General features: G+C 60.5%; 44 protein-coding genes and 2 pseudogenes (1 of these 46 running past the window's edge). 21 read left to right on the forward strand and 25 right to left on the reverse strand.

Annotated features, from left to right (window positions below):
- Together NYO99_RS11730 and NYO99_RS11735 are read right to left on the reverse strand one after the other, a co-directional pair.
- Positions 1 to 355 (reverse strand): VIT domain-containing protein (locus tag NYO99_RS11730; RefSeq protein ID WP_268167389.1); only part of this gene is annotated, 355 nt, incomplete at its 3' end.
- A 50-nt stretch (positions 356 to 405) separates the two neighbouring features.
- Positions 406 to 801 (reverse strand): MerR family transcriptional regulator, encoded by a 396-nt coding sequence (locus NYO99_RS11735; RefSeq protein ID WP_268167390.1) that lies wholly within the window; start codon positions 799 to 801, stop codon positions 406 to 408.
- Positions 802 to 1,238: 437 nt separating this feature from the next.
- Between NYO99_RS11735 and NYO99_RS11740 the strand changes: the two genes are divergently transcribed.
- The 4 genes from NYO99_RS11740 to NYO99_RS11755 all read left to right on the forward strand — a co-directional run bounded on the left by NYO99_RS11740 (position 1,239) and on the right by NYO99_RS11755 (position 5,680).
- Entirely contained in the window at positions 1,239 to 2,447 is a 1,209-nt protein-coding gene (locus tag NYO99_RS11740) for a hypothetical protein (protein WP_268167391.1), read from the forward strand.
- 650 nt (positions 2,448 to 3,097) lie between these two features.
- The gene (locus NYO99_RS11745; protein WP_268167392.1) at positions 3,098 to 3,679 is read left to right on the forward strand and encodes a hypothetical protein; all 582 of its coding nucleotides are present in this window, start codon (positions 3,098 to 3,100) and stop codon (positions 3,677 to 3,679) included.
- Positions 3,680 to 3,764: 85 nt separating this feature from the next.
- Complete coding sequence (locus NYO99_RS11750; protein ID WP_268167393.1) at positions 3,765 to 5,153, forward strand: DUF2130 domain-containing protein; 1,389 nt, start codon at positions 3,765 to 3,767, stop codon at positions 5,151 to 5,153.
- Between the two features lie 113 nt (positions 5,154 to 5,266).
- Entirely contained in the window at positions 5,267 to 5,680 is a 414-nt protein-coding gene (locus tag NYO99_RS11755; protein WP_268167394.1) for a hypothetical protein, read from the forward strand.
- 371 nt (positions 5,681 to 6,051) lie between these two features.
- Here NYO99_RS11755 and NYO99_RS11760 read toward each other — a convergent pair whose 3' ends face one another.
- The 5 genes from NYO99_RS11760 to NYO99_RS11780 all read right to left on the reverse strand — a co-directional run bounded on the left by NYO99_RS11760 (position 6,052) and on the right by NYO99_RS11780 (position 12,961).
- Positions 6,052 to 7,407, reverse strand: coding sequence for a VWA domain-containing protein (locus NYO99_RS11760; RefSeq protein WP_268167395.1), 1,356 nt, complete (start codon positions 7,405 to 7,407; stop codon positions 6,052 to 6,054).
- Positions 7,408 to 7,544: 137 nt separating this feature from the next.
- On the reverse strand, positions 7,545 to 9,287 hold the full coding sequence (locus tag NYO99_RS11765; RefSeq protein ID WP_268167396.1) for an AAA family ATPase: 1,743 nt from the start codon (positions 9,285 to 9,287) through the stop codon (positions 7,545 to 7,547).
- A gap of 807 nt (positions 9,288 to 10,094) precedes the next feature.
- A complete protein-coding gene (locus NYO99_RS11770; RefSeq protein ID WP_268167397.1) occupies positions 10,095 to 10,715 on the reverse strand; it encodes a hypothetical protein in 621 nt (206 codons plus the stop codon).
- A 368-nt stretch (positions 10,716 to 11,083) separates the two neighbouring features.
- On the reverse strand, positions 11,084 to 11,842 hold the full coding sequence (locus NYO99_RS11775) for an Lcl C-terminal domain-containing protein (protein WP_268167398.1): 759 nt from the start codon (positions 11,840 to 11,842) through the stop codon (positions 11,084 to 11,086).
- 348 nt (positions 11,843 to 12,190) lie between these two features.
- Entirely contained in the window at positions 12,191 to 12,961 is a 771-nt protein-coding gene (locus tag NYO99_RS11780; RefSeq protein WP_268167399.1) for a S1/P1 nuclease, read from the reverse strand.
- 469 nt (positions 12,962 to 13,430) lie between these two features.
- Between NYO99_RS11780 and NYO99_RS11785 the strand changes: the two genes are divergently transcribed.
- The gene (locus NYO99_RS11785) at positions 13,431 to 19,685 is read left to right on the forward strand and encodes a DUF4011 domain-containing protein (protein WP_268167400.1); all 6,255 of its coding nucleotides are present in this window, start codon (positions 13,431 to 13,433) and stop codon (positions 19,683 to 19,685) included.
- 434 nt (positions 19,686 to 20,119) lie between these two features.
- On the opposite strand, the gene NYO99_RS11790 is transcribed toward NYO99_RS11785, so the two are convergent.
- The 6 genes from NYO99_RS11790 to imuA all read right to left on the reverse strand — a co-directional run bounded on the left by NYO99_RS11790 (position 20,120) and on the right by imuA (position 28,510).
- On the reverse strand, positions 20,120 to 20,887 hold the full coding sequence (locus tag NYO99_RS11790; RefSeq protein WP_268167401.1) for an HNH endonuclease: 768 nt from the start codon (positions 20,885 to 20,887) through the stop codon (positions 20,120 to 20,122).
- Positions 20,888 to 21,103: 216 nt separating this feature from the next.
- Complete coding sequence (locus NYO99_RS11795) at positions 21,104 to 21,679, reverse strand: hypothetical protein (RefSeq protein ID WP_268167402.1); 576 nt, start codon at positions 21,677 to 21,679, stop codon at positions 21,104 to 21,106.
- A 714-nt stretch (positions 21,680 to 22,393) separates the two neighbouring features.
- Complete coding sequence (locus NYO99_RS11800; protein WP_268167403.1) at positions 22,394 to 23,164, reverse strand: S1/P1 nuclease; 771 nt, start codon at positions 23,162 to 23,164, stop codon at positions 22,394 to 22,396.
- Between the two features lie 62 nt (positions 23,165 to 23,226).
- Positions 23,227 to 26,337, reverse strand: coding sequence for an error-prone DNA polymerase (locus tag NYO99_RS11805; RefSeq protein ID WP_268167404.1), 3,111 nt, complete (start codon positions 26,335 to 26,337; stop codon positions 23,227 to 23,229).
- Positions 26,338 to 26,352: 15 nt separating this feature from the next.
- Positions 26,353 to 27,690: a Y-family DNA polymerase gene (locus tag NYO99_RS11810; RefSeq protein ID WP_268167405.1), complete on the reverse strand. Its 1,338-nt coding sequence runs from the start codon at positions 27,688 to 27,690 to the stop codon at positions 26,353 to 26,355.
- Positions 27,605 to 28,510: a translesion DNA synthesis-associated protein ImuA gene (gene imuA / locus NYO99_RS11815; protein ID WP_268167406.1), complete on the reverse strand. Its 906-nt coding sequence runs from the start codon at positions 28,508 to 28,510 to the stop codon at positions 27,605 to 27,607. The genes NYO99_RS11810 and imuA overlap by 86 nt, the downstream gene beginning before the upstream one ends.
- A gap of 596 nt (positions 28,511 to 29,106) precedes the next feature.
- Between imuA and NYO99_RS11820 the strand changes: the two genes are divergently transcribed.
- The 6 genes from NYO99_RS11820 to NYO99_RS11845 all read left to right on the forward strand — a co-directional run bounded on the left by NYO99_RS11820 (position 29,107) and on the right by NYO99_RS11845 (position 37,231).
- Complete coding sequence (locus tag NYO99_RS11820; protein WP_268167407.1) at positions 29,107 to 29,529, forward strand: hypothetical protein; 423 nt, start codon at positions 29,107 to 29,109, stop codon at positions 29,527 to 29,529.
- An 81-nt stretch (positions 29,530 to 29,610) separates the two neighbouring features.
- Positions 29,611 to 30,288, forward strand: coding sequence for a hypothetical protein (locus NYO99_RS11825; protein WP_268167408.1), 678 nt, complete (start codon positions 29,611 to 29,613; stop codon positions 30,286 to 30,288).
- An 824-nt stretch (positions 30,289 to 31,112) separates the two neighbouring features.
- Positions 31,113 to 34,205, forward strand: a complete 3,093-nt coding sequence (locus NYO99_RS11830) for a tetratricopeptide repeat protein (RefSeq protein ID WP_268167409.1) — start codon at positions 31,113 to 31,115, stop codon at positions 34,203 to 34,205.
- 41 nt (positions 34,206 to 34,246) lie between these two features.
- Positions 34,247 to 35,776, forward strand: a complete 1,530-nt coding sequence (locus tag NYO99_RS11835; RefSeq protein ID WP_268167410.1) for a hypothetical protein — start codon at positions 34,247 to 34,249, stop codon at positions 35,774 to 35,776.
- 108 nt (positions 35,777 to 35,884) lie between these two features.
- Complete coding sequence (locus tag NYO99_RS11840) at positions 35,885 to 36,562, forward strand: HD domain-containing protein (RefSeq protein ID WP_268167411.1); 678 nt, start codon at positions 35,885 to 35,887, stop codon at positions 36,560 to 36,562.
- Positions 36,563 to 37,039: 477 nt separating this feature from the next.
- Positions 37,040 to 37,231, forward strand: coding sequence for a hypothetical protein (locus NYO99_RS11845; RefSeq protein WP_268167412.1), 192 nt, complete (start codon positions 37,040 to 37,042; stop codon positions 37,229 to 37,231).
- Positions 37,232 to 37,501: 270 nt separating this feature from the next.
- Here the strand turns inward: NYO99_RS11845 and NYO99_RS11850 are convergent, their stop codons facing one another.
- The 3 genes from NYO99_RS11850 to NYO99_RS11860 all read right to left on the reverse strand — a co-directional run bounded on the left by NYO99_RS11850 (position 37,502) and on the right by NYO99_RS11860 (position 38,763).
- The gene (locus tag NYO99_RS11850) at positions 37,502 to 37,726 is read right to left on the reverse strand and encodes a hypothetical protein (protein ID WP_268167413.1); all 225 of its coding nucleotides are present in this window, start codon (positions 37,724 to 37,726) and stop codon (positions 37,502 to 37,504) included.
- Positions 37,719 to 37,928 carry a hypothetical protein gene (locus NYO99_RS11855; protein ID WP_268167414.1) on the reverse strand — a complete coding sequence of 70 codons (210 nt, stop codon included), beginning with the start codon at positions 37,926 to 37,928 and terminating at the stop codon, positions 37,719 to 37,721. Before NYO99_RS11855 ends, NYO99_RS11850 begins: the two co-directional genes overlap by 8 nt.
- A gap of 124 nt (positions 37,929 to 38,052) precedes the next feature.
- Positions 38,053 to 38,763: an SOS response-associated peptidase gene (locus NYO99_RS11860; RefSeq protein ID WP_268167415.1), complete on the reverse strand. Its 711-nt coding sequence runs from the start codon at positions 38,761 to 38,763 to the stop codon at positions 38,053 to 38,055.
- Between the two features lie 162 nt (positions 38,764 to 38,925).
- Between NYO99_RS11860 and NYO99_RS11865 the strand changes: the two genes are divergently transcribed.
- A complete protein-coding gene (locus NYO99_RS11865; RefSeq protein WP_268167416.1) occupies positions 38,926 to 39,357 on the forward strand; it encodes a BLUF domain-containing protein in 432 nt (143 codons plus the stop codon).
- Between the two features lie 116 nt (positions 39,358 to 39,473).
- Here NYO99_RS11865 and NYO99_RS11870 read toward each other — a convergent pair whose 3' ends face one another.
- Positions 39,474 to 39,830 carry an H-NS histone family protein gene (locus tag NYO99_RS11870; protein WP_268167417.1) on the reverse strand — a complete coding sequence of 119 codons (357 nt, stop codon included), beginning with the start codon at positions 39,828 to 39,830 and terminating at the stop codon, positions 39,474 to 39,476.
- A gap of 362 nt (positions 39,831 to 40,192) precedes the next feature.
- Positions 40,193 to 40,798, reverse strand: a complete 606-nt coding sequence (locus NYO99_RS11875; protein ID WP_268167418.1) for a DMP19 family protein — start codon at positions 40,796 to 40,798, stop codon at positions 40,193 to 40,195.
- 966 nt (positions 40,799 to 41,764) lie between these two features.
- Here NYO99_RS11875 and NYO99_RS11880 point away from each other — a divergent pair.
- From NYO99_RS11880 to NYO99_RS11910, 7 genes and pseudogenes are all read left to right on the forward strand, one after another.
- Positions 41,765 to 41,944: pseudogene (locus tag NYO99_RS11880) on the forward strand (transposase); the annotation flags it as partial.
- Between the two features lie 377 nt (positions 41,945 to 42,321).
- Positions 42,322 to 42,972, forward strand: coding sequence for a hypothetical protein (locus tag NYO99_RS11885; RefSeq protein WP_268167419.1), 651 nt, complete (start codon positions 42,322 to 42,324; stop codon positions 42,970 to 42,972).
- 406 nt (positions 42,973 to 43,378) lie between these two features.
- A complete protein-coding gene (locus tag NYO99_RS11890; RefSeq protein WP_268167420.1) occupies positions 43,379 to 43,771 on the forward strand; it encodes a hypothetical protein in 393 nt (130 codons plus the stop codon).
- A gap of 20 nt (positions 43,772 to 43,791) precedes the next feature.
- Positions 43,792 to 44,157, forward strand: coding sequence for an H-NS histone family protein (locus tag NYO99_RS11895; RefSeq protein WP_268167421.1), 366 nt, complete (start codon positions 43,792 to 43,794; stop codon positions 44,155 to 44,157).
- A 141-nt stretch (positions 44,158 to 44,298) separates the two neighbouring features.
- Positions 44,299 to 46,026, forward strand: coding sequence for a methyltransferase domain-containing protein (locus tag NYO99_RS11900; protein ID WP_268167422.1), 1,728 nt, complete (start codon positions 44,299 to 44,301; stop codon positions 46,024 to 46,026).
- Positions 46,027 to 46,092: 66 nt separating this feature from the next.
- Complete coding sequence (locus NYO99_RS11905; RefSeq protein ID WP_268167423.1) at positions 46,093 to 46,884, forward strand: endonuclease; 792 nt, start codon at positions 46,093 to 46,095, stop codon at positions 46,882 to 46,884.
- Between the two features lie 417 nt (positions 46,885 to 47,301).
- Positions 47,302 to 49,122 (forward strand): DEAD/DEAH box helicase, encoded by a 1,821-nt coding sequence (locus NYO99_RS11910; protein ID WP_268167424.1) that lies wholly within the window; start codon positions 47,302 to 47,304, stop codon positions 49,120 to 49,122.
- A gap of 175 nt (positions 49,123 to 49,297) precedes the next feature.
- Here the strand turns inward: NYO99_RS11910 and NYO99_RS21380 are convergent, their stop codons facing one another.
- The 4 genes and pseudogenes from NYO99_RS21380 to NYO99_RS11925 form a co-directional block, all read right to left on the reverse strand.
- Entirely contained in the window at positions 49,298 to 49,564 is a 267-nt protein-coding gene (locus tag NYO99_RS21380) for an H-NS family nucleoid-associated regulatory protein (protein WP_422395496.1), read from the reverse strand.
- A gap of 35 nt (positions 49,565 to 49,599) precedes the next feature.
- Complete coding sequence (locus NYO99_RS11915) at positions 49,600 to 50,154, reverse strand: H-NS histone family protein (protein ID WP_268167425.1); 555 nt, start codon at positions 50,152 to 50,154, stop codon at positions 49,600 to 49,602.
- Positions 50,155 to 50,681: 527 nt separating this feature from the next.
- Positions 50,682 to 50,855: pseudogene (locus tag NYO99_RS11920) on the reverse strand (tyrosine-type recombinase/integrase); the annotation flags it as partial.
- 96 nt (positions 50,856 to 50,951) lie between these two features.
- The gene (locus tag NYO99_RS11925) at positions 50,952 to 51,260 is read right to left on the reverse strand and encodes a tyrosine-type recombinase/integrase (protein WP_268167426.1); all 309 of its coding nucleotides are present in this window, start codon (positions 51,258 to 51,260) and stop codon (positions 50,952 to 50,954) included.
- Positions 51,261 to 51,702: 442 nt separating this feature from the next.
- On the opposite strand from NYO99_RS11925, the gene NYO99_RS11930 reads away from it, so the two are divergent.
- The gene (locus tag NYO99_RS11930) at positions 51,703 to 55,596 is read left to right on the forward strand and encodes an RHS repeat-associated core domain-containing protein (protein WP_268167427.1); all 3,894 of its coding nucleotides are present in this window, start codon (positions 51,703 to 51,705) and stop codon (positions 55,594 to 55,596) included.
- Between the two features lie 705 nt (positions 55,597 to 56,301).
- Here NYO99_RS11930 and NYO99_RS11935 read toward each other — a convergent pair.
- The 3 genes from NYO99_RS11935 to NYO99_RS11945 all read right to left on the reverse strand — a co-directional run bounded on the left by NYO99_RS11935 (position 56,302) and on the right by NYO99_RS11945 (position 57,473).
- Positions 56,302 to 56,571 carry a hypothetical protein gene (locus NYO99_RS11935; RefSeq protein WP_268167428.1) on the reverse strand — a complete coding sequence of 90 codons (270 nt, stop codon included), beginning with the start codon at positions 56,569 to 56,571 and terminating at the stop codon, positions 56,302 to 56,304.
- A 102-nt stretch (positions 56,572 to 56,673) separates the two neighbouring features.
- Positions 56,674 to 57,078: a hypothetical protein gene (locus tag NYO99_RS11940; RefSeq protein WP_268167429.1), complete on the reverse strand. Its 405-nt coding sequence runs from the start codon at positions 57,076 to 57,078 to the stop codon at positions 56,674 to 56,676.
- Positions 57,075 to 57,473 carry a hypothetical protein gene (locus NYO99_RS11945; protein WP_268167430.1) on the reverse strand — a complete coding sequence of 133 codons (399 nt, stop codon included), beginning with the start codon at positions 57,471 to 57,473 and terminating at the stop codon, positions 57,075 to 57,077. Before NYO99_RS11945 ends, NYO99_RS11940 begins: the two co-directional genes overlap by 4 nt.
- A gap of 15 nt (positions 57,474 to 57,488) precedes the next feature.
- On the opposite strand from NYO99_RS11945, the gene NYO99_RS11950 reads away from it, so the two are divergent.
- On the forward strand, positions 57,489 to 57,671 hold the 5' portion of the coding sequence (locus NYO99_RS11950; RefSeq protein ID WP_268167431.1) for a hypothetical protein. It continues 6 nt past the right edge of the window; only the first 183 of its 189 coding nucleotides appear in the window; it begins with the start codon at positions 57,489 to 57,491; the stop codon falls past the right edge of the window.

Consider the following 57,671-nt stretch of genomic DNA (forward strand, 5'->3'; position numbering starts at 1 on the left):
TGCCGATGTTGGCGGTGTGGAGCCCATCTCCAAGCGCTTCCAGCATCACAGGTGCGTCGCCATCGCTGAGGGCCTGTTCATATTGCTGCTCGGCCTGGTGCTTGCGGACAACCTGGCCTTGCAAACGGCTGCCGTTCAGTTCGGAAGCAAACCCCAGCAAGACGGCTTGACTTGGCAGCGGGAAGGTGTAGACGACCTCCAGGTTGCTGTCTGACGTGTTGCGGTAGGTCTGGCGAACTGTCATCTCAAACAGCACGCCATCCAACATGCCCTGGGCTTGAACGCCGCAAAGAACTGGCACAGGCGCGTTGTTGTCGATGCTGCTCAGAAGGAATGCTGAGTGTTCTGTGTTCATGTTTTTCTCCCTGTTGATTGATCGAAGGGCATCGCCCCGGGCAGGCGTGATCAGCGGTCGCGAACCTGGTGATACAGCTTGCCCACGCCCTGAAGGAGCGCACGGAGTTGCTCTGGCGAGAGTCCCGCACGCCCTGGTTCAACATGCAGCTCAAGCCCATCGACGAGCGTCATGCGGCTCCAGACTTCGACAGTGCCTGGCTCGGTGGATCGGCGAGGCGGATCTTCTGGGGCACCTTGGGCAAGCGCGCGGATGCGGTCAAGGCTGTACCCCGCTTCACTCCAGCGTCGGATCTGCAGCAACTGGTCGAGATGGCGTTGCACGTAGTGCGCGCCCCGCTTCTCACCAACGGGTCGATCCAGCAGGCCTTGGGCGATATAGAAGCGGATCGTGCGCGGGCTGACGCCCGCCAGGCTGGCCAGAGCGTCAATGGACAAGCGCTCCAAGGCGCCGTCTGTGGGGGGCTGATGCATGATCGAACTATGCAGCAGTTATTTGCGCCACGCAACTGTCTTAAATGGCGGCCTCAACGCTCACGCGAAGGCAATCAACGGAATCGGTTGGCGCGTAAGCCATCGCTCTCAGACTACCGAGCCCCTGGCTCATGGAATGAGCTACGTCGAACGAACAGAGCGGCATTGCTGCTACACAGCCGCCCTCGCGGAACTCGGCGGCCAGAGCAACCAACTCAAGGCACTAGCAGTGGCTCACCTTTTGAGCTACTCCGCGCGTACGCTGCCTTCAGATCGATGGCACATCACAACCTAGATTCCGTTGTGTAGCCCGATGCACAACAAGACGCGACTGCTGGGCTGGTTGGCCCTCCAAAGAGAAGTGCGCTTTCAAGATGAGCCGTAGACCAGGCGGACACAAGCTTGGAGGAATGCAGCTTGTTCGCATCGCACATACAACGCTTGCAACACATCTGATCGGCTGTTATATTGCTCATATGAATGCAAAGACAGACCTTCAAGAGAGCACTGAGGCGCACGCAGCCGAGTCCGCCCTCCAACCGGCCGATCGGAACCAACTCCGCTCGGACATCGTTACCGTCCTGTGGGCTCAGGCTCACATCCTTGACCGCATCGTTGGCAGAGATCACCGCCAGTACTCGCTTCGCGAGGGTCTAAGGACCACCCTCTTCGACGCCGTGGCAGGTCGACCGCTTGGAACGTCAGCGGCTTCGAATCCGCAGAAGTCAGCGAGCGACGCTGGCGTCGAGTGGTCGGATGTTGCACACACGCACGTCGCGCAGACCTTGGAAGCGCTTTACGAGTTTGCGTACCACGGGACGTTCGATCCGTGCCTGTATCCCCATGAACTGGGTGATGAGAGCCATGCATGGTGGCTCGGGATGTACCTCAGGGATCTCGCATCGTCGAGTTCATTGCTGTGGCAAGCGGAGTACAGCGGCCTGTCCGAGGTCCAAGCCGCGCGGCGTTTGCTTCAGACAGTCGAGATCGCGAACGCGCGGCACCTGCTGGAAGGTGCGACGGAAACGTTCCTAGAAGAGTCCGACCCCGGCTTCCTGACCATTCGAGAGTTGGCGCTGGTGTCAGGGTTCAAGGAAGAAAGCCTGCGTGCCTTGGCCAATCCCAAGCGAAAAAACCCGCTCCCTACACAAAGCGTCAAGGGAACAACAGTGGTCGCTGTTGAAGATGCTCGTACCTGGCTGAAGGCAAAGGGGCGCTACCAGCCCATCAAAGCCAAGTGCAACGCTAACGGCATCCTCAACCTCGCTGCAGCCAAGTTCGACACCATTGAGGAACTCTGTTTTGCGCTGTCTGAGCATGTAAGGGCCCTGGGCACTCATGAGCCGGAAGCTCAAGCGACGCTGCAGGCATTGAAGACTAGATTCCCCAAGGCACTCTGGCTGGTAGAGGGCCCCAATGCCTCGATGGCAAGGACTGGTCTGGACCTCACCGCAGCCGACCTGGAGGACGAGTCCCGGATACGCGACCTTGCCACCATCCTCAACTTCAACCCCAACCTGTTGATGCTGAAGGCGGATGAGGCGCGGCTGCGCGGGCAACTGTCAGCCGTGGAGTCGCAGATCAAGTCGACAGCAGCGCTAGAACGTACACGCGATTAAGCCGAGTCATAGCCAATTTCAAGCAGGGGCATGCAGTTGCCCATCTGGATAGCAAATAGGCCACGAACCGATCCACCAGTACCTGGGAGGCAACGATGCCCAAACTTAAAGTTCTTCAACTTGCAGGTTCGCAATATGAGTTCGACGTTGAGGACCATGCGCAGCAAACCCATTCGAACCACCGCGAGCGCGTGCGCCGCCTCCCGGCCGGAAGGTCAAAGGCGACTGCCTCGAGCACACCGAATCCCACGCGGCAGAACTCATCACCAGCAAGCCAAGTACTGAGTGCGGCACTCACCACTCCTGACTTGAGTTGTCACGCAAGGACCCGTCTTCAACAGCGTGGCATCACGATCGAGCAAGTGGTCACTGTGATGGACCTCGGCCGCGAACAACACTCGTACGGCGCAACTCGATTTTTCCTTGATCGCAAATCCAGAGATCGACTGGCAGTCGAGATGCCTCACGCGCTCCGAAACCTGTCGAGCCTCAACATCCTCGTTGTGTTGGGGAACAACGGACATCTCATCACTGCAGCCCACCGGACCAGACGAACTCGAAATCACTGAGCAGGCCTGCATGGACGCCAGCAGCCAGGCCCACCCTCTTCATGCCGATCAAACGTCCAGCCAACGAGCTACACCTATCTGATGCACCTCCCCAGCCTCATTCCCGCCGCTGCGTCCGTCGCCGAGCGCTACATCACCTTGAAGCGAGCGCAGCCCTCCCGAACCTATGACTACGCGAAGCGCGGCATGTTCGGCTTGCCGGTCTTTGAGACTGAACTGCACGCGCCCAAGTGCAAGAGTGGCGAATCCTGGATCTACTTCGCGGTTGCCGAAGGGGCAAATCCCATGGCACTACAAGCACGCGAGCGCCTGTACGTGGGAGCCCAGACCCAGGATCGCATGTTCCGAGGCGATGGCATGCGCGGCGAGAACTTTCACCACGCACAAATGCGTGCTGGCAATGGAAGTGACACGCCGCACGCCTTCCTGCTCAGCGGCAAGTCGATCGTGATCTACCGATCGGCTTCACAGCGACTGGCCTCAGCAGTCAACGCAGATCCAGCGCTTGCCCGCCTGCGGACGCTCACTGAACAGCCACGAACCGCTAGACAGCACCTGGGCTGGTGGTACGAGCAGTACGTACTGCTGTCAGAACCAGGCCAATGGCGTTGGAACACGGCCCCTGCTGACTCTACCTTGGCTAGCCTGCTTGGCCGCCAATAGCCAGGTCAAGCTGCGCCGCCTGAGCCGACTGCCGACAAGAACAGTCCGCCCATCCGCCTCAACCAACCAAAGGGAGTCAATCAAGATGAACGAGATCATTTGCCCGCACTGCAGTAAAGCCTTCAAAGTTGATGAGGCGGGTTACGCCAACATCTTGAAGCAGGTCCGCGACAAGGAGTTCGAGGCTCAACTGCACGATCGTTTGGCCCAGGCAGAAGTAGAGAAGAAGTCGACCGTTGCTCTCGCAGAAGCACGACTTCAAGCGCAGTTTCAACAGCAAGTAGCGACCAGGGACGTGGAACTACATGAACTCAAAGCCAAGCTCGATGCCGTTGAACTACAACGCACGCTCGCGATCAGGGAGGCCACCAGTGATCTGGAAAGGCAGCGTGACGCACTGACCGCGGCGCTCACCGAAGAGAAACGTCATGCCGAGACTGCCCTGCAACTGGCTGAGGCAAGGAAACTTCATGAGCTTCAGGCGGCAGCAGCCATCAAGGACGCAGAGATTCAAAGCCTCCGTGCCAAGCTGGACAACGTTGAAGTGACCAAGACGCTCGCACTCTCAGAAGCAGTGGGCACCGTGGAGAAGGAGCGAGAGGCCCTCAAAGCCGAGTTGGCGCGCGCAGCCCTGGAGAAGTCACTCGCCGAGACCTCCCTCAAGGAGAAGTACGAGACACAGATCAAGGAGCGAGACGACGCCATAGAAAGGCTGCGCGACTTGAAGGCAAAGCTGTCGACCAAGATGCTGGGTGAGACCTTGGAGCAGCACTGCGAGACGGAATTCAACCGGCTGCGTGCGACAGCATTTCAGACTGCCTACTTCGAGAAGGACAACGACGCCCGTAGCGGCAGCAAGGGTGACTACATCTTTAGGGAATCCGACGCCTCGGGCACCGAGATCGTGTCGATCATGTTCGAGATGAAGAACGAGGCCGATCGCACCGCGACAAAGGGACGCAACGAGGACTTCCTGAAGGAACTCGACAAAGACCGCACGGAAAAGGGGTGCGAGTACGCGGTTCTGGTGTCACTGCTGGAGCCGGAGAGCGAGCTTTACAACACTGGCATCGTCGACATGTCGCACCGGCACCCCAAGATGTACGTGGTGCGCCCGCAGTTCTTCATTCCCATCATTACGCTGTTACGCAATGCGGCGATGAACTCCTTGAAGTTCAAGACCGAGCTTGCGCTGGTTAAGGCCCAGAACATCGACATCACCAATTTCGAATCCGAGCTGGACGCGTTCAAGACGGCCTTCGCAAAGAACTACGACCTCGCGTCGAGACGCTTTCAGTTGGCTATCGATGAGATCGACAAGTCCATTGATCACCTGCAGAAGACCAAGGAGGCCCTCCTTGGAACGGATCGAAACCTTCGACTTGCAAATGACAAGGCCCAGGACGTGACGATCAAGCGACTGACCAAGGGCAATCCCACCATGGCCGCGAAGTTCGCCGAGGTCAAGAAGTAGTGGGCTTGGAGTTACTACCACGATCAGTTCGGCCAGCATGGAGATCGGTATGGTTGCGTTGAGCGGCAAGACAGAACCAGCGCTGATACACCAGTAACAACTCAAGAGCAGCAATGAAACTCCTCACAGACATCGCCATTGAGCACGTTTACCACGGCAAGGGTGCATCCGCGCCAACTAAGTACGTGATGCACCCCTTCGAGAACTCGACGGGTGATGGCAAGGGCAGGTATGAAGTGATTCGAGACTTGGCGGGTGATGGCAAAGCCAAAAAGCGGTCTGCCCACCTGACCAAAGCGGAGCTATCCGAGTTGTATGCGCGTGGATTGCACGATCAGTTCGGCATTCGCCTACGCCTTCGGCCCGCCGGCCAGGACTATCCCGCTGCGCCACCTGGCAAGCGAGTGTCGAGTCGGCATATCACTCCAGGATCCGACTTCGAAAAACAGGTTCGCATATTCGACACAAAAAGACCCGTTTCCGCTGGCTTACGCGAGCAGTTGTTTCGTCTATCGGTGGGTATTTAGTTCTTCGACACCTGACGCGGTCTAGAGAGACCGCCTCCTGTTGACGCTCGCCGAAAACTGACCCGCAAAACGGGGTCATGCTCGCGCAAAACTAACCCACGCAAACCAACTGACCTGCTCGACGGATGAGCAGGGGAAGCAGGAGTGATCAGTTCTGCACGAGCGCCCCCGGGTCAGTTCGCTGCAAGCCTCAACACGCAGTGCTTACGTGCATGCGCGCCGACCCCGACGCGGCCGCGATTTTGCCGGGGTAAGTGGATGCACGGGCTACTTCTTTGCGGCAGATCATCCGCTGCCATCTTCCTTGTGATGGCTGAGGTGCTTCATTTGTCCCGCCACAAGTCCGAGAGTTTTCGTGATCTGAAGCCGCTTCACTGAATGGAACTTCTCGCCACTCCTTTTTGAAAGCCCACCAACTCTGAAATTTGGTTGCTGTGGGGGTCATAAATCCACTCTTGATCGAACAGCGAGCGCACATCCTGGGCATGGAATCCCCGATTAATTACTAACGAGTGGAATCTGTTTCCATGGAGGCGCTGTGCTTCAATGGCCTCACAGATCTGGGAGGGCAGATGAGCCATGACAAAATCAGAAATCATGAGCAAATCGGCCTTTGCATATTGCTCGCTCTGCATAGTATCTAACGCATGGCCAAGGGCTGGAGCACCATCTGTACCGCCATGGAATGACATCTGCAAAAATCGCATCAATGACTCTATTCCATTTTCAAGACCGAGGTTCAACGTCTCGATGTTGGTCGAAAAATTGATTAGGTAGCAATTCCGCTTCTGTGTCCGTGCTTTGGTTGCCATGTACAGTGCAACCGCTTTGGCTATCGTCTCTGGCATGCCGGACATAGACCCACTGGTGTCCATACAAATCACCAGGGGCCCTAATTTGTCAGTTTCGCTGGTGCGTTGATTTTTCACGCAGTCGTGATGTTCGCCGACCAATTGCAAGCCGCGCGTATCAAAGCACATCAAACGTGACTCTACGTACTTCATGTCAAACAGAACGGAAGTGTCAGAGTCGGCCAGTAGTGCCAGTTCGCTCGGCAAAGCGCGCTCCAGATCCCTACCGAGACGTACCCCAATGATCTCTTCCCGTGAATTCGGATCAGGCCGCCATACCTCATGGATATGAACCGTGTTCACTTGCTCGACCCGCTCCGATAGTTCCATCTGACGGAGTTTCCCCAGCAAATCGCACAAGGCCTTCACGCCGGTGTCGTTGGCAAGGTACTGCGCCCAGCGCTTGAACTGACTAATGTCTTGAGGTGAAAGCTGCCCTTGGGACAGGTCTATCAGGATTCCTGGCTCGAGTCCCATCGCTTCGAGATGTTGCGCCAGTGTGTCTATTAACTTGAGTAGAGTCTCCAATTCATGGCGCAGAGCATCGCGACGCCTAGCAATTTCTTGAATCTCCCACTCACTGATGGCCCTGTCCAGTGTTTCACGCCACTGAATACCAAGCAGTCCGGCCGCGCTTTCTATATGTGGGCGTGTCTTTCCTTTGTGTGTCTTATTGCTTTCTTGCTCTGACGTCTCATCGCTAAACTGTTTGCGCCAAAAGTCTTTATCAAAAGGTTTCCCCCTCGAATGGCACAACTCGCCGAAACATTGGACGGCGTTACGCCATTCGTCTTCTGCAAGTGCCCCATGTTCAACCCTGGCTACAAAGTCTTCCCAGGCTTGCTCATGCGGCCCAAACGGGTTATGCGCGGCCACCTCGATATGTGTACGTTTGGCCCACTCTTCACAGCGGGACCTTACGTGCTCTGCAGCGACCTGGGGCCACAACGGGAACCTGGATCGCAAGTCATTCAATAGGGCAATAGTGGCCGCCTTGGCAGCGCTCTCTGGTATCACTGACACAAGCTCAGAAGCCGATCACAGTCCAGCACTCGAAGATTGAGACGTTCGACTTGCTCCTGCACGCTTCGGTAGGCGACCGCTGTCTTAATTTCAGGAACGAAGTTGGATGCCATCGATAGGCGGTAGGCGTCGACCCGCTCGTAAGCTTGGTTTCGGACCTTTTCCAGCTCATTCTTTAGCTCGATCACTTGTTGGGTCAATGCCTTAACGAGTCGCTTGTTGACTCCTGATCTCTTATCCCCTTTGTGGAATAGAACACTTGGGGTTACTTTGAAAACGCGGCGGCGGCGATTCCAATCTTCAATTGTAATTTCGCACACGCCTTGACTGTCGAATTTACATGAAACTTCTTTCAGGATATTTCCCTGAAGGGTGAGCGCCTTGAAAGCACCCGAAGATTTCAGCTCTTTGGATGGAATTAGAATTGATTTAATCCTACCGTGCTCATAGCTCTCAAAGCCTTCAAACTCAACTTGAAAGTAGTTTTCTCCATCATGCTCAACCGTTTCGTACAGGTCTTCTGAATAATAGAGTTCTTGATGAACTTCCTTGTCGAGGGCATCTTTGGCACGATCAAGCGCTGCGAGGTCGGCTTCGCCTTCGAAACCCGATTGCTGAATGGCCGTGGTTACGATCTCAGCAATAGCCTCCCGATTCTCGTTCGTTGTCCACAGGCAATGCTGCAACAACAATGCATCGCTGTGATTCGTTTCGCTCCGACCATTAAAGAATGCCGCCGCCTTCATCAGCACGGCCGCCCTTTGCCAGCGCCGATCAGACACGTAAACCTTTAGTGTTTCGTGCTGAGCATGTAGGGCGCTACGGATAAGGTGGATGATGGTACGTGTCTCATTGGAAAGTCGTACGGACCCCTGAATATCTCTGCGCCAACAATCCCATTCGGCCGATTTAACAACCAGTTCGGGTGGCACCGCTACGTGGGCTTCAGTCGGCGGACTGTCAAGTAAGTTGTTGAAGTGGTCCGATTGCGTAATCGGTGGCACCATTAATCGGACGATAAAGCGGTCATACAACGCGTCGAGGCCCTGGTTTTCGTCCGGCGTTTCGTTCGACGCAGCGATCAATGCTTTTAGCGGGGCTTCCTCGATCTGATCGCCGTTGCGAAATCGTCGCTCGTTGATGAGCGTGAGCAATGCATTCAGAATCGCTGGACTGGACTTCCAAATTTCATCTAGAAACGCGAACTCGGCCTTGGGCAAGTAGCCCTCGGATTTGCGTACGTACCTATCTTCTTTCAACTCTTTGATCGACACCGGGCCAAACACCTCTTCGGGTGTGCTGAACCGGTTCATCAGGCATTCGAAATAGGAGGGCTTCTCGAAACCGCAGGCAATACGTCTCGAAATTAGACTCTTTGCAGTACCTGGAGGCCCGTAAAGGAAGGTGTTCTGCCCACTCAGCGCCCCCAGAAAGGACACGGCAACAACCTCCTCGCGCTCATGCATCCCTGCAGCCAGGAGGCGAATCAACTCCTGAATTCGTTTTTTTAGTACCATTTTAATTCCCTGAAAATCTCGACCGGCACGCCCTGCCTCTCTTCTAATACAGCATGGATGTTCAATGCCAAAACCTGCAGAATAGAGGGCCAGCGTGACAGACACATCGACTTTACCGCATGTCTCGAAGATCCCATTTTTGGGTTTCTGAGGCTGATATTGACTTTCAGCGATTGGTCGAGCCAATTCATAGCATTTTTTGAATCGTGTCGCCACAAACCAGTCATTTCCCGATGCCCGCAACTGCGCGACAGCCGACTCAGAAAGCTGACCAGACGACCGGTTGAATCCGCCGCTGATTGCAGTAATTCACCGGCGACTGCTTTGCGACTGCCCAGCTGTGGGCCACGAGGCCGACTACATCGACAACGCGCTGGCCAGGACGCCACCGTCTGGCCTGAACCAATTGGCCTTCGCGGAACCCGGGGCGGTTAAAGCTTCCAGGCAGCGGCGCTGCGCGGTTCGAAGCCCGTGCGTTAGAACCGACCTGACGCAAGGGCCACCATTGCGACTGTCGCTGAGACGAAATGTTTTCACGGCGGCTGAGTGTTGGCTGCTGGACTGACGAAATTTTGCCCAGATCACCCTTAGGGCGTCTTCCCCATCCTCGCGGCCCAAGCGGACCAGTTACGGGAAGCGCTGCGGGAAACTTTCTACCCAGAAGCGGGAAACTTGAAAAGAACGACCCTGATCTGCAGCCCGGCAGCAGGAGTGGCCTGCCGGCTCAGCGCTGCACCACTGAACGGTGCTTACAACCGCATCGGAAAAGGGGCGACGCTTGGCTTCCGCCCTGCCTCAATCTCTACGCCTTGTTTGCGGTAGTCGTTAGCAACGCACGCTTAACGAAGCGGCCGTATGGGAGCACCAAGCCAGTCGAAGCTCCCGCCCTGCTTCCCCGGTTCGATGCTTCACCGCGAGTGGCAGCGTTGCGCCCAAACCTGACTCTCAGCAAATGAGCCGCAACCTAAGTTCACGCGAAAGACTGGGTCAAACTGGTAGGCCTTGAAAACAGGTCTAAATTATTCAGGTCGATCGTGCGCGCAACTTGACCGCCCCGATCACACTTAGGCCCATGAACATGAATGCATAGCTCGCCGGCTCTGACACAGGAGAAGCCGCTTCATAGACATATGTCAATACAGTTTCCGAAGAAATTGAATGTGCGCCAGTTTTGGTACCGCTTTCAAAATAGTACCAAGCACCTCCTGTTCCCTTTCCGGAACTCTGTACTCCTGTGTAATACTGGTAGTTCGTGAGTCTCGTTAGAGCTGGTTCGTCTGAATACGTATGCGTGAACGTTTGGGAGAAATCGTTTGAGCCCGGCGCAATTGTGTAGGAGCTATAAAACTGATACCGACTTGGATCCCATCCAGTGAAGAACGCTTCTCGGATATCTAGCGCATCCGCGCTGTTCTCACGCGTGCCTGATATTGTTTCGACTACTGAAATTGAAGTCAACTTTCCAAGCGATGAATCAAACGGGGCGTATCCCAGATAATTCCACCGCAGCGCAGAGACATTTCCATAGTAATCCCATACATTTACAGACCAATTTGACTTAAATGTTTGGGTAATTGTGACTGCGCTTGCGTTGAATGCCAAAAAGAGCGCCGAGATCATTGGCACAACAAGTCGAATATGCATGGATCCTCCCTTTGATTCGATTGCCTTCGCCAAGGCTGATAACCTGCTTTTTAAGTATAGATCGATCGAGAGCGAAGGCGATTTGTTTCTTGGCCACTTCGAATTTCAGCAATGGGCACCTTGCTGACGACGGCCTGCCGATCCGCATCTCGGAGGCAGGTCAGTGCCCAAAGCCGAAATTGACCCGAGATACAGAGCTACCGTGCCTGCCGCTTGCGACAGGCTTGACGGGCTTCGTGATTCACCCCTAGCAGGCTTTCATCGGATCACACTCAATGCCAAAAGCGGTCGCGTGGCATAGCTTGTCGCCGCAGCAGCATCGCACCGCCTGCGCTTTGACACGTTTCGTCGCCGTCATTTCCTACAAATCATTTCAGACGATCGGCACCGGGAATGGTTTGGGCACTACGGAAGAGCACTAGGCAAAGCATGCCTGCAATGAACGATGCCAAAGTTGTGGGCTCTGGGATTGGGGCGACATCACCATTGCGAACTGCAACGGCATGAAGGTCGAGAGACTTCAGGGAATGCCCTTGTTCCCCGTAGGTGTTCCAGAAGCGAAAAGCCCTCGAGGGATCTACAGCGTACAAAGCATCAATCCAGTAGAAGCTACCAGTGGCCATGTTCTCGAACGGACGGTTATCCGAGTTGGATGCGTAGACCTCGGGCGAGAATGCAGCGTGCCCTAAGGTGACGTAGTAAAGATGACCAATCTCGCTTGCATCTCCCCAACCTTGACCTGGGCGTGAGTAGCCAATGTCCGTTGAACCGTCTGTCGAAAAGCGATAGTCGAAGGCAAGACCGTTAACCGGCCTGATGCCGGGTAGCCGCCAGTCCGAGAATCCACCAAAGGTAAGGGATTCCGCCCAATGCTTTGCCTCGATCCAGTCCATCCCGCCATTGGCATTGGCACCGGCGAACTTGCTGGTTTTCGCCAGATTCCAGTCTTTCAGCCATGTGATGTCCAAAACGGTGTCATAGAACGCGTCGGTGATCCCGTCTTGATTCAGGTCCCTGCCTTGCAGCGTTGCTTCCCATGTGCCAGGCGAAGCTATCGCATTCTGACCCAGGCCCCCGATCAGCAAAGCGGCGGCGCCGACGATGCGTGAACCAGCGAGCAGTTTCATTGTTCCTCCCTTTGTTTTATGAAGTCACATGGTAGGGGAGTTAACGTGACGATCGCCTACAGCCCCCAGGGTTCGGGGGGCGCCGCTTGGTTCACCGGGGATGGTGCAATCTGTAACTCGGCCAACTCGCTGCGAGCCCCTCGGCGACATCGGGCAGTGCGCCCCGCCTCGACGGATGGCAGATCCCGCTGCAGTGCCGTCTGCCGATGTCCAACTTAGACTTCGGCTGTGGGCACATTGCGACCAGACGGACGCCGGTCGCGACCGTCAGCATCCGCTGCCATGCTGTCCTTACCACCCATCGCGAAAGGTACCGGCAGGGCAGCAAAGACGTCGCCGCCCGATCTATCAAAGCGTCTTCGTCAGCAACACCGCCAATCGCGCGGCCGCCGCGCTCAGCCGTTCGGCAAGGACGGGCCGCCACCGCTCGAAGTAGCTGTCCGGAACCATCCGTTCCTCGGGATAGAAGTCGGGCGCAGCGGCTACCCGGCAAGCTTCCGACGCCCAATCACTGGGTTTGCCAACCGCCTGAGGCGCTGCAGCGGTCGTCACCGCCGCCCGGAGCTGCTCTTCACCGCCTGGCCAGTTGAGGATGACGCCGCCGTCCCACAAGCTGTGCAGGTTGGTGCCGCGGTTGAAGGCTCGCAGCTGGAACAGGTTGCCGCCCTTGTCGTCGGCAAATCCTGCGTGCAGCGGCTGATGGACATCACCGACGAGGTGCACGACCCACTTCAAGGCCGTCAGCCGTTCCTCAGCCGGCTGGACGCTGGCGAGCACGGCCAGGTTGCGCTCCAGCGCCTCGACGACACATTTGCCCTCAGGGCAGTCCCGCGCCTGCTCGTAGGTGCAGTCACCCCCTCGCGCGAAGTTCACGTAGTGCCATGCCGCCGTGCTGGGCGAACGGGTCTCATCCGCCCATGTCGCGATCGACACCAGCGTCGCCCCCGGCTCCAGCTTCAGGAGTCCCTGCACCTTGGCTCTGGTGGCGGCCGACAGCTTGGCTTCCGCCAGTTCAGCGATCAGGCGATGTCCGTTGGCGCCCCAGGCGTTCGCCTGGTCTGGCAGAGAAACCAGGGCAGCAATCCCGGCAGCCATCAAGACACGGATGGCAGAGTTCATCGACATTTATTCAAGCACTGTTGAGAAGATCCGCTTCGTACGCGATGGCTCCGCAGCGTCATCCGAAGCGATGCGTAGTCGAAGGCCACTTCCTCGCCTTAAGGCGCCTGCGGCAACTCCAGGTATTCCTCATGCACCGGCGCATCCCTGAGCAAGGTCGGCGTGCTCCTGAGGAACTGACGCTGTCCATAGGCGACGCCGCTGTCGGCAAGCATTGAAATTGGTCGGACGCTCTTGCCCAAGGCGTTCGAGGCGGTCCATGTCTGGGGGTGGCAGGCCCCTGAATGGAAGCCGGCGCTGCGACTTAACTAGCAAAGGTCGTCAGTCTCCCGGTCTGACTCGTTTCGGGCTGGATACGTCATAGCAACGCATTGTGTGGAGGCCCTCACCGGACCTTGCTACTCTCGTGCCTCTTGAGGCCGTACTAACAACTCAAAGACACGTCGGCGGACGCTGTGGTGGAGGGAATATGGGCGAGGGTAATCCCTATAAATCAGAAGATGCCAGCAAGCTTGCTGGCGAACTTTTCAACGGCAAGCTTTCGGTAGCCCAGGCGCTGGAGCGGTTGCGCACGAGGCTCCTCGACCTGACTATGCGCAATCGCCTGCTGAACTATCGGCACCCAAAGGCGCTCTCCGTTCAGTTCACAGACGATCCTGACCTCAGCGTTTTGTTTGAGCGGCTGGTGGAGGGCAAGTCAGTCCCGCTGGCTTACGTGCCGGACCCGCCTCACGAGCGGTACGACAACGGCAGGAAGCCTGACGTGCGCGTCTACGCCCGTGAAGTCGGTATCGGCACATCGGTAGACATTGGGCCTTCCGCGGCTAGCACTGCCTACAAGCGCGTTGGCGGACTGCAGGTGCTTCAGTACCCGGTCGAACTGGAAAAGCTCGCTCGCAAGATTTCATCCGAAGCGCGCACGGTCGTCGAAGAGACCGGAACGAACATGCTGTACCTCATGTTCGGCTTCCTCGAGTACTTCGACCGCGAGGACTCGGAGAAGCCGGTTCACGCACCTCTGCTTTCTGTGCCGGTGAACCTCGTCCGAGGCCGTATTGACCCGGAGTCGCGCACCTATCTCTACGAGTTGCAGCACTCGGGTGAAGATGTTGCTGAAAACTTCACCCTTCGCGAGAAGTTCCGCCAGCAGTTTCGTCTCGAGCTGCCGATGCTGGAGGAAGACGACTCACCGGAAACCTACTTCGCGAAGATCACAGCTGCGGTCTCCAAGCGTGCAAAGTGGAGCGTGAAGCGGCGGCTTTCACTGGGGTTCCTGTCCTTCGGCAAGCTCGCTATCTGGGCGGACCTGGATCCGGAGAAGTCAGCAAACCTTCTGGAGAGCGAGCTGCTGCGCAGCATCTTTGAGGGTGCGCGAGCAAGCCCTACCGATGCGTTTCATGCCGAGGATTACGTCATCGATGAGCATCCCGATGGCGAGCTGCCTCTCATCTACGACGCTGATTCATCCCAGCACAGCGCCATCATTGACGTCAAACACGGCAAGAGCCTTGTCATCAACGGCCCACCGGGGACCGGAAAGTCGCAGACCATCACGAACATCATCGCCACCGCTATGGCGGCAGGCAAGAAAGTCCTGTTCGTATCTGAGAAGCTGGCTGCCCTGGAGGTCGTGAAGCAGCGACTTGAAGCGGCTGGGCTGGGGGACTTCTGCCTCGAGCTGCACAGCCACAAGACGCAAAAGAAGCAATTGCTGGAGAGCATCCAGCAGCGGATGACACGTACGTACCGGCATCCAGCTGGGTATGAAAAGAGCCTGGAGGTGCTGCGCGAACGCCGCGGGACGTTGAACAGATACGCACAGTTACTCGGGAGCCGCATCGGGAACAAGCTCGATCTCACGGTTCACGAGCTCTTTTGGGCTGCCGAGCGGCGCAGGCGTGAGCTCGGCTCGGAAGTCGACGGTGTGTCGGGTCTCATCCTGACTCGGGCTGCTTCATGGAGTGCGGAGGTCATCGATAGGCACCGTATGACCCTCCGTGACGCTGCAGTGGCCCTTGGCGAGCTTGGGTGCTTGCCAAAGGACTGCGGTTGGCTTGGGTTCAAGCCGCGTCTGCTGGTCAAGGGCGATGAGCTCGTCATTCTGGAAGCCCTTGAAGAGGCGCTGAAGTTTGCCGGCGCGATGGAGAGGGACTCAGACGAGCTGAAGATAGTCTTCTCGAGCTCGCCCTGGAGCATGAATCAGCTGCGCAATGCGTACGAGCCAGTAAGGGCGCTTGCAGACGTAGCGCGTCCTCGGGAAGGTGAGCTCCTGGAGCGGATGTTCGACGGCGGTCTCGAAAGCTTAATTCGTGCACGCGCTGAGGTGTCCCGCTTAAGCGGTGCGCTGCTCAAGGCCCGAGCATTGGAGAAGACTGCAGACGCAGCTTTGCTGAGGCGTGACTTTGCTGACGCAGACCAGCTCCCGCAAGCGATTTCTGACGCCAATGAGGCATTGAGCTCCGAGGGGGCCAGCCGGGGCCTCAAAGAGCTTTTGGGGCTCTCATCGCAGGTCGCCGAAGCGGTTTGCGCAGCGCAATCGAGCCTCGAAGGGTTTCAAGCCATCGTTCCGAGCAATCCTGAAGTCCTACTTAGCAAGCTTCAGCAGGCCAGGGACACGCCAGCAACTGCGCCTTGGGCGACAGTCCCAGCGAGTGAGCTGGAAGGTCTGGCGGCGCAAGCTGAGGCCGTCGCCCGTGAGACCCAGGCCGGACTGGACCAGGTTCATGGTGTGCTCGGTGAAAGTCGAATCAAGTTCGATGGCCGGGTCGAGGAACTGCAGGCACTTCTGGACGGAAGGGGATTGCCGGAACTGTTGCCCGAGGCCCCCGTTGATGCAGCCACGCTCGATGAACTTCGCCGGCTATCGTCTAGTGGTTGGCAGGACTGGACCGCCGAACAGTTCACCCAGACGGCTCGAGAGATAGGGGAGTTGACGGCAAACGCTGGGGAAGCGTCAGAGGAGCTGAAGGCTTTCTTCTCTCGAATCGGGATTCCGGTCGACCTCACTCGAGCCGGGCTTGAGGCGATCGAGGCGTTACTAACGGTTTCGGTCGAGGCGCCCCAGGAGTTGTTGTCCTTCCGGGGGCCTGGGCTCGAGCGGCCCGACTTTCCTGACTTGGCGATTCGTGCCGAGGAGGCGAACAAGGCCGTGGCTGCCAAGGCATCCAAGGTTGCGGCATCGTTCCACATGGATGCTCTGCCGGACGATGAGGAACTGCAGACCCACCTGCGTGTACTCCGCCGGGGCGATGGCTTCTTCAACTTCATGAAGAAGGACTGGCGCCTGGCTAGGGCGGCCTTCCGAAGCTGCTTCAAGGGGGAGGCCAAGCTCAACGCCTCGGGGATGGCGGCACATTTCGGCTCCGTTCTTGCTTGGCGGACCGCCCAGGAAGAGTTTGTCCATAGTGAGACGTTCCGAAACGCGCTTGGGTCCCTGTTCCTTGGCGTCAAGACTGACTTCAACAAGGTCCGAAGACTGAACGGATGGTTGCGCGCTGGCACGCCAGCGTTGATGGCAACTGACCTTGCCGGCCAGGTGAATCTAAATACCGTGGCTGAAGCGCATCTCTCACTGTTGTCAAGCAACGCCCCGCGGATCCGCGTGTGGCTCTCAAGGCTTCGAGATGTTTCCAAAAGGGCAGCATTGCTGCCCGGAGTCGACCCTGCTTTGGCGCGGGCGCGTCGTATCGAGGATTTGGTCAAGCCGCTGGAGGCGTATGCACGGTCCCTGGGCGCCAGCGCCGAGCTTCTGAAGTCAACCGTGCGCCCCATTGCCTCGGTTGGTCGGGCGATTGAGCTGCTGGAGATCCGTCGTAGGCTCAATGAGCACGAAGGCGTTCTCCGTGCACTCCTGTCTGCCCCTGCTCGCCTGGCGCATGCCGGCGCCGCACTGGGTTTGTCAGGCTCGCCCTTGTCCTATTACGCGGTTGCCGAAGGCGTTCAGCACCTTGCAGGCAAGGCGTCAGTGGCATCCCAACTGGCAGGCTTTCTGAGCGCAGAGGTGGGCCAGAAAGCCAGCGTCACCTCGTCCTTGCGGTTTGTCGAATCGTTCCTGACGGTGGAGCACCTGGCGCGTGCGTTCCTGGCCAGCGATGTGGCTGAATCGATGGGCGCACATGCGTTTTTGGCCCGAAGGCTGGCCCAAGCGCGCTCAGTGGCCGCTGCAGCCCGTCTGCTGGAACCGTACTCAAGACCGTTGATTCCGCTGCGAGCAGTGGTTGAGTCGATGACAGCGTCGATGGAGTCGACAAAGGCGCTTGCCGGCATCACGGCTGACCCAAGCTTCCAGAAGTTCTTTGGTTCCTTTCTAGACGGGCTGAACACCGACGAGGCGGCTTTGGAGGCTTGCATCACCTGGGCCACAGCCGTTGCTGGTGTCGCAGAGAAGCTGCCTGCGGGCGTGGCGAACCGCCTACTCCAGCGAGATGCAGAGGACTTGATGTCAGTTCTGCTCAAGTGCGTGGTGTCAGGGAACGAGTCGTTCGGCCTTTACAAAGCCGCGATGGACGCGTTCGCCGACAAGGGAAACCTGGACTGGAAGGTCTGGGGTGGCGCTCCTTGCCCAACTGACGCGGTGACTAGGTTGAACAAAGCCATTGCTGCAGCGCCTGCGCTAATCCCATGGTCTAAGTTCCACGCAGCAAAAGACGACGCCAGTGGGGCTGGCCTCGCTGAAGTGCTGGCTCGCGCTGAGCAGGGCAGGCTGAACCCCACAGCTTTGGTCCGCGGCTTCGAGTACGTTGTCTACCGGAGCATCGCGCGTGGCATCCTGACTGAGCATAAGGAACTCGCACGCTTCGCCGGGGCCGGCCATGAGCGGCTGAGAGGAGAGTTCGCTTCGCTCGATTTAGAACTCGTCAAGCTGAACGGCGCGATGTACGCGGCCAAGGTGGACAAGGCCAAGAAGGTGGAGCGGGGTGTTGCTGGGGGCAGGGCGGGTGACCTGACGGAGATGGCCCTCCTCACGAAGGAGACAAACAAGCAGAAGCGTCACGTGCCAATCCGCCAGTTGCTGAAGCGTGCGGGAAAGTCCCTGCAGGAGCTCAAGCCGTGTTTCATGATGGGCCCGCTGTCGGTCGCCCAGTACCTGGAGCCCGGCTACCTTAAGTTCGACCTAATCGTGATGGACGAGGCATCGCAGCTAAGGCCGGAGGATGCCCTTGGCGCCATCGCGCGGGGCAGCCAGTTGGTGGTTGTCGGTGACCCCAAGCAGTTGCCGCCAACGAACTTCTTTGACCGGTTGCTGGATGCAGATGACGAAGACCCCGAGGACACACCGTCAGTTGTGGACGGTGTGGAGAGCATCTTGGGCATCTGTGAGCATCTCTACCGCCCGGTGCGCACGTTGAGGTGGCACTACCGCTCGAAGCACGAGTCGCTCATTGCGTTCTCGAACGCGCAGTTCTACGACGGACGCCTGGTCGTGTTCCCGTCGCCCTATCAGCGCAACCGCCGCCTGGGGGTGAACTACCGCTATGTCCAGAACGGCCTGTACCAGGGCCGGCGCAACGTACCTGAGGCTCAGCGAGTAGTTGATGCCGTCGTCGAGCACATGCTCTCGGCGCCCGAGGAATCGCTTGGCGTTGTCACGCTGAACCAGACTCAGCGCGAGTTGATTGAAGACCTGCTCGACCAGAAGTCGCGCGACGTGAAGGGCGTGGCCGAGTACTTGGAGCGGCACGAGAAAGCCGGCTGGAAGTTCTTTGTCAAAAACCTCGAGAACGTCCAAGGCGACGAACGGGACGTCATCTTTGTGTCCTCGACCTTCGGGAAGGCGCCCGGCGCGAAAGAGGTTGCCCAGTACTTCGGCCCCATCAACTTGCCAGATGGCTGGCGCCGCTTAAACGTGCTCTTCACCCGTGCGCGACGTCGCATCGACCTCTTCACTTCGATGCTGCCTTCGGACGTGAGGGTGGATGAGAAGGCAAGCCTTGGTCGGAGGGCTTTCCGTGAGTATCTGGAGTACGCGAAGACCGGACTCTTGCCTGGTCCGAAGCCAACAGAGACGACGCGAGACGCGGACAGTGACTTCGAGCTTGCGGTCGCAGATGCGCTCCGGGGCGCAAACTACGACGTGCAGTTGCAAGTCGGTGTAGCGGGCTACTTCATCGACCTCGGCGTTCGCCACCCGGACCGCAGCGGGGAGTACTTGGCCGGTATCGAGTGCGACGGAGTGATGTACCACTCCAGTTTGTCCGCGAGGGACCGAGACCGGATCCGCCAGGAAATTCTTGAGCTGATGGGGTGGCGTGGCCGGCTCATCCGAGTGTGGTCCACAGACTGGTTCGCCGACCCCGCGGGGCAGTTGGCTCGCTTGCAGGCATTCCTTGAGCAACGCAAGGTTGAGGACCAAGGGCAGCCTCCACCGTTCAATGATGCGGACTTCCTGCCCGAAGTCGAATTGCCTGCGGAAACCGCCGCGACGGAGAACGTAGGTAGCGATCCCTCGGATGAGGGTGGCGAGGTTGTCATCGTTGCGCCGCCCCCGAAGACGCAGATATTCGTCGAGTTGGGAGACCGGGTGACGTACGAGGTTCTTGTCCAGCCTCCAGAGCGTCACACCGTCCAACTCGTCGACAGTGCAAGCAACCTACGGCTTGGTCTCCTCAATGAGGAAACGCCGTTGGCCCGCGCTCTGCTTGGATTGGCTGAGGGCGAGCAGGCGACGCTAAAGATCGCCGACAAGCCAAGTCGTGAACTTCGGGTTGTGAAGGTCGAGAGGTAGGTCCTTTGCTCAGCGCGAGATCCATCGGCGGAAGCGGCCAGCGAAGTCATGCTGATCCGCTGAGCCGTGCCTAGGATGCTCGTATCCAACGACGGCTTGATGGATACGTACGCACTATTGACCAAGCAGCGCCGGGCCGCCCACGGCGAGTTCACAGCGCCGAGTTCAAGGCGCAGATAGTGCAGGCCTCGCAGCAGCCAAGTGTCTCGATGGCGACCCGAATGTCGCTGCACCATTATGGTCGACGGGCGCATAGGTTCTGCTTCAGAATCCCCGAGCCGCTGAATCCAACCTTGGCCGACATTCAGGCCAAAGTGGATGCTGAAGATGACGCGACTCTGTTTGCCGACGACGCGGCAAACCGATAGCGGCGACACAACCAGGGGTGCTGCGCGCCGGCAGTCCTCGTTGCAATGTAGCCTCCTCGGCGACTGCTACCCGCGAGTTACAGCAAGCCGTCGCCACTCCGCGTAATGCGCTTCCAAGCGTTGCGCGCACGGGTACTGGGCTCCGTCAGCGGGTAGCCGAAGCGGCTGACCGTTCCACGCTCCATAGTCCGCCAACAAAGACAGCGCGACACGCACCGTGTATGTCGCCGGGTCCACCGATATGAGATGAAGATCAAACAGGGTGTGGACGTCGGCGCGCAGCAGCACCCCATCCGTCACCTCGTACACAGCGTCATGCGAGTACGGCGTTACGTGAGCCGCTTCCAGCGCTGCCTCGACGGAGCAACCGGTTACTGCGCAGCGACCGTCGTAAGCACGCATCAGTCGTTGACGGAACTTCTGCTGCCCGCGTCGGGGCCTGATTTGAGCCCAAACCTTGGGGTCTACGCCCGGTGGCGCACTGTCAGCGTCCCACGTCAGCAGTGAAGTTTCAGACGACTTCTTCTTCCGCCCTCCCCTTTGCGTGGGATCGTACGGAGCAAATGCGCGCGTTCCAAGTCGGTCGAAGGCATCTCCGACGAACTGGTCGAGGGCACGGATCACTGCGAGGCCGTCGCTAACGGTGACGAAGCCGATGGCTTCAGACGGATAGTTGCCGTTATTCAACACTGTCTCACCCGTCATCCGCTGCAAGTCACGGAGAAGCTTCGTGAACTCGGGGCGCAGTTCGTCGCTGACCCTGGCCGGGTCGAAGGAGATGGCACCCAGCCCGCGCTTCTTGTCGGCCAAACGCTCCACCCAGAAGGCGAACAAGTCCTCCTTTCGCCCATCAAGCCGGAAGGTGATCCCTCGAGGCGTGCTTCCCGAGGAACCAACGCTCGTACACCTGACGCGGTTGGCGAAGTCAACAACCGGCTGCTGCAGCGCGCTCAGCAGCGCCTCCGTGCCAGCATACCGAGCGATAGCTCGCGCGCCTTCGATAAATCTATGGTTTGTGCTGATCGGCATCGTGCTTTGGAGGTCCCGCTGTCAAGGCTGCTTCGGAAGCCTGCAGACTCGCAAGCAAGCGGCTTCGTAGTGCCGAGTCCTGTCGTTGTCCAAAGGAGAGGAGAACTCCTGCACGCCGGACCTGTCAACGAGTTTGACGCCGTTGGTCTTCGCGGCGAACTCGATGCGCCGAACAACCGTGTCGGGGCGCTTCGCGTCCGCGTAGATGATGACCAAACCTTGGCGAGTGGTTCCACCCCGCTTGAGGATTCCGCGGATGCGCTTGATGTCCGCAGTGACGGCTTCCTTGTGCCGCAACTTCTTGACCTCGATGATGTGCCGTGGCTTGCCGTTCTTCCACCAGGTAACCAAGTCAAGCCTGCCCTTCCCTCGTTTCATCGGCTTACCGCGCATCTCCGCACCGGCCTCCATGAGGGTTTCGTAGACCTTCGACTCAAGCGTCACAAACAAGCCCAGCTTGTGTAGTGCTTGCGCGATCTGCCCCTGAATGAATGCCTCCGGCGCGAAGGTGAGGGGAAGTCCGCCAGTGAATTCCCAGTGCAGTTTGAATGCACGTTGAACCGCATTGACGGATGCTTTTTCGTACTTTGTGGCCATCTTTCCTCCCTGTTGTTCTTCAGTAGCGGTGCCCCGCAGTCCTCCGGCGCACCCTATCGCCAGCAGTCAACTCGCTGCTGGTCCGGGCGCGGAGGTTATGCGATGTCTGCCGTCCCGTTCTGGACGCCCTGCCTCGCCCTGATGAAAAGTGGAAAAGCGTCTGGGCGGTTTGCTGTGACCGTGGGTCCGTAGCCGCCTTAACCACGGTGTCTTGAGCACACATGAGCACAAGCAGACGTCAGCCGAGCCAAGCCGACCATGACAACCGCTCGCGCCAACTGAATGACTAGCACGACGCCTACTGGCAGTCTCTTGGCTACGACGAGAGGCCTGATGACTGGGAGGAACAGCGCAGCGCTGACCAGGAATATGACTGAGCCATAAGCCAACTTGGCCACCTCCCCGAGCCTGACACGTTGAGGCGTTCACGCCATCGGGAGAGGTGGCCCTTCCACAGAGCATGGCCCGCTGGCTCGGGCAGCGCCCAATGCTCGATGAGATCGCCTTGTGCGCGCGGCGCAGCCAGGCTTTCCTGCATCCACGCGCCCAGGACGATCCAGAGCCATGCAGCATGGGCGCTTCAGCGACCGCGTTGTTTCCTTGAGCGTGAAGTCGCGGTCCGGTGGTCAGGGACCGCAACCGCTGCAACGCTGACCTTGCCCACCCGCGGCGAAAGGCACTGACAGGGCAGCAAGTACCTTGCTGCCCTGTCCATCAAAGCGTCTTCGCCAGCAACACCGCCAGACGCGCGGCCGCCGCGTTCAGCCGTTCGGCAATGACGGGCCGCCACCGCTCGAAGTAGCTGTCCGGAACCATCCGCTCCTCGGGATAGAAGTCTGGCGCAGCAGCCACCCGGCAGGCCTCCGACGCCCACTCACTGGGCTTGCCAACCGCCTGAGGCGCTGCAGCGGTCGTCACCGCGGCCCGGAGTTGCTCTTCACCGCCTGGCCAGTTAAGGATGACGCCGCCGTCCCACAAGCTGTGCAGGTTGGTGCCGCGGTTGAAGGCTCGCAACTGGAACAGGTTGCCGCCCTTGTCGTCCGCAAATCCTGCGTGCAGCGGCTGATGGACATCACCGACGAGGTGCACGACCCACTTCAAGGCTGTTAGCCGTTCCTCAGCCGGCTGGGCGCTGGCGAGCACGGCCAGGTTGCGCTCCAGCGCCACTACGACACATTTGCCCTCAGGGCAGTCCCGCGGCTGCTCGTAGGTGCAGTCACCCCCTCGCGCGAAGTTCACGTAGTGCCACGCCGCCGTGCTGGGCGAACGGGTCTCATCCGCCCATGTCGCGATCGACACCAGCGTCGCCCCCGGCTCCAGCTTCAGGAGTTCCTGCACCTTGGCTCTGGTGGCGGCCGGCAGCTTGGCTTCCGCCAGTTCAGCGATCAGGCGATGTCCGTTGGCACCCCAGGCATGCGCCTGGTGCGGCGTGGCCACGAGCGCAGCAAATCCAGCAGCCATCAAGACACGGACGGCAGAGTTCATCGACATTTATCCAAGCACGGTTGAGAAGGTCCGCTTTGTACGCGAGCCGCTGGGTCTTGGGCTCACTTGAAGTCCCGACTCTTCGTCGGGAGTTCGCCCAGCATCGGCGTCAGATCCTCCAGGTGCTTGGCGATGATGTTGCACACCGCGCCTTGCCGCTGCCAGCGCCCCTTCACCGCCATCAGCCGCGCGCCCAGCACCACAGGCCTGAGGTGCGGCTTCTCCGCGATCACGCTGTAGACGATCAACTGGATCTCGCCTTCCTCGTCCTCCAGCGACACAAAGATCACGCCGTTGGCGGTCTCCGGTCGCTGCCGGGTGGTCACCAGGCCTACGGTCTGCACCTCGGCGCCATCTGGCACGTCCATGAGCTGCCGTGACGTCAACAGTCGGCGGTTGGGAAGCGCCTGCAGCGTGGGCCGCAGCAAGAGCAGGGGATGGCTGCGCAGCGTCATGCGAAGCGAGGCGTAGTCGAAGGTCACTTCCTCGCCCTCAGGGGCCTGCGGCAATTCCAGGTAGTCCTCATGCACCGGCGCATCCCTGAGCAAGGGCGGCGTACTCCTGAGGGCGGATGCCGTCCAGACCTGCTGGCGACGATGACCGCTCAAGCTGGCCAGCGCGTCTGCCGACGCGAGCACCGTCATCTGCTGCTGATTCAAGCCCGCACGACGGGCGAGATCCTCGGCGCTGGTGAAGAGCTGAGTCGCTCTGACCCGGCACAGCGCCTCGACCGAGGCCTGCTGCAAGCCCTTGATGATCTTCAGGCCCAGCCGCACGGCCGTGCCGCCGTCATGGGGCTCCAGCGTGCACTCCCAGTCACTGTGCAGCACGTCAGGCGGCAGGACCGTCACGCCGTTGCGCTGGGCGTCCTGCAGCAACTGGCTGGTGCTGTAAAAGCCCAGCGGCTGGGCGTTCACCATCGCCGCGAAGAACTCCATCGGGTGGTGGCACTTGAGCCAGCAGCTGGCGTAGACCAGCAGCGCAAACGACGCCGCGTGGGATTCCGGAAACCCATACTCGCTGAAGCCCTGGATCTGCTTGAAGATGGACTCCGCAAACGCTGCGTCGTAGCCCCGGGCGGCCATGCCCTTGGTGATCTTGTCGTAGTGCTTCTGCAAGCCGCCCTTGCGCTTCCAGGCCGCCATGTCACGACGCAGGCCATCGGCTTCACCCCCCGTGTAGCCGGCCGCGATCATCGCGATCTGCATGACCTGCTCCTGAAAGATCGGCACGCCCAGGGTGCGCTCAAGCGCAGGGCGGAGTTCCTCGCTGGGGATCACCACCGACTCCAGCCCCTGCCGGCGGTTCAGGTAGGGATGCACCATGCCGCCTTGGATGGGGCCGGGGCGCACGATGGCGACTTCCACCACCAGGTCGTAGAAGCAGCGCGGCTGCATACGCGGCAAGCTCGCCCGCTGGGCCCTGCTCTCGATCTGGAACACGCCGATGGTCTCGGCACGGCAGATCATGTCGTAGGTCTGCGGGTCCTCGGGCGGGATGTCCTGCATGAGGAACTCGTAGCCCTTGGTCTGGCTGACCAGGTTGAGCGTCTTGCGGATCGCCGTGAGCATGCCCAGGCCCAGCACGTCGACCTTCATGAGGCCGACTGCATCGATGTCATCCTTGTCCCACTGGATGATGGTGCGGTCCTCCATCGATGCGTTCTCCACCGGCACAAGCCGCGTGAGTGGGCCGTTGCTGAGCACGAAGCCGCCCGGGTGCTGGGACATGTGGCGCGGCATGTTGAGGATCTGACGCACCAGCGCGATGAGCTGCTGCACGCCCAGGTCCTCGACATCGATCCCGACCTCGCGCAGCCGCTGTGGATCGACCTCGTTCTCCCACCAGGGAAAGTTGTCGTTGAGCCGCTGCAAGAACTCCAGCTCGAAGCCCAAGGCCTTGCCCACGTCCTTGAGGGCACTCTTGATGCGGTACGAGATCACGACGGCGGTCAGGGCAGCACGCGCGCGGCCGTACTTCTCGTAGAGGTACTGGATCACCTCCTCGCGCCGCTCGTGCTCGAAGTCGATGTCGATGTCTGGCGGCTCATCGCGCTCCCGGCTGATGAAGCGCTCCAGAAGCGTAGACAGCCGCGCCGGGTCGACCTCAGTCACGCCGGTGGCGTAGCAGACCACCGAGTTCGCGGCCGAGCCGCGGCCCTGGCAGAGGATGTGCCGGCTGCGCGCAAACTGCACGATGTCGGCGACTGTCAGGAAGTAGTGCTCGTAGCGGAGCTCGCTGATCAGCTCCAGCTCCTTCTCGATCTGCTCGCTCACCGCAGCGGGGATGCCATCCGGCCAGCGCCGGCCGGCTCCTTCGTAGGTGATGCGGCGCAGGTGGCTCGCGGGCGTCTCGCCCTCCGGCACGACCTCGCTGGGGTAGTGGTACCGGATCTCATCCAGGCTGAAGTCGCAGCGGTCGGCCACGACCACGGTCTGGGCGATGAGGTCCGCCGGAAAGGTTCTGGCCAGGCGTCCACGCGTGCGCAGGTGGCGCTCGGCATTGATGTCCAGCGCCTTGCCGCACTCGGTCAGTGGCTTGCGCAGGCGTACGGCCGTCATGACGTCCATCAGCGCCTTGCGACCGCGGACATGCATGGTGGAGTCGCCAACTGCCACCAGCGGAATCTCGGTCTCCGCGCTCACGGCACGCAGCCGCTCCAGGCGGATCTCGTCATCACTGCGGCGCAACTGGTCCAGCCCCAGCCAGGCACGGCCGATGAAGTGGGTCAGCAGCCAGCGGCCCAGCTGCAGCAAGGCCTCGGCCTTGGCGTGGCGCTGTGGGCAGGCGATGACGACACAGTCATCCAGCACGCCGCCCAGAAGATCCTCCAGCGCCAGCCGGTAGCTGCCCTTCGCCGCAGCACGGCGCAGCTGCGAGATGAACTGGCAGAGGTTGCCGTAGCCGTTGATGTTGCAGGCCAGCACCACGAGCGTGAACGGGAATGCACAGTCGACGTCGAACTGGCTGCCCACCAGCAGCTTGATGCCCCGGGCCTTGGCCTCGACATGCGCGCGCACGATGCCCGCCACCGAGCACTCATCGGTGATTGCGATGGCGGCGTAGCCCAGTTGGTGCGCGCGCTCGACCAACTCCTGGGGCCAACTGGCCCCCTTGAGAAAGGAAAAGTTGCTGATGCAACGCAGCTCGGCGTAGGCGGGAAGCTCGGCCATCGCGACACCATGGGCTCAGGCGTAGACGCCATCGAGGAACCAGGCCAACTCGCCGCTGTCGAGTTGCTCGCAGAAGATCGACAACGTGCCAGCCGTCTCCGACACCGCCACCCAGTAGTCGCGCTGAACGCTGTTCGTCGTTCCCACACCGGGTACCCGGTCCCACCAGCCGCACTCCACCAACTCGGGCCCGACCAACAAGGTCAACGGGCCTTGGTAATGCGGGCATCCATCCCGCACGGCCAGTCGCAAGGGGGCCTCCTGCAGCATGGTCGGCGCAGGAAGCTCTGGCACAGGCTCTGGCTTGCGAGGCCTTCGCTTGGCCGCCGGCGACCAACGGGCAGCAAAGCCGGAGCGGTGGTCGTCACAGCGGTAGGGCGTCAGGACGCACTCGGCCCCAAACCGCGCAGCCAGGCGCTCAGCCAGCAGGATCAGTGATTCGCCGCTGCCCAGGCTCTGCGGCAGCAGCGACAGGGACTGCTCGGTCACGCGCTCGACGCCCACCGCCGCCAGTTGCAACTCACCCACCGGTGCGGGCAGTTGCACCTGCGCCAGGTGCTCCGCCAACAGCCGCGTGAAGTGCTCCAGATCGCGCATGGGCTCGGCTGACCGGATCGTCACCGCGCCCCCGTCGCCAGCGTCTTTGGCCCGCATGGCGTCGTGCACCCAGCGCAGCGTGTAGCCCTCGGCACCCGCGTGCTTGGCTGTGAGCCAGCCGCACATCTGCATCAGCATGGGTCGCGCATACGTGAGCAGCGCTGATGCGTTGTCTTCCCTGGCCGGCAACTCGTAGCGGATGTGAAAGGTCTCGGGGATGACCTCCCACTTGAAGGCCTCGGGCATGCGGCCATAGGCCTGGTCCAAGGCCAGGAGCAGCCGGTCACCCCAGCGTCGGCTGACGCCGTCGCGGGGGAGCCGGCGCAACTGCCCCAGCGTGGTCACCCCCATGCGGGCCAGCACCTCGGCGTGCTGGGCCGCCTCGGTGAGCTCGGTCAGCGGCAGTGCGTCCAGGACGGTCTGCAGGTCTTGCTCGCCGAGATCATGGACGCCGCATCTGGCCAGCACCAGCGCAGCCAGGGCATGAGGCGCCCACCCCATGCCGATGACACCCAGGTCCGGCGCTTCATCGCGGATGCGGGCCTTGAGTGCAGCCTCTCCCTTGAAGAGCTTCAGGCTTGCCTGGACCTCCGCCACGACCGCACAGCCTTCCAGCTTGGCCACCCGGGGCGTGAACTGCAGGCACCACAGCGCCAGGCCGTCCAGGGGATCAGGCGAGGCTGGCTGCTCGGGCGATGGCGTCTGCGGCGGTTCTGGCGGTGGCGTGGGCGAGATGACGAGGGCGACCCAGAGCACGTTGGGCCTCCATGAGGGCGATGAGCTGGCTGGGACGACGCATGCGCCGGGTGAGCACATGGTCCAAACCGCCGGGGATGGAAGGGAGCGTCAGCGGTGCCTCCAAAGGCGCACCGCGGCGCTTGAAGACTTCAACCCGCATCTGCCAGTCGACCAGCAGGGACGCGAACACGCGCAGAGGGGCTGGTGACGGGTCGTGCCGAGCGTGCACAGGTCGGATGATGAAGACAGGGCCTTCGCAGCCTTGGGCCAAGACCTGCAAGCGGCGGAGTTGCTCTGGCCTGGCCTGCGGCAGCCAGGTCAAGATGGCAGCTGCAGCGTTGGAGCGGATGGCCTGCTCGGTGGCCCACAGCCGCTGGGACGGCGGGTCGACCTTGACCCAAAGCAGGTTGTCTTCCTCGATACCCAGGTGGCGAAGACCGTCCGGGTTGGGGCGCTTGGGGTGGCCGATGACCACCACCGAGCGGCCGCCGCTGACCAGGGGGCGCAGGCTCGGCCCAACCAGTCGCCACTCCAGCAAGGAGGGCTGTGGCTGCAGGATCTCGATGAGGCAGCCCAAGGGCCAGCCGCCGTCCACCAGCGCCGCATCCAAGGCCGCAAAGCCGGTGGAGACGAAACCCGCGCGGCTGCCGCCCAACTGGTTGGCGCGCCACACGGTATCGAGCAACTGGGGTGGAACCTCGGGGGGCGCGCCATCAACCACGGGGGCGGGGTCCTGCACAGGCACGGCCCTAACCGTCTCAGCCGGGACAACCGGGGTGAGGGGCTTGGGTTCGGGGGCAGAGCTCAGGATGAGCTCCGTCTGGGTGGGCGCGAGCATGTGCGGCATATACTGTTTATTTATACAGTACACCATCCCAGCGCCTGCCGTCCACCCTTGCGTGCAGGCCGCCGATGCTTCCGTGGCCAGGCCGATGGGCGGGGCTCGGTGGGCTGGCGCCGGCAGATTCCGATGCTGCTGAGCGCTCAGTCCAGCGACTTGATCACCGGGTCCGCTGGTCTCGCACCCTCAGCACACTGGGTCAATTGCTTGGCGGGGGGCAGCCCTCAAGCGGGGACAAACTGACCGACAGCTGTAGGGCGCGAAGTTCCGAGACCTGTCAGGCCGCACCCGGCCAGCAGCCGTCGTACGGACCGCCGGATGGAACAGCCGACAGCCGACGTTCATTCACTGCAGGACTAGGGCCAACTTTCAGAGGTTGGGATGGTTGGTGCGACCTGACTCTGTATCACGAGACCAGCTTTGCAGCCCCTGCTTGCCATCATGAGCTTGTACCTGGGGCTTTCACGGTGGCTGGGCCCGCGAGGAAAGTTTCCCCACAAAGTTGACGCGATTTTTGCTCCTTGAGGCTGAAGATTTCACCGTCGTCGACTCATTCAGAACGGCGGCAACATCCTCAACCTTAGGAGTTCGCAATGAAAGTCGCTCACCAGCTAACGGGTCACGCCACGCCCGCTCTGGCAATCCTCGCCACCGCGCTGTTCACGCTGTCCCCTGCTCACGCTCAGCAGTACACCGGTGCGGGGAGTACGCTTCAACCGAGCGTGCAGTACCAGCAGATGCAGCGCGAGCAGGCTCGTCGGGCGCAGCAGTACTACTACGTGCAAGCCCCCCCCGCCCCCCAGCAGCGCCAAGCCGAACAGAGCAAGTTCATGTATCCGGATTCCTCGCTGCGCGCGATTGGCTTCCCGCCGGTTCCTGTTCAGATGTCGCCTCAGGCAATTGATCGGATCTCGGAGCGCATGCCTCGTTGCATGGCGGGAGCGGCATTCGGCTACGCACAAGGGGGCCGTCGTGGAGCCGCTGTGGGGTTCGTCCAGGGCTGCTCTGGCTGGTAGCTACTCAACAGGGCGCTAGTTCAGCTCCAAGTTGATCTAGCGTCCTCCCCCGATTTCTCACATCCAAGCAGGAGGTCTGCTATGAAGCGTCGTGCATTGATTTTTAGCGGTGCGGCTATGGTCTTGGCCCCGTTGCCTGCACTCGCGATCGCGCCTGCGGTCCTTGCGATCTACCTCAGTCTGATTTCAGCCGGAGGTCTCGTTCTCTCCGCAAAGGTCGCGGCCGATCGCAATGCGGAGTCCAACCGAGAAACAGCAAACATTCAGATGGCAATTGAGCGCATGCGTCAGGAATTTCAGTTCAGAATCCTTTCCTACCAAGTGGGTAGCCATGGCGTTCGCCAAGAAGCAGCATTCAATCGAGATGTTCCTGCTCGGCAAGGGTGGACAGACGATGTCGATGATCAAGGCACATACATGGGCCTCTCGAACGGTTTGATTGCGGCCGAGCGCGGCAAGTTCAGCGGCACGATATCCACTGCCGAAGTCTCCAAGTTCACTGAAAAGACTCGCCACGGTTTAATCATGCCCGTGCCGGTCGAGGACGGTTATCACGACTATTCCGCGCGTGATGCCGATCGAGTTGCCGCAATGCTTCGTCCTACCATGGGCGAGGATTCCCGAGTCATTGCAGGTCGACGCTACTCGGTGGCATCGAAGCCGACTACCGCCGGATGGGACCTCGAAACCGTGCTTTATGCCGACGGCAAGAATGATGTGAAGGCCGCGACCTTGATGCGGTCAAAGCTTTATGGCTGAAGCGCCGTGCTCACGGGGTCTGCAGTTCCTGGTCATCGCATTGGCCCTACAAGCTTGTGCGTCCTCTGGTGGCGGGCCGAATGCCCGATCACCAGAGACAAATCGCCCTGCCGTAGTTGCAGCAAGAGACATACCAAACAACTCGAACCTTAGCGCTATATCTTGTGGGATGCACCAGCCCAGTTCGGACGGACGAAGAGCCTTTTTTGGGATTGAGCTCGCCCCCGGAACCACAACTGTCTCAGGGTACTTTTACTGCGGCTCGGCTTCTCCGGCGAAAAGTGCTGGAGTTCAGATCGGAGACAGAATTGCGAAAGTGAAGGGGTGCAGCGTCAGAAGCGCGGAAGAGGTCGCACAACAGTTCAGTGAAGCCGCTCCGAGTACGCTTGTCTTCATTGAGGTCGAGCGGCTCGGAATGGCTGGGACGAAGTCGATTGCAGTACCGGTCTTGAGCCAAATTCCCAACAACTTGAATCGACCGGGAAGAGATCCGGCGAGCAATCGCTGTCAGCTGACATCACGATGATTTGTCTTTTGACAGAGCATAGGGAAGTTGCCGCGCATCCCCTGCCGTGCCGACTCCCGAAGTCCAACCTGCAACTTTCCCTACAGATCCGAGCGATGCTCCGGGTCGGCTGCGGCAACATCGCAGCCACGCCTAGCTGGTGTCTTGCATCAGGCAGCGGCAGTGGTGGTTGTACCGCATTTCAGTGATGGCGTGGACTTGAAAGTGCGGCGGTCATCAACATGCGCCTGGCTATGCTGAAAGAGAAAGGCTTCGTGTCATCCATCGTGATCGAGCAGCCATACAGGAAGAAGTTTTCATGGATAAGGTTTTGGAGGCGCGGGCTGAAGCGTTGTTCGAGGCAGGGCTGAGTGCCTATGAGGCTGGTCGGGTTCAGGAGGCTGTGGCGGATTGGAGCGCTGCCTTGGCTATGTTTGAGGAGTTGATTGGGAGGGGCGAGGCTCGGTTTGCATGCCAGCGCGCTGTCATGCTGAACCTCTTGGGTCTGGCCTCCAAAACTAGCGGTGCGCTGCAGCAGGCGGCGGGTTACGTCGATCAGGCTCTGACCGCCTATGACGAATTGATCAAGGCCGACCAGAGCCAATCCGCGTACGTTCGTGTCGGCATGCTGGTGCAATTGGGCCACTGGTTCTTCGGAAGGCGCGAGGTGCTGAAGGCCAAGAACTACTACGAGCAGGCCATGGTCGCAACTGAGGGAATGATCAAGGCCGGGCAGATCAAAGGTGCCATCGAGCGCATCTATGAGCTAGACGGTCTGGGTGGTCTCATACACGGCATTGACGAGCTACCGCGCATGAGGGCACGCTACGAGCAAGCCGTGGCCGCTTGTGATGAACTGATCCGGTCCGGCCAAATTCAGTTTGCGTCCGATCGAGCTGGGATGCTGATAGAACTGGGCCGTAATTTGTCCGCCAGCGGCGAGCTACCGAAGGCTGTGGAGCACTTTGAGCAGGCCCTGGCTGCCTATGACGAACTGATCCGGCCCGACCAAACCCGGTTCGCGGCCGAACGCGCTCACACGCTGCGCGATCTGGCCGAAACCTTGTTGAATAGCAGAGGCGGGCTGCCACAAGCGATGGACCGCTATAGGCAAGCCCTGACTGCCTATGAAGAATTGATCCGGTCCGGCCAGAGTCGGCTCGCGTCCGATTGCGCCGACATGCTGGCTCGACTGGGAGCAACCCTGTGCGCCATGCGGCAGTTCCACGCCGCGGCTGAAGCTCACGACTTGGCTTTGGAATTTGGTTGCCGGGCATTGCGGGCGGAGCATTGGCATCATTTGGTGAGTTGGGTCGAAACAGCGTCAATACGCTGGCGTTCGGTCTGGAGTAAGGCGGGGTCGACGCAAGGAACCAACATGCTGACGCAGTTGACGGATCTGGCGGCGCAGATGAAGCAGTTCCTGCGGGCCCCGGGTGTTGACGATGTATTTGGCTGGTACAGCCTAGGACCTCTAATGGAGTTGCTAACCTCCGCGGCGCCTGGTACTCCGCCGGCACAAGGTCTGGATGCCGGGGCGTTGGAGGCTTATGACAGCGTGCTTGCGACTGCGCTGAGCTGCGTGCATCGCGCGTCTCTCAATAGTTCCCCGGAGGCAGATCAAACGCGGCGGGCTAATCTGCAGCGTTACGTGGCCGAGCTTCAGCACCTATGTGCTGCACGCAGCGCGAACCTGTTGGCGGAATGGTTTCTTCGCAGCCAGGGCCTGCGTGCGCAGCGTGCCGCCATGGCCGGCAGCCGCGACCCGGAACTGCAGGAATTGGAACGACGCTATCAGGCACTTGACTCCCTGGGCCGCACGCTGCTGGGCACGAAGGGGCGTGATGACGACTCTCGCCTGGGTGGCAATGGTCATACAGATTCGGACAGCCGGCAGCATGTACAGGCGCCGAAGGAAACCATGCGCAAGGAGCGGCGTGCGTACGCGTATGCGCTAAACCAGGTCCGTCTGTTCCAAACTGAACTGCGCAAGCGCGGCAAACTACCGAACGAAACGCAGGCGCTTGAACTTGCCGAGTTGCGCCGCTGCTTGCGGCCAAGACAGGTCCTTTTGATGCTGGCGCCGGACCTTGCTAAGGAAGCTGCCAACGTCTGGGCCATCTCGCTGCTCCCACCTTCGGCCAATCCAGAGCCGGACGCCCAGGCGACGGCCCTGAAGATTCCCCTGCACTGTCAGGCACGCCTGCCCGACTTGCTCGCTCGCGTGAGTGCCTTGGCTGCACGAGGCGGGCGATCCGTCCGCGAAGGTCCGGCAGGCCGGGGCGATAGCACGGCGGTCCGGGCGACGAGCGCTGACCCGGAGGCCGCCGCGAACCTGGACCATGCGCTCAGGCAGGAGCTTGAGCAAGCCCTGCGCCCTGTCTGGCAGGCATTGCAGCAGCATGCGGTGGATGAAGTCGTGCTGGTGCCGACCGGCCTGCTTCACCAGGTGCCGTGGACGCGCTGGCTGGCGGATTGCGGAATCGCCATCCGGGTGCTTCCCAGCGTCGGCGCTTTTGTCCGCAGTTGCCAGGCACCTGCGCCCCAACTTGAGGTCGATGCTGCGTTGCGTGTGGCCGTGCTCGGCCATGATGCGACGGACCACAATGACCCGCGTAAGCACTTGCCCCTGGTCAATGCGGAAATCAGCCTCAGCCTGGCGCAATGGAATCAGGCAGCCACGGCGTCGGGGATCAGGTTGCAGAGCGATCGCGCCGAATGGCAGCCCGCCGATGCAGCCGCCTCGACCAGGCTGCTAGTGGGCATGGGTCACGGCGGCGCCGCCGAGGGCAACCCGGCGCATTCCGGTCTGGTGCTGGCCTATGACGAGGAAGCGACGCCCCGCCTCTTCACCGCCTACGATTTGCCCGCCATCCACCATGCTCATTGGCTGCTGCTGAGTTGCTGCGTCCTGGCCCGGACCGATGAAATCATGGGCGAGCCCATGGGCATGGCCGCCAATGCATTCGACTTCCAGTCGCGTTGCGTGATGGGCTCCTTGGTCACCGTCGGGGACCTGGATGCGAGCCTGGTGAGCCTGGCGCTGCAATGGGCGCTGGGTCGCCAGCGCGAGGCCTTGGCCCGCGGCTCGCCGATCGAAGTGTTCAATGCGACGCAGGCCGCGCTGTGCGCCGGCCGGTGGCCGGAGGGCTTCGGTGCCTGGCTGCAAGGGCATCTCCCCACGGCCCTGGCGCAGGCTCCCCGGCAAGCTAGGCAAGCGAATGGCGCTGGCGTGACCTTGGCGCGGAATCTGCGTGCGGCAGTTGCAAGCATGGGCTTGCCGGACCTGGGCTTCAAAAGTGATATGGACCCGCGGCACCCGGCCTTGTTGGCCTTCGCCGAAGTGCTTGCGCAGCGCCCGCCCGCCTCGGTGCAGGTGGCGGCGGCCTGGTTTGTTGGACTGGGTCTTTGAACGGAATTCTTCGGGAGCGCCCTATGCCGGGTTCAAGTGCGTTGGAAATCATCAAGGCTGGTCTGCGCGAGAGGCTTTGGCAGGAGCCGGACTCGGCGGCGACCAATGACTACTACTGGCGGCGTAAAACGCGTGCGGACGACGAAGGCGTGCATCGCTTCGTGGCGCCCGATGTTGCGGGGCCCCAGGGCCAGCGGTTGTGGGCGTGGTTGGCAGGCTTTGGCCAGGCGTGGAACTTGCCGCGTGGGCCGGAGAATGCGGAGCAGGCTCGGCGTGATTTCAACTGGCTCGGCAGTCCTGGCAGCCCTGTGGCGCAGACGTCCTACCACATGGCCTGCGCGCTTGAGCTTCTGGGCGTTTCTCTCGTTAGCAAAGAATCTATCGCTCGATTGCTGGAGATCGGCGCACCGAGTGATCCTGCAAAGGTGTTTCATGGGCCCGATCGTGAATGGATCAAGCGGGTCTGGAACGGCATCTACGCGCTCATGGAGCAGTGCCTTCTGGCCGTGGACGCGAAGGTCGAAGACCTGCCTGAAGCATGCTTCGCGCCACTTCGACGTGACGGCACTGATCGGACCGTGCAGGCATTCAAGCGTTGGGGCAAGGGCGGCTACGCTGACTGGCGCGAGTTCACGGCAGCCTTGGGCAAGGACGATGTGTGGTGCCTCAATCTGAAGAGCACACCGAACGCCTACTGGCACCCGATCATCCGGATCTGGGCCTGCCATCGCCCGTATCACACAGTTGCTGTGCCCTTTCAGCCTGTCTTGGCCGAAAGCTGGGTCGGCCGTTGTCGACGGCCCGAAGGCGAAGTTGGCTTCCCACAGAAAGACGCGCCCTGGGGCCGGCAGCCAAGCTTCGTGTCCCCCATCGCCCTTTTGATCGCGGCCATGGCGATGGACAAATACATTTCATCCGACAAGGCAAAGCTTCGGCGTCTGGAGGAATTCATGAAAAACCAGAATGCGTTGTTCGGCGTGGTGCGCATCGGTGACAACTGGGCTCCGGACGACGTCTTTGCGCGCATCAGCCAGTTGCGCCTGCTGGCGCAGGGCCGTGTGATGGGCGCTCCCTTGAATCCGGCAGGGCCGCAGGAGCGACCCGGTGCGCGCTTCTTGGCCAGCCCCGAGAAGCAGTCGAATCAATCGATGCTCGCTGGCGCACAGGGCGTCGTCCAGGCCGTTAGGCTCAGGCCGCCCACCTTCCATGGGAACGACCGCTCCACTTTGGCGGTCAGAATTCCATACGCGGCGCTGGGTACGGCGTTGGACGACGTCCTGGCGCAATGGGTGCTGGACGGCCCCGCTTGTTTCGTGGACGTTCTAGACGATGCGACCCTGGTGCACGAAGCCGTGTTCCTGGCGGAGGTGGAAGCTGTAGACCGCGCGGAACCTGCCGCCGACGCCATTGAACTGCTCCTGCGGCCTCGCCCACCGGCATGCAGCCGCTTGCTGCGGCATTGGGAAGGGACAATCCCCGACCATGCCCTGCAGTACGAATGCTGGCTTGTCAACGCCGCTGCAAATCCGCAAGTCATGCAGCCGATGCTGCTGCTGCGGGTCACGATGTAGCCAGGACGAGGGTTTTGGCCAGGCAGCGGGTTTCCCCACACGAGGCCAGACGACGCGCATCCCAATTCTCAAAATCTGCTGTGCCCTTTCACCCTCAGGAGCACAGCCATGAAAACCGACCAAACCCCGCGACGTCGGGTCGACTCGAACATCCTCCTTTACGCCGCCCAACTGATCAACACCTGCCTACGGCACGGCCACGATACCGACACGGTCCTCGCCGCTCTGCTGCTTGCCGCCGATGCCCATGCGGGTCAGACGCGCGAGTCCGACGGGCGTCCGTACGTCAGCCATTCGATCGTCGTGGCAACCCTGGTTGCTACGTGGGGTGCGTCTACTACTGCAGTGGTCGTGGGCTTGTTGCACGACGTCGTCGAGGACGCGCCCGGCTTCGAGCCCTGTATCGAGACCATGTTCGGCGAGAAGGTCGCCGCGATGGTCAGCGCGCTTTCCAAGAAGAGCAAGGAAGTCCTGGCGACGCGTCGTGAAAGGATTGAGGAGCAAAGGAGCCGCTTCGCGGTTGCGCTGGCCGTTCACGGCCAAGAATTGGCCTTAGTGAAGCTCGCGGATCGCCTTCACAACCTGTCGACCAGCGCCACTCTGGAGCCTGCCCGCCAGCAGCGGCTCCTCGATGAAAGCCGGGAGTACTACGCGCCGCTGGCGCTGCAACTCGGCATGTCGGAACTGGCCGGCTTGATGCTGCGTCCGGAGGCATGGAGCCAGGACGCTCCAGCCTTGGCCCGAGTCGGCGCCGCTCATGCTAGGCACCATTCAATGGCGAGTTGAAGTTTCCTTCTCACTCACCTCACCCCGCAGCCTGTTCTCTGGTCGCGGTAGGGGCGGGGAGTAATTCACCGTCCCTACCGCGACCCGCGAAGTCGCCCAGGGCGCATACGCACTCCTGAGCCAACCGACCGCACGAGGGAATGCGCACCGTTTTGCCGTGCCTACATCTAGTACATCAACGAGCAGGCCGCTCCCAAGTAGATCGGAAAGAGCCGGCGAACGAGGACGCCCGGACCGGACCTTCGTGGATACCTGCTTTGGGTCGATTGCTACCAGACGCGACTGGCTGCTTCCTTGCCAAGCGGCCGCGGCGGGTCCCCGCCGCTCCTCGCTGTTCCGGTCCCGCTGTTCAGGTCGGACCAGTTCGGCTGTTCATCTTGGATCGAGCTAGCGGCTAAAGTCGGGGTGAAGCACACAGCGCTGCTTTGCCTTCCCGGTATTGGCGCAGGCGAGGTGCTCTGGGGCGCTTGAGTGACCATGGAGGCCCACTTTGCCAACCCGGTCTTGGTGGTCACCTTCACCTTCGAATTGTGTGAAGTGAACCGGGTGCCGGAGCCGTTTTCGCCGGCGCTCATCGCGGTCGCTGGGCTGACCGCGGCATGGGGACGACGCGCCGCCCGGAGACCGGCCGAGGCTCAGCAGTTCGCGGCGGGGCAATCGAACCGCTAGTCGCTACTTGGCTGCAGGCTTGCCAGCCAATCGAGCCAGTCATGGTGGAGCGCTGCGGGCTCAACACCTTCGACAAGCAAACGAGCCTGTCGGCTCGACAACCACGACCAGAGTTCCTCGCGCCAAGGCTGAGGCACATCGCTCAGGACGACATACTGGGTCCCCAGCGAGGTGCTTCGAGTTGGGACCAGTTCAAGCGCATCGATGGATCGCATAAAAGAAAGCCCCGGACGAGCCGGGGCTGTAAATTGCCCTGGGAAGGGCTCCTGCTCAGGGAGGAAAAGCAGGGGGCCGAAGCCCAAGGGTACTGTAGCGAGGGTGTGTATCCCGCGTGGTGTGGAAAGCCGCAGCCAGACGAGGGGCAAAGTTGGGGCCGGCGGTGAGGGTCATGACCACGCCGCCCAGCGCGTCGAGCGCGTTGATCTGGTTGGTCGCAGGCTCGCGGGCCCAGCGGCTCACGGGCAACCGTTCATGGCAATAGCGCTGCTCAAGCATGCTGCACCTCCTGGGCGATCTGGCGCACGTCGAAGGCGGTGTCCACCCAGTCGCCCCAGCTGGATTCCTTCACCACGACGCTATCCAGGAATCGCTCAGCATCGCGACTGTCGGTAGCCACATGCGTCAGCGTGACGCGCCTGATGGTGTCTCGGAGCTGGATCACTGAGGCATGGGCGAGCGAGGCGAGTTGGGTGCGCATGGCTGTCTCCGGGCGATGGAGTCAGTCTCGGCGCCGGTGCTCGCGGGGGATATCGCCCTGAAGGGGGAATGAAGGGGGATGGGGGCGGGCGTATCCCCCTGTCTCCCCCTTTTGGGGGGGCGCGCTAGAAGAGCGGTGGCTCAGCGTCGAGGTTGCCGGCTTCCGGCAGCGGCCTCGGCTTGGCTTTGGCCCGCGGCGCCAGCGGCTTGGGCTCAGCCTCCAGCAGCTCGGCGGGGAACTGCTTCATGAAGCTGGGGGCGGCTTCGACGGAGCAATTCAGCCAGGCGTCGAAGTCTGCCGGGTGCAGGATGACAGGCATGCGCTTCTCGTCTTCCGGCCGGTGGAAGCGGCGGTACAGCGCATGGTCATCGGCGTTGACGGTGAGCATCGTGTACGTCGGCACGCGCTCGCCTGTCTTGGGGTCAATCCACATGCCCCACAGGCCAGCGACGCCCATCGGGCCGCTGACAGGGCGAATCGCCCAGCGAACTGCCTTGCCAGTCTCCCAGCAGGGCTCGTACAGCTCTTCGGCGGGGATGATGCACCAGCGCCGCTTGCGCCAGGCCTCGCGGAAGCTGGGTTTCTCCGCGGCCGTCTCCGAGCGGCAGTTGTAGGTCTTGCGCCCGAGCAGCATGTCCTTCGACCAGTGCGGCAGCAACCCGTACTGGCCGGCCATCGCCTCGCGCCCAGCTGCTTCTTTGTCGTCAGCGCGCACGATGAACGGAGCTCGGTAGCCAGGCCATGTTTCGACCGGCGTCTCATCGTCTGGACGTACGACCCCGAAGTGCGCCAGCAGGCGGTCCTCAAGGGTCACAGGCTTGTAGTTCGAGCACATAGCGTGGAGTTTGGCTGTTCCGTCTGCCGATTCAACCGCCCACCATCGCCCTCAGACGCAGCTCAACAGGCCAGGCTCAAACAACCTCACGGCTGCCAGCCTGACAACGAACCCCTAGCATCCCCAGCCCGAAAGACTTGGTGCTGTTCACAGGAGCCCCGCATGTTGATCCGCATGATCTACGCCAGCCGCAGCGCCGGTGTTCTGGGGCCAGCCGATGTCAAGGACATCGTGCGCAGCTCCGTTCGCAACAACGCACCGCTGGGAGTCACCGGCGCGCTGATTCTGTCCAACGGGATCTTCCTGCAGTGCCTGGAGGGCGACCACCTGGCCGTGAATGCGCTCTACCACCGCATCCTGCTCGACCCGCGCCATCGCGAGCCTGCCATCCTGGCGTTCAGCGAAGTGGACGCGCGCCTCTACGGAGCCTGGAACATGGGCTTGGTGCCCACGACCGATGCAAACCGTCGGGTGTTTCTCAAATACTCCCCTCAGGCTGAATTCGACCCGTACGGCATGCGGCCGCAGGCTCTAGAGGCGCTGTTTGCCGAGCTCGTCGCAGAAGCGCGCGTGATCACTGCCCTGGGAGCGTGACGCGGCGGCCGTCAACTAACAGCCGTAGCCATCTGTTGAGCTGTTGGCGCGGCATCGCTGGCCGCTGTCCTTTAGGAATGACGGTCCCGCAACTGCCGGGCAGGTCACTTGCTCAATCAGGACTCAACCCTGAACTCTTCACGCTGCCGTCCGGCGGCCACATACTGGGCCAGCCATCTCGCGGGCTGGCCTCGGCCGCTCCATGTATTGGCAGGGTTGGCGGGGTCGCGATAGAGGACACGCACGTTCGACGTCGATGCGTTGGTCGTACCCCGCTGCTTGGCCTCGGTGTAAGGAAGCAGGGCCTTGATGCCCTCTTCGACGCTGAATGCAGCGGCTTGCAACTTCTTGGCATAGCCATCCGCTAGAACTTTCAGCTCTTCATCGCGCTTACCGGCGATCTCCTGCTCCAGCTTGGCCCTCAGGGATACCAGCTCGGCATACGACATCTTGCCAACGTCAACGTCTGCCATCTTCTTCCAAGTTAGGCCGTCACATGACGGCGCCTGATCGTACGCTGGGCGGGGCAAGCGCTTTAGGCTGGCTGCTGACGGTCGGACTCCGCTAGCGAATGGCGGCGGTAGCGGTGGCGGTAAGCCGACTTTCACCCCTCAGCCGACCGTCCGACGGCTGCACTTCGAAACCGAACCTTCGTCCCCAACGTTGATGACGAGCGGCACGAAGTCGATCGACGCGAATTCGATGACTGCTTCCTCACCCGCTGGCCGACCGTGGCCGACCCAAAGCGGAAGCAATCATCAGCGGAATGAGCAGCCCTAAAGCAGCCACTAAACATCGAGGCGAGCACGGCAAAAGTGCAGTTCACCGGCGGGGGTCAATGGTCGCCGTATAGGTTGTGGCTTTGCGCGAACCCCGTGCAGCGGTCATCGAGACTCTCAGGATCGGACCAGAACCTTTGCTCTACAAGGCGAAGTTCTTCGGCGAGGCCGCGGAAGCTAGAACCGAATAATTCGATGTCGGGAAGCATTCTGTCCCGCTCAGTTTGATCAAGTGGCACTGGCTGCTCACCAAGCAAAAGCTCCTTCGCACGAGTAAGAAGCTGAAGGGTCTGTGTAGCCTCCAACTCGAGAAGCCCATCGATCGCATGGGCATACATGTTTCCCGAGCTGTTTGCGAAGTATTGGTAGAAGCCGCCGTTGTAGACCTCGCCAATCAGGCACCTGATTGCGTAGTAGGTCTTCTCCTCCGGCCGCAATCTTGAGAAGCCATTCGGCTCGCCGTGAACTCGGCCAACAAGTCCGCGCCAGTAGATCCGTCCAGGACTCTTCTCGATTTCCCGTTCGCGTACGCGTTGCCGCTTACCTTCTTCAATTCGCTCACGGTAGCCGCCATTGCACGGCATACACAGACCGGCGTTCTTCGACGCCGTGTCAGGATGAATTAACTCACCGCAAGCAGAGCAAGGTAGGCGTTGGATCATGCGGCTTCAGTGTTCTTGCAGACAGATGCCCATCAAGTTTGCCACCGGATAGCCGCCCTTCGCCACCGGAAGCTCCTGGCCGAGTCCGGGTGCCGGCGTGCGCGCCCGGCAGCTGTCGGCCGAGCACGAATGAGCGCAACCTGGATTCGCGCGGCGGGCGCCCCCCCTAAGTCGAAGGTCCGCTGACTGCATGGCTGCCATAAATGCAAGCTATTCCAAACGCAAGGGGCCGGTTTCGCTTACGCGCAACTGGCCCCTGATGTCGAGCATTGGAACTATATACACTGACTACTATGGCTGGTGACTCCTTTGAATACATTGTCCGGACTCTGTTGGAGCAAGATGGCTACTGGGTTAGGCAATCCTTCAAGGTGGACTTGACCACCAGCGAGAAGGCGTCTGTAGGAAAGCCGAACATGCCTCGTCCCGAGATTGATCTCTTGGCGCTCGACTTCAAGAGGAATCGAGTGATCTTGGTCGAGGTCAAGTCGTACCTCGACTCGTCCGGCGTCTCACTCGCAGACGTAAACCAAACTCATGCAGTGCCGCAGGGAAGATACAAGCTGTTCACGTGCAAAGCCTACGAGCAAGTTGTCATTTCTCGCGTTCATAGCATGCTTATGGCAGATGGCATGGCAGATGCGAACACTACATTTCAACTAGGCCTTGTCTTTGGTCGAATAGCAGGCAAGGATGCAGCCGCTCTTGCACACCTTGCGCGATCGAGGAAGTGGTTTTTCTGGTCGTCTAGACAGGTGAAACGACGCCTTACGGCTCAATCGCTCCGAAAGTACGAGAACGACGCAGCGATCATTAGTGCAAAGGTCTTGCTGCGGTAAGGCCTTGGCTCACTAGTCATCTGTAATTCACCGCAGCCATAGCGCATTGCCGCGTGCGGCCTGACCTGCAACCCGCCATCCGTACCAAGGCAATAGAGAAGAATCCGCGCACCCGAGAGGAAGCGCGATGCGCAAAAGCAGGTACTCAGACGAACAGATCATCGGGTTCAACAAGCAGGCCGACGCCGGCATGATTGTGGCGGACCTGTGCCGCCGAGAGGGCTTCAGCTCCTTCTACAAATGGCGGGCCAAGTTCGGTGGCATGGAGGCCAGCGACGCCAAGCGGCTGCGCGAGCTGGAAGCTGAGTGTTGACGCTCGCCGAAAACTGCCCCCAAAAAACGTGGTCATGCTCGCGCAAAACTGACCCACACAAAACACACTGACCTGCTCGACGGATGAGCAGGGGAAGCAGGAGTGATCAGTTCTGCACGAGCGCCCCGGGCCACCTAGCTGCGAGCCTCAACAAGCTGATCCCATGATGGTCTCCCATCGAGTTGAAGGCCAACCAAGATGCGCCTTAAAGCGACAAGGGGCTTGCTCTGAGTTAAGACGCTGTCGCACTGGCACACCATGCCGAAAGGCTGCTGTCGGGATCAGGTCCAGACTGACACTGCCGGCCAGAAGAAGATGCCGGGTAGTGTCTGCAAGGCCTCGTCAGAATGAGTCTCTGACAGATCCATCAGATGAATATTCTCCACGAATCTCGCGCAGGGTTAAAGTCTCAAAGAGGGAAGAAATGGAGCGAGCGATTGGGTGCAAAACGATTGGGCATGCGCAAGATGGCGCGGGCAGCCTTCGAGGGTGTAGGCGCCCTGTACGAGCAACAGTTGATCAATTCCGAGCGCAGCCTGCAGGCTGCGATGTGGCACGAATTGCGGCAGCGTTTTGAGGCGGAAGGCAAGTCCACCTTCAAGATATACGTAGAGCCGCGCATTCGCCTGCCAAAAGAGGGGCGTCTCGATTCGCGCACGATCATCCCCGACTTGGTCGTGTGCAACGATCGGAGCGTCATCGCAGTGATCGAGTTGAAGTTCTCACCCAAGGGCGCGCCAGGAAGCGCCAAGGACTTCGCATCGTTCGAGCGCATGTCCATTCAACACGACTTGGTGAAGGTGCAGCACACCCGCTGGTTTGGAGAGAAGCCGGTGAGCAAGCCCTACCCTTTTGCAAACAGTGTGCTGTTCGTGTGGGCTGCGGTCGGAAAGCGAACCAGCCGCGCGGGCAGCCAGCCGGATCTGGAGTTGTTACCAGGGAAGAACGCAATGTTCATGCGAATGTTCCTGAACACGGCGAACGGCACGATTTCGTGTGATAGAGGGGGCGAGGAAGAATAGTCCCGCTCTTGACGCTCTCCCAATCGCAGACAGCCTGCGAACTGCATCGCCTCGGATATCGCGGCGCCCTGTCGGCTCAGTTGTGTCAGACGGGCGCGGTCTGACCAGCAAGTTCGCACTGGTAGTTGACGCGAACTGAGCAGTGGGTGTTGCCCGATGGCACCACCAGCCGGTGGTTATTGAACTACGCAACCTACTCTGTCGCTGCCAGTTCCATCGACTGCTGGTTGCCCAAGGCGCACATTGGCCTGGTCTGGTACAGCGCCGTCGATCCCAACTAAGACACCGGGTGGGCGACCGCTTTCCGTCGACGAAATCGGCGTAGGCGATGGCGGCAACGGATCGGCGGCGTGAGTTCTCAGCTTTCCGAGCAGTCTTTGGAGGTTGCGACATATGGCGCCAGCATGTGCCGTTTGCCCACCACCAGCCATTGTCAGGTTCCGGGGCACAGCTGACCGCCCCGCGCACTCTCGTCGTGCCGCCCAACGGCCGGTTGGTGGCGATCAGCGTGAGTTCGGCTCGAAGCAATGACGGGCAGCAAACGCTGCCAAACTGCCATCGGCAGGGCTACGACCGCTTTCAGTGGCAGAAGCTCACGTTCAGCTATTGCCACAAAGACTCGCCCGCCAGCTCAGTCGCCCTTCGCCCCGAGCAGTCGGGTGTGCCATTACAAGCTGCTTTCATCAGCATCCGCATGCTGCGCCTGGTGCAGCTGCGGCTCTCCGGTGCCGCGAATTTCAATTCCCCGGATACATTTGAGCAGGGAGCTATTGGACGTATCGAGCAGGCCCAGACCTGAGTAACGCCGGGAGTTATCTAATGCCAAAGTCTTACAAGCAAGTTCTCGCACAGATTCAGAAGCTGCAAAAGGAAGCGGAGTCGCTGCGCTCCAAGGAAGTACAAGGCGTCATTGCACGTATCAAAGAGGCCATCTCTCACTACGGGCTGACTGCAGAGGATCTGTTCGGCGGCACGCGTGCCCGCAAGTCAAAGGCCCCGGCTGTTGCTCCGGTTGAGGGACGCAAGCAACGTAAGTCAGCGGCGAAGACGGTCAAGGTTGCCCGCCCCGCGAAGTTCCGAGATGAGGCCGGGAATACCTGGTCCGGCATCGGCAAGCGTCCAGAGTGGTTCAAGGCAGCCCTGGCTGCTGGCAAGACTGCGGACGACCTGCTGATTCGCGACTGAGCGCGAATCGACCACCTACTCAGCCGCTTGAACCACATCTAGCGGGTCCTCGCGATCCGCTGGGAGTTTCCAACAGCCGTGACTTACAGCATCGTGCAGCATGCTGCGCAGCCTCGTCACGGAGGTAGCTGACAATGTGGCGTGGACATCCAAACCGCTGAGTTCTACGACAAGAACGCCGCCGAGCTCGCGGCGTCGTATGAGTCAGTTTCCAGCCCAATCCAGCGGTACTTCCCTCTCGCATTTGCCGCGAACAGCCGAGTTTTGGATGTCGGCGCAGGCTCAGGCAGGGACCTTGCTGCACTCTTGGATGCAGGCTACGACGCCTACGGGGTAGAGCCTTGTGCGGGCTTGCGCGCTGCTGCCCTAGCGGCGCATCCGGCCCTCGAGGGACGCCTTGCCGATGGCGCGTTGCCAGCGCTCAGCACACCCTTCGCAGGTGGGTTCGACGGCATCGTCTGCTGTGCCGTCTTCATGCATGTGCCGCAGGCCGAACTGTTCGATGCTGCCATGGGACTGCGCAGCTTGCTCAAACCCCACGGCCGCCTGCTGCTCTCCGTTCCGACGGGCCGCACGGATATCCAGCAGAACAACCGAGATGCAAACGGTCGGCTGTTTGAGCCGTACGCGCCGGAAGAGTTGCTCCTGCTCTTCGAACGCCTTGGATTCCAGCAGATTGGGCGCTGGGACACGCATGATGCCCTCCAGCGCGTCGGCACCACATGGGTCACGCTGTTGCTGGAGCTGCGCACAACTGGCCAGCTGAGAGCTGTGGACCAGATCGAGGGCATCCTCAACCGCGATCGCAAAGTTGCCACCTACAAGCTCGCCCTGTTCCGTGCCCTAGCCGAGATTGCTACACAGGAGCCAAGAGCAGCACGGTGGCTCCATGGGGGGCGGGTCGCCATCCCCCTCGATCGCCTTGCACGGCGATGGCTGGTGTACTACTGGCCCATCGTGGCAAGCCCCATCTTCGTTCCACAGACTCAAGCTGAAGGCGCAGGGAATCGCCAGCAGCCGATGGCTTTTCGTGCGGCGCTCCAGAACCTGATTCAGCGGTTTTCGAGCCTAGGAGCCCACGGCGGACTGACTGCTTGGCACCTGGCCTCCACATCGGGCCGACTTCCTGCGGAAACAGCCACGGCGGAGCGCGAGGCGCTGCGGGCCATCGCTCACGCCATCCGCTCAGGCCCCGTGACGTATTCGGGCGGTGCGCTCGAAACTGGGCGAGTCTTCGAGTACGACGCGTCGTCGAGGAGCGTTCTGCTATCGGATGGGCTGTGGCGTGAGTTGTGTCTGTTGGGACACTGGATCATCGATGCCGTGATCGTCCGATGGGCCGCACTGACCGAGCGTTTTTCCTTCCGCCAGGGTTTGCGCTCCGGCGACATCTTGCCCTTGCTACTGGCCGGCCCGGAACCAGATCGCGCGACTGCACAAGCCAGGTCGGTTTACCTTGCATCCGGCGTCGGAAGCTGCGCCTGGTCCGGTCGATCGCTGACCCAGCGCACTCTGGCTGTCGACCATGTGATCCCGTTCTCGCTTTGGGGCAACAACGATCTCTGGAACTTGGTGCCCGCCCACAGCGCCGTCAACAACCACAAGTCCGACAAACTTCCCGCCAGTGCGTTGCTACTTGAACGCCGTGGGGCGATTCTGGAGAGCTGGGGCTTGTTGCACGAGGCCATGCCTGATGCCTTCAGCAATCAGGCACTGCATCTGCTCGGCACACAGCACGCCAGTTGGGGCAAGCTCGCCGACGAACTGTTCGCACGGCTGCGAGAGGCCGTCGAGATCACTGCGTTGCAGCGGGGAGTCGAGCGATGGACGCCACGCTCCGGCGATGGCTCGACCACCTCTGCGCACTGACGATGCGCGGCGCATCCTGCTTTGCCAAGAAGTCTCTCCTGCAGTTCCTCCTGTTCACCCGGACCGATGTTCCACCGCACCCTAGCTTGTCTCGCAGTTGTCGCCGTCTCGATCGCCAAGGCGAATGCTGACCCCTATGCCGCGCTCAACCGGCTGGAGGGCGCAGACCTCAAGCGAGCTGTGTCAGCCATCGCCGCGCGCGGCCACCGACCGCTGAGCTACCGAGATCTTTGGGATGTGCTCAAAGAAGCTGACCGCCATCCGTCCCGGCCTGACTATGTTGTCGGCATCTACAGCCGCGCCGCAATCCCTGCGCAGTGCACGGAGGGCAAGACCCCCAGCGGCTGCAGCATGACGTGGAATCGAGAGCACGTCTGGCCCAAGTCCAAGGTTTTCCCCCGGCGCGAACAGTGGGCTCACACAGATGCCCATCACATCGCTGCTGAGCTCGCCAGGTGCAACTCCCTCCGTGGCAACCTGGACGTCGATGCTGGCGGGCAACTTCACCCTGAGTGTGGCTCGCGTAGAGGCAAAGGCGCATCAGCGACTTGGGAGCCGGGCGACGCGGCAAAGGGTCAGGTCGCACGCATGCTGATGTACGTCGCCGTGCGCTACGAGGGGGACCCGGCGGGTGACAAGACCCCCAACCTGGAACTTGTTTCGCGCGTCACGCGTGACGGAGAGCCCAACTTGGGCAACCTCTGCGTTCTGCTGCGCTGGAACCAAACCTTTCCAGTTACCCAGCAAGAGCGTGATCGCCACGCCACCGTTGTGCGGCGTCAGGGCAACAGGAACCCGTTCATCGACCGCCCAGATCTCGCGCAGCGGATCTGGGGAAGGGAGTGCAGCGCCCGGTAACCCCCACCAGAAAGTAGACCTAGGGGCAGATCGCAGAGGCGTACGTGGCGGCGCTGTCTCGGGAGGTATGCAACGCATCCTCGCGAAGTTCTCCAACAGCAAGCGGACGAGCTCATCCAGGGCTTTCAGCGCGACCGGGATGCATTCCCGCTCAGCCTCGTAACGGGCATCCTTGGTGAAGCCGCAAGTGCTGACGTACGGGTCTTTGTTGTTGTTGTGAAAGTCGCCCAGGAAGCTTCCGATCTCCTGCGAGCCCCCGTCGGCACGCCGGGACAAACTCCCACACAAGAAGGCTGAAATGCCTATTCTGGCTCGCGTCTTATGCACTGATGCTCAGACTAGTGCCCTGTCACTTCGTGACAGCACCCAAACGCTGAGGCAGGATATGGCCCTGAATCAGGGACCCAACAACAAAAAATGGCGACTGTCATCCCAGCGCTGAGCACCTGCGTCTCACGCATGACACAGGGGGAACGCAGAACCTCAGAGCGTCTGGAGCAAAAGCTCGATGACGACTATCTGGTTTGGTACGACGTGCCGGTCGGCCCGAAGCACGCCCACCCTGACTTTGTTGTTCTCCACCCTCGCCGCGGTCTGCTCATCCTGGAGGTCAAGGACTGGCGCCTGGAAACAATCCAGTCTGCCAACAAGCAGACCTGGGAGATCCTGGCTCATGGGGCTCCAAAGACCGTCCCAAATCCTATCGAGCAGGCTCGGCACTACGCTCATCAGGTCGTCGATGCGCTCGCCAAGGACCAACGACTGACAAATGCCGACGGCAAGGTTGCGTTTCCCTGGAGCTACGGTGTCGTCTTGACGCACATCACCCGCAGGCAGTTCGAAGCCGCTGAGTTGCACTTCGCCATTGAGCCCCATCGCGTCATTTGCAGCGACGAGATGACCGCCACCGTGGAGGCGGAGGACTTTCAAAGCCGACTGTGGGCGATGTTCCCGACGCTCATGCGCGGCGTTCTCTCGCTTCCGCAAATCGACCGGGTGCGTTGGATCCTCTTCCCCGAAGTACGGGTCAACACCCAGATCGGCCTCTTCTCCGTCGACGAGGAAGCCAACGAGGTCCTGCCTGACATCATGCGGGTGATGGACCTTCAGCAGGAGCAGCTCGCGCGGAGCCTAGGTGAAGGCCACCGCGTCATCCATGGCGTGGCCGGCTCCGGCAAGACCATGATCCTGAGCTATAGGGCGGAGTACCTCGCCAAGGCAGCCTCCGGCAGCAAACCCATTCTGGTGCTCTGCTACAACCAGCCGCTGGCGGTGAAGCTGGAAGCCGTGATGACCGCCAAAGGCCTAGCCGCCAAGGTCCATGTCAGGAACTTTCACAAATGGTGCCGGCAACAGCTCGTGGCGTTCGGGCAGGCACTACCACCCCAAGGGCCGGACATGTTCGACCAAATGGTCGCCGGCGTTATCCGCGGCGTGGATCGAGGCCAGATCCCGTCCGGGCAGTACCAAGCCGTGCTGATAGATGAGGGCCATGACTTCGAGGCCGCTTGGCTCAAGCTGGCCGCCCAGATGGTTGATCCGGCCACCAACAGCCTTCTGCTGCTCTACGACGACGCGCAAAGCATCTACCAGCGACGCCGTGCTCAGCAGTTCAGCTTCAAGAGCCTCGGCATCCAGGCGCAGGGGCGCACGACGATCCTCAAGATCAACTACCGCAACACACGACAAATCCTGCAGACCGCCAGCATGGTGGCGGCCGACCTGCTCCGGTCCGAGGACAGCGCTGAGGACAGCGCTGAGGACAGCGTACCGCTGGTACAGCCTGTGAGCTGTGGACGTGACGGTTATGAGCCAGTGATCATCCGCCTGCCCAGTCTTCGCGACGAGGCCGTCAAGATCGCTGAACTTCTCAGCGCCGCGCATCAGGAGGGCTACGCCTGGGGAGACATGGCCATCATCTGTAGGCATTACGCCGAGATGGAGCGCTGCGCCGCCGTTCTCCGTTACCGCCAGCTACCACACGAGGTGCGCAAAGGATCGGGCACCTTCAATCCGCTGGCCGACACGATCAAGATCCTGACCATGCACGTGAGTAAAGGGCTGGAGTTTCCGATAGTCGCGGTTTCCGGTGCCGGCCACATGCCCGAGGAGGGGCACGACGAGGCCGAGGAGGCACGCCTCTTCTATGTCGCTGCAACGCGGGCTACTCAGCGCCTGATCATTCCGCTGAGCGGTTCCGGCAAGTTCGCGGCACGACTTGCCACCGGAACGGCTTGAGCGTCACCGCTCGGCCTCGGTGGTAGCAGGTACTTCCTGCATCATCCTCCAGCCACCATTCCGGTGCCCACGACGACCACGAGGTCCTTCAAGGAGCCCGAGATGGTCTGCCGCCAGCCGACCAACGAGGCCGTCCAGAGTGAGCGAGGACTCCTGATCTGGTCTACCAAGTGGGCTATGGCCCGAGAGTTTCCTCGCGCTCACGTGACTTGGTCGGACCCAGCGAGTCATCGCCCAAGCTTTCCGAGGACGAGCCCAGGTTCAGCCTCGCCTTCCAGTTGTCGGCAAGTTTCTCTCCCCGAAATAGAGCCTGCTTCAGCCAAGTCGGACGGCGGCTGCGACCGCGCCAGACCTCGCCGTTCGGGCCGAGATATCCAAATTTCATGCAACGAGCGGGTAGCCACGATGAACCAACCCGCACCAGTCGTTCCTCGGTGCGCATATCGACCTCGAGGGAAAAAGGGTTTGAAAGTCTGTTCAGTCGGCCGAATCTAGGATTCGGGATGCCAGCAGATCGTCGACGTGCCCGCCTGTGGCAATGAACTCCTTCATCCACTTCGGTCGCCGGCCATTGCCCAACCAGACTTGCCCCTGCGGGCCAATGACGGGCACACGTAGCCGAGCGGTGGGCCTCCTTTGCTCCCCAGATGGGTGGGCGACTTCCATCATCTCCTCGCCGACCACGTCTTGTAACGTGATGCCAAGCCGCTGCATCACCACAGAGATCGCAGCCGTCGCACACTGCCGCTCCAGTTGGCGCGCTTCGAGCAGTTTTCGCTGTTGACGGGCAAGTTCCCGTTCCAGGGATCGGATGGACTGAACCAGCTCGGCGCTACGGAGAGTCGCTCTCGTGAGCCACTGGGTGGCCAAGTCTGGAGGGAGTCCACAAGGGTGCTTCGGGCAACGGGCGTCGGCGGACGCCCTGGCATCCTGATTCAGCCTGTTCCACTCTGCGAGCCGTCTGGCAAAACCGTCCAACTCAGTCAAGGCGAGTACTGCACCTTGATTCGCTTCCTGTACGTGTTCAGCCATCGAGATCTCCTGGTGTCATTGACGAAATGGTCTTGCCGTCGGCGGCCGATTCCACAAAGTACTGCCGGCAGCCGTCGATCGTTGGTCCGCTTACGATGCGGTATCCACGCGCCAAGGCCCAATCGACTACGCCTCTGGAACCGACGCCAGCGCTTCGTGCGAGCTTGCTGAGCGGCGAGTAGCGACGAGATGCAGAGAGCGGGCAGTCTTGGACAGCGAGTTCGCTTGGCCCTGGACAGGCTGATCAGTTGGAGTTCAGCAAGCCGTTCAGCACGACTGACAGGTTGCAAGCTTTCAGCACGGCTCACAAGCGTTCGGCAAGGTGGTCCGGGCGCATGCGTGTTGCAGCTCGAAAACCGAGACCGGTGGCAGCGGTGTCAGCGAAGGTAGACACGCGTCCCGGCCATGACCGCCCGGCGTGTGGCATTCCGCGTGGCGGATGACAGGAGAAGGCTGGGTGCTGTCGCCGGCAGTCGGCGCCCGAGGGTCAGCAATGTGCCCGAAGCGGAAGCTCGCCAGTGTCCGCTTCAGAGCGCCCCGGTGACGGGCAGTGTGTCCAGCGGACTTCGCACTGCACCGCCGCCAACTTTGAGCACATGGGTGTAAATCATGGTCGTCGCAACGTCGGCGTGGCCGAGCAAATGCTGCACGGTCCGAATATCGCTGCCCGCTTGAAGGAGGTGGGTCGCAAAACAGTGGCGCCTACGTCGAGCTGGCAACAGGCGGAACTATGTCCTGTCCGGAATACGGCACCCTCGTATCGCGCCGGTCGACGACGGCACATAGTCCGCGCTCGGTCACAGGCTTGTTAGGAACGCGAGCAATTTGTCGACCGGTCGATACCGACCGGCCTTTGCGCCGGGCGGCGTTGTCCTCGCCAGCACCTGTTCCTTCAATGCGAGGTTCGCATCCAGGTACTGCTGCGTTGTCTCGATCGACTCGTGCCCGAGCCACAGTGCAATCAGCGCCTGCTCGACGCCGGCCTGAAGCAAGTCCATGGCCGTCGTTTGCCGCAGCACGTGCGGCGTCACGCGCTTGGTCCCCAGCGAGGGGCAGGTGCCGCTCGCCACTACAACCACCACATCCCGCAACGGCCGCTCGATCACTGCTCACCAGTGCAAGCCCTTCCGGCTTAGCGGGTATCCAAGCCCCGTTTGTTCAAGCGCGCCGTACAAAAATAGGCGGGCCTTGACACTTAGCCACTTTGATCGGGTGAATATTCCCAAACATCGAGTCTTCCCGCAGTCGTGTACATTTTCCAGCAACTACGGAAAAACTTTAGATTTTAGGGCTGTTATGAGATATTCATGCGCTGGGATCTTCATTCTTTGCATGTTGAACCATTACGGCGCTATGGCTGCGACCGCACTAGAGAGGGTCGAGGTTGATGGTGAACGAACGCGGCCACCGTTTGAATGGGCAACTTACACCCAAGTTTCTACTCGCGTATTGACGAGGGATCTGCCATCGGCTCCGTTACACCACGGCGCAGGGGATCCTGGCTCCGGAAATCAGAGTACGAAAAGAAACTGCCAGGGGATCGGCGCAATGCCGGTAATTTATGCAACCGGCGAAAAATTACTGCAGCATACTGACTTCGAGATTCCTGGCCTAAACGGCTTCAAGCTTACGAGAACCTATAGAAGTAACGCCAGTGATGCGCCCATGGCAAAGAAGTGGTATTTGGAAATACTCGGGCCGTCAGTAAAAGTATCTTACAGCTTATGCGGTGGAGAGCCTTGCGTTCCGACAAGCGTCCAATTGCGCGAAGCCGATGGCACAAGTTACACGTACCAGCGGGTGAGCCCTTTTACAAACCCAGAACTCGGCGTATATGAAATCCGCGGCTCCAAAGGCACTGGAACTATAACCGTGGAAACTCAGCACACCTCGGGTACTGTCAAGCTGGTTCGGAATGGCGTGACTTATCGGTTTTCAAACGATACAGCAGGGCGCTTGCTCTCGATTATCGATCGCAGTGGGGTGATTCAATACACTTATCCCACGCGAAATGTCGTTAGAAATGCGGCCGGGCATACCGTGACGATTGGGTATGATGGCATGGGTCGGATCAATCGCATTACTCTTCCTGACGGGAGATTCTGGACTTATGAGCATGATGCTCAGCACCGGTTAAGCAGGGTGCTGCCTCCTGCAGGAAGTTTAGGCATTTACTCATATCACTATGAGGATTCGTCCAAACCCAATCACATCACTGGATACTCCATTGATGGAGTTCGCCGTGCAAGCTATGCCTTCTACGCGGATGGCAAAGTGCGCATGAGCGGCGATGCGATCGGTGAGAAACGAGAAGATATAACCTATGCAACAAATCAGACTACCGTTGTTGACCAAAATGGTCAATCGTCCGTCTACAACTTTTCGATCATCCAGGGCTCTTCAAAGCTAACAAGTGTTTCGCGCGCGGCGACTTCGAGTTGCGGAGCTTCTGCTTCCTCTTATATCTACGATGGCAATGGATATTTGCTTCAGACCCGTGATTGGAATAATGTTCCTACCAACTATATGCATGCAGCTGATGGGCGCTTGCTAAGTAAAACTGTCGCTGCCGGCACCTCTGCCGCGTCGACAACGGAATACTCATGGGTTGGAGACGATATTGTCGCAGAACTGCTAAAGGATGCCAACAATGTTGCTTATCGGAGATTGGATCGGCAGTTTGTTGGTGGCGGAGTGGGCGCCGGCCGACTCAGCGCGTTGATAGATACCGACCTCTCAACCGGCGAAACGCGTCGTGCGGACTTCAGTTACACATTTCACGGCAATGGCGTGCTGGCAAGTTCTACTGTGACTCGCTCGGGGGTATCAGGATCAGAAGTACTGCGATATGACACCGCCGGCAACCTCGTCGAACATGCAAACGCGTTGGGCCAGTCAAAATACTGGCAAAACTACACTGCTGCAGGATTGCCGGGCCGCGCCATTGATTTGAACGGCATTGCGACGGACTTGATTCATGATGCTCGCGGTTTGCTCAAAACCGTCATTCAGCGGTTGCCTGATGGTGACCGCCAGACCAGCTACGACTATGCTGGTGATGGACAGGTGAGCTACGTTGCGCTGCCTGATGGGCGTACCACTCTCCACAGGTTCAATAGTGCCGGCCGAGTAATTGCAACCGCCAACGCTGCAGGCGCAGAGATCAAGTCCGACTACGACATCGCATCACGTACGTTTAGGACGCGCTCTGATCGGCACGTCCCTGTGGCGAGCAGCGGCCTCCCCGCAGCGGTGGCGGGCGGCGAATTCTTGAGCACCTTACAACTCGACAGTCTCGGTCGCCCATGGAAGCGATCAGGCAACAACGGGCAACTGGCAACGTACAGTTACGACGGCAATGGCAACCTGCGGACCGCGCAAGATGCCCAAGGCCGCACCACGACATTCACTTATGACGCGCAAGGTCGGCTGAGCACGCATCGAGCGCCTGATGGCGGCCTGACGACGCTCGGGTATGACCCCCGCGGCAACCTGGCCTTTGTGGAAGACCCGCGCGGCTTGAGGACCACCTACACCTCGAACGCCTTCGGCGACCGGCTCACGCAAAATAGTCCGGACACCGGCATGACGACCTACGCCTATGACGCATCCGGGCAGATGGTCACAGAAAGCAATGCCAACGGCAACGTGATTCAATATGCGTGGGACGCGTTGGGCCGTCGGCTGTCTCGCACCTCCGCAGGCGTGACCGAAAGCTTTGGCTATGACACTGGCGCCCAAGGCATCGGCCGGTTGACCAGCATGGCCGACGCTTCCGGCACGACCGCATATTCCTACCACGCTGACGGCCAACTCGCCCAGCAGACCAACACCATCGCCGGTACGAGCTACAGCACCAGCTGGAGGTACGACGTCGTCGGCCGTCTGCGCAACATGACTTACCCGACCGGCTTTGCGCTGTCCTATAGCTACGACGCTTACGGCCGTCTCGTGAGCGTCGCCGGCAACCACCGCGGCGGTTGGACCACACTAGCTGATTCCTTTCTCCACCAACCCGCCACCGACCGCCGCTACGCCTGGCGCCTGCCCACTAGCGGCGCGGCGCGCATGGTCACACTCGACACCGATGGCCGCATCAGTCAGCTCGAAACTACAGGTGTCCACCGGCTGAGCTACGACTACAGCACCACCGATGCCGTCACTCGTATCACTGACTGGCTGTATGGCACACAAACCTCGACCCACGGCTTCGATGCCAACGACCGCGTGGCAAGCGCCGGCAGCGGGGTATTCGGCAACCAAAGTTTCGGGTGGGATACCGTGGGCAACCGGACCTCGCAAACAACGATGGACGGGTATCTAAGCCACACGCTACAAGGTGGCAGCAACCGCCTGCTTGCCGTCAGCGGCAGTCAGTGGCGCAACTTCACCTACGACGCGGTCGGTAATGTCGTCCAGGAGAGCCGATGGGACGGCGGCCGCAGCTACGCCTATGACGCTTTCAACCGCTTGAGCAGCGCCACTGTCAACGGTAGTCTCTATCTCTACGTCAGCAATGCACTAAACCAGCGCGTCGTGAAGGCCACGCCCACCCAAAACACCCGCTTTATCTATGGCCCTGGCGGCAAACTGCTGTCGGAGATCGTGGTGGCGGGCGGCAGTGCTTCTAGCAACTACACATGGATTGACGGGCAATTGTTTGGCAACACCAGCAGCGATAGCCCAACCGAGTTTTACCTAAGCCACAATGACCACCTTGGGCGGCCAGAGGTCGTGACTCGCTCATCGGGAGAAGTCAATTGGCGCGCCGCGAACACCGTGTTCGATCGCAGGGTCGCACAGGGCAGCCCTGGTGGGCTGCTTCAGGGCTACCCTGGCCAATACCTCGATTTGGAAACAGGCCTTTGGTACAATTGGAACCGATATTACGATGGGCAGTTGGGCCGATATATACAAAGTGACCCGATGGGGATTGCTGGCGGTCTTAACACCTATCTTTATGGAGAGGCAAACCCACTGAAATTTATTGATCCGCTTGGATTGGCAGCTATTTGCACACAAGACGGAGATGTGCTGAAGGTTGAAATTCCGATAACCTTTACCGGAGATACTGCGGCGGTCCCTAGGATTAAGGCTGCAATCGAAGCTGCGTGGTCTTCGAAAAATTTCCAAGTCACCGTTACGTCAGGGCCGCAGAATCAGATTGAACTGTATGCCGGTTCTGGCACGTCCGCGGTCAATTCTGCCGGCAATGGGGGGCGATTCTTCACTGGGGTCGACCCATGGGTCTGGGCCCACGAGGCCGGACATTTGATGGGCTTGAAAGACGCCTACTTTCAACGGACAGTCGGCGGCAGACGTAAGACTCTAGTATTTCCTGGAATGGAACGAAGCATTATGGGTGGATATGGTACGCCCGTAAGCGATGACGACAGAAGGGCGGCTGTCAGTGCGGCCTGTGGGTGCGGGGGTATAAAATGAAAGTAAGCGGATTGCAGATCGTACTCCTTTTGTTTTCAACACATGCTGCAGCAATCGGATGCAATGCGGCGTCTGACGCCCCCCCTGATTTCGAGAAATTTTGGAGTGCGCCGACCTTCGAGCATTTCTCGGAGTTGCCAAGGCAGAATAGAAATCGCGCTCTTGCTATTCTGGGCTCTAGGCGCGTGGCTGAAGTTTCCGCGCAACAGTATGAGTTGCTGACGAATTCCAAACCGCTCGGTTCATTTGCCTACCTTATTCGTTCAGTGCAAATAAAGGACGCTGAGGGGAAGTATGTGTTGCGAAAACGGGGGGCGGAGTTGCTTGTATTTTTCGGGGCTATGGGTGATGCGGATGAGTGCGAATACTCAATACTAGCTGTCAATTCGAATGAGCGTATTGGGCGAATATATCTAGGCGCGGGGGGCGCCCGGTAGCGAGCACAGAGGCGTCTGTTCAAGAGAACAGCGCAGAATATGGGACTAACTGTAGCGACGTAGTTTGCGTCCGGTTCGGCCTTTGGGCTGCTACGCACCGATCCGGTTGACGTATGGCCGCTCTAAGCCTGTTGCTAAGCTCGGCGAGTTTCCGCTTTGGGCACATTGCCGCCCTACACACGCCGGCCGCGAGCACCAGCAGTCGCTGCGGATCGGCCGCTCAGTCACCGATCAGGACGAAACATCGGAATTGGATTTGTTCCTGCCTTCATTCGGGCGAGCCCGCCACGTAGCCGGCCCGAGCCCACGGGGCTGGTGCGATGCGCAGCCAAGGCCCCAAGGTCTGCTTCAGGCACGCATGGCAGATGTCCAGTTCGACATGATTCCCATCCCCGAGCTCTGAGCCCCAACTGGTGTCGAACTCGATCTGCAGGAAGTTGTTGAAGCCGTCGCCGTCGTTGTGCTGCGCCTCGGTTCCGCAGCGGTCGCAGCGCAGCTGAGCAACGAACGACAGTGGCTTGACATCTTTGATCCTCATAGTCGCTCCGGTCGGCGCTGGCGCCGTCTGCAAGTGGGACTCGGTTCGCAGAGCTTCAGCATGTTTCTGTTGACGTCGACTTTGAAGCCCTCTCGGGTCGTATCAATGGCTTTCGGCAAGGCCCGCTCGCAGAACTGCGTGCAGATCGCCCTGCTCGATAGCTTGTCTAGGCGTCCGCCCGCTCAATGCGCCGCAAGCGCCTTCGAGGAAGTTCAGCAGCGACCAACCTTGGGTCGTGCCGAGCGCCGCGGCCACATGAGGAATCGCATCCCAGATCGCCGGTTCAAACTGCCATCGGGGCAGCCGACAGCCGTGTCGGCCCGTCTTAAGGGCAATGGCACGGCCGGCCGCAACCCAGCGCCGCATCGTCGCGACCTCTGTTTGCGCACAGCTGGCAGCCTGCGCGACGGTGAGCATGTCCGCCGCCGACAACCGCGCTTTCAACCACGGTGAGCTGCGAGCCAGCAGTTCCTTCGTCTGCTTCGCAGCGAGGTAGGGCGACCTCATGCCTTTGAAGCGGCCCGACGCCGTGAGGTACCCGCGTTCCCTGACCGCGCGCGTGTGGGACCGGACTTGAACGGTGGCAACCGCAGCAGCAACTCCGACGCCCCCCGACTCTTTGACGGCTCGCTGCGCATGGCGCCGTCGAAGACCTTGCCAGAGTCGTCCATCAGCGTCACAAACTTGCCGTTGTCATCGGCCTCCAGCCAAACCTCGGTGACCTGCCTTGACGACCATTGGCCGGTTGGAGACGCCCAGCCCGGCATCATGGCCACGAGGCCGCGAACGCGCTTGGCCTCGATTGCTTTGAGCGCTTCGGCCAAGTCCAGTTCCCAGGCGATGCACAAGGTGTCGCTCATGCCAAAACCATCGCCGTCTGGATCAGGGTGCTCGACCGTCAACAGGAACCAAGGTGCATGCAGTGGTATCTCGACCACCCGCCAATGCTTGCTGCCTGGTTCTCCGAGGCCCTGTGGCACCTGGAACTCGTACTGGGGAAGCGAAAGGAACACTGGGCGCTTGCCGCGGGCAGCGACGCGCTGCGCGGCGGGATTGTTGACCTGCTAGCAATTGTTCGTGCCCTGCTTCCATATCCAGAT

The organism is Roseateles hydrophilus, from assembly GCF_026712245.1.
GTDB lineage: Bacteria > Pseudomonadota > Gammaproteobacteria > Burkholderiales > Burkholderiaceae_C > Pelomonas > Pelomonas hydrophilus.

Excerpts from the sequence above, each read along its gene's own strand:
- NYO99_RS11930 (WP_268167427.1), top strand. The coding sequence starts at position 51,703 with ATGCCGGTAATTTATGCAACCGGCGAAAAATTACTGCAGCATACTGAC.
- NYO99_RS11795 (WP_268167402.1), bottom strand. The coding sequence starts at position 21,679 with ATGGCCACAAAGTACGAAAAAGCATCCGTCAATGCGGTTCAACGTGCA.
- NYO99_RS11905 (WP_268167423.1), top strand. The coding sequence starts at position 46,093 with ATGTTCCACCGCACCCTAGCTTGTCTCGCAGTTGTCGCCGTCTCGATC.
- NYO99_RS11755 (WP_268167394.1), top strand. The coding sequence starts at position 5,267 with ATGAAACTCCTCACAGACATCGCCATTGAGCACGTTTACCACGGCAAG.
- NYO99_RS11935 (WP_268167428.1), bottom strand. The coding sequence starts at position 56,571 with ATGAGGATCAAAGATGTCAAGCCACTGTCGTTCGTTGCTCAGCTGCGC.
- NYO99_RS11940 (WP_268167429.1), bottom strand. The coding sequence starts at position 57,078 with ATGAGGTCGCCCTACCTCGCTGCGAAGCAGACGAAGGAACTGCTGGCT.
- NYO99_RS11850 (WP_268167413.1), bottom strand. The coding sequence starts at position 37,726 with ATGCTTGAGCAGCGCTATTGCCATGAACGGTTGCCCGTGAGCCGCTGG.
- NYO99_RS11875 (WP_268167418.1), bottom strand. The coding sequence starts at position 40,798 with ATGATCCAACGCCTACCTTGCTCTGCTTGCGGTGAGTTAATTCATCCT.
- imuA (WP_268167406.1), bottom strand. The coding sequence starts at position 28,510 with ATGCTCGCGCCCACCCAGACGGAGCTCATCCTGAGCTCTGCCCCCGAA.
- NYO99_RS11865 (WP_268167416.1), top strand. The coding sequence starts at position 38,926 with ATGTTGATCCGCATGATCTACGCCAGCCGCAGCGCCGGTGTTCTGGGG.
- NYO99_RS11845 (WP_268167412.1), top strand. The coding sequence starts at position 37,040 with ATGGAGGCCCACTTTGCCAACCCGGTCTTGGTGGTCACCTTCACCTTC.
- NYO99_RS11895 (WP_268167421.1), top strand. The coding sequence starts at position 43,792 with ATGCCAAAGTCTTACAAGCAAGTTCTCGCACAGATTCAGAAGCTGCAA.
- NYO99_RS11800 (WP_268167403.1), bottom strand. The coding sequence starts at position 23,164 with ATGAACTCTGCCGTCCGTGTCTTGATGGCTGCTGGATTTGCTGCGCTC.
- NYO99_RS21380 (WP_422395496.1), bottom strand. The coding sequence starts at position 49,564 with ATGCGCACCGAGGAACGACTGGTGCGGGTTGGTTCATCGTGGCTACCC.
- NYO99_RS11870 (WP_268167417.1), bottom strand. The coding sequence starts at position 39,830 with ATGGCAGACGTTGACGTTGGCAAGATGTCGTATGCCGAGCTGGTATCC.
- NYO99_RS11775 (WP_268167398.1), bottom strand. The coding sequence starts at position 11,842 with ATGAAACTGCTCGCTGGTTCACGCATCGTCGGCGCCGCCGCTTTGCTG.
- NYO99_RS11745 (WP_268167392.1), top strand. The coding sequence starts at position 3,098 with ATGCACCTCCCCAGCCTCATTCCCGCCGCTGCGTCCGTCGCCGAGCGC.
- NYO99_RS11840 (WP_268167411.1), top strand. The coding sequence starts at position 35,885 with ATGAAAACCGACCAAACCCCGCGACGTCGGGTCGACTCGAACATCCTC.
- NYO99_RS11750 (WP_268167393.1), top strand. The coding sequence starts at position 3,765 with ATGAACGAGATCATTTGCCCGCACTGCAGTAAAGCCTTCAAAGTTGAT.
- NYO99_RS11820 (WP_268167407.1), top strand. The coding sequence starts at position 29,107 with ATGAAAGTCGCTCACCAGCTAACGGGTCACGCCACGCCCGCTCTGGCA.
- NYO99_RS11785 (WP_268167400.1), top strand. The coding sequence starts at position 13,431 with ATGGGCGAGGGTAATCCCTATAAATCAGAAGATGCCAGCAAGCTTGCT.
- NYO99_RS11830 (WP_268167409.1), top strand. The coding sequence starts at position 31,113 with ATGGATAAGGTTTTGGAGGCGCGGGCTGAAGCGTTGTTCGAGGCAGGG.
- NYO99_RS11885 (WP_268167419.1), top strand. The coding sequence starts at position 42,322 with ATGAATATTCTCCACGAATCTCGCGCAGGGTTAAAGTCTCAAAGAGGG.
- NYO99_RS11860 (WP_268167415.1), bottom strand. The coding sequence starts at position 38,763 with ATGTGCTCGAACTACAAGCCTGTGACCCTTGAGGACCGCCTGCTGGCG.
- NYO99_RS11910 (WP_268167424.1), top strand. The coding sequence starts at position 47,302 with ATGGCGACTGTCATCCCAGCGCTGAGCACCTGCGTCTCACGCATGACA.
- NYO99_RS11805 (WP_268167404.1), bottom strand. The coding sequence starts at position 26,337 with ATGGCCGAGCTTCCCGCCTACGCCGAGCTGCGTTGCATCAGCAACTTT.
- NYO99_RS11825 (WP_268167408.1), top strand. The coding sequence starts at position 29,611 with ATGAAGCGTCGTGCATTGATTTTTAGCGGTGCGGCTATGGTCTTGGCC.
- NYO99_RS11780 (WP_268167399.1), bottom strand. The coding sequence starts at position 12,961 with ATGAACTCTGCCATCCGTGTCTTGATGGCTGCCGGGATTGCTGCCCTG.
- NYO99_RS11915 (WP_268167425.1), bottom strand. The coding sequence starts at position 50,154 with ATGGCTGAACACGTACAGGAAGCGAATCAAGGTGCAGTACTCGCCTTG.
- NYO99_RS11770 (WP_268167397.1), bottom strand. The coding sequence starts at position 10,715 with ATGCATATTCGACTTGTTGTGCCAATGATCTCGGCGCTCTTTTTGGCA.
- NYO99_RS11855 (WP_268167414.1), bottom strand. The coding sequence starts at position 37,928 with ATGCGCACCCAACTCGCCTCGCTCGCCCATGCCTCAGTGATCCAGCTC.
- NYO99_RS11740 (WP_268167391.1), top strand. The coding sequence starts at position 1,239 with ATGCAGCTTGTTCGCATCGCACATACAACGCTTGCAACACATCTGATC.